This is a genomic window from Serratia sp. X3 (genome assembly GCF_014982455.1).
Classification (GTDB): domain Bacteria; phylum Pseudomonadota; class Gammaproteobacteria; order Enterobacterales; family Enterobacteriaceae; genus Serratia; species Serratia ureilytica.
The window spans coordinates 1-57,671 of record NZ_JADCNB010000006.1 but is presented as its reverse complement, the minus strand read 5'-3'; the positions used below and the strand labels follow the sequence as shown (position 1 = coordinate 57,671).

General features: G+C 59.3%; 48 protein-coding genes (1 of these 48 running past the window's edge). 34 read left to right on the top strand and 14 right to left on the bottom strand.

Going from position 1 to position 57,671, the window contains the following annotated elements; genetic code table 11:
* Positions 1-1,039, bottom strand: the 5' portion of a protein-coding gene (locus IMX17_RS19980) for an MFS transporter (protein WP_033644867.1). 200 nt of this gene lie to the left of the window's left edge; 1,039 of the gene's 1,239 nt are visible here — the first part of the coding sequence; it begins with the start codon at positions 1,037-1,039; the stop codon falls past the left edge of the window.
* A gap of 178 nt (positions 1,040-1,217) precedes the next feature.
* Here IMX17_RS19980 and IMX17_RS19975 point away from each other — a divergent pair, with 178 nt between their 5' ends.
* From IMX17_RS19975 to IMX17_RS19955, 5 genes are all read left to right on the top strand, one after another.
* Positions 1,218-1,544, top strand: coding sequence for a YqcC family protein (locus IMX17_RS19975; protein WP_182265794.1), 327 nt, complete (start codon positions 1,218-1,220; stop codon positions 1,542-1,544).
* Positions 1,545-1,691: 147 nt separating this feature from the next.
* Entirely contained in the window at positions 1,692-7,664 is a 5,973-nt protein-coding gene (locus tag IMX17_RS19970) for an alpha-2-macroglobulin (protein ID WP_193550156.1), read from the top strand.
* A gap of 49 nt (positions 7,665-7,713) precedes the next feature.
* Positions 7,714-10,062, top strand: coding sequence for a penicillin-binding protein 1C (gene pbpC / locus IMX17_RS19965; RefSeq protein WP_193550155.1), 2,349 nt, complete (start codon positions 7,714-7,716; stop codon positions 10,060-10,062).
* A gap of 60 nt (positions 10,063-10,122) precedes the next feature.
* Complete coding sequence (truC, locus tag IMX17_RS19960; RefSeq protein ID WP_182265791.1) at positions 10,123-10,893, top strand: tRNA pseudouridine(65) synthase TruC; 771 nt, start codon at positions 10,123-10,125, stop codon at positions 10,891-10,893.
* A gap of 33 nt (positions 10,894-10,926) precedes the next feature.
* The gene (locus tag IMX17_RS19955) at positions 10,927-11,379 is read left to right on the top strand and encodes a flavodoxin (RefSeq protein ID WP_046899062.1); all 453 of its coding nucleotides are present in this window, start codon (positions 10,927-10,929) and stop codon (positions 11,377-11,379) included.
* A 57-nt stretch (positions 11,380-11,436) separates the two neighbouring features.
* Here IMX17_RS19955 and IMX17_RS19950 read toward each other — a convergent pair whose 3' ends face one another.
* The 4 genes from IMX17_RS19950 to map all read right to left on the bottom strand — a co-directional run bounded on the left by IMX17_RS19950 (position 11,437) and on the right by map (position 16,354).
* Positions 11,437-11,826 (bottom strand): DUF3461 family protein, encoded by a 390-nt coding sequence (locus tag IMX17_RS19950; protein ID WP_004931929.1) that lies wholly within the window; start codon positions 11,824-11,826, stop codon positions 11,437-11,439.
* A 129-nt stretch (positions 11,827-11,955) separates the two neighbouring features.
* Complete coding sequence (gene dapD / locus IMX17_RS19945) at positions 11,956-12,780, bottom strand: 2,3,4,5-tetrahydropyridine-2,6-dicarboxylate N-succinyltransferase (RefSeq protein WP_004931932.1); 825 nt, start codon at positions 12,778-12,780, stop codon at positions 11,956-11,958.
* Positions 12,781-12,822: 42 nt separating this feature from the next.
* Entirely contained in the window at positions 12,823-15,486 is a 2,664-nt protein-coding gene (glnD, locus tag IMX17_RS19940) for a bifunctional uridylyltransferase/uridylyl-removing protein GlnD (RefSeq protein WP_033652507.1), read from the bottom strand.
* A gap of 73 nt (positions 15,487-15,559) precedes the next feature.
* Positions 15,560-16,354, bottom strand: a complete 795-nt coding sequence (gene map, locus IMX17_RS19935) for a type I methionyl aminopeptidase (protein ID WP_028127527.1) — start codon at positions 16,352-16,354, stop codon at positions 15,560-15,562.
* 345 nt (positions 16,355-16,699) lie between these two features.
* Between map and rpsB the strand changes: the two genes are divergently transcribed.
* The 17 genes from rpsB (at position 16,700) to accA (ending at position 36,411) form a co-directional block, all read left to right on the top strand.
* A complete protein-coding gene (gene rpsB / locus IMX17_RS19930; RefSeq protein WP_016929891.1) occupies positions 16,700-17,425 on the top strand; it encodes a 30S ribosomal protein S2 in 726 nt (241 codons plus the stop codon).
* A gap of 129 nt (positions 17,426-17,554) precedes the next feature.
* Complete coding sequence (gene tsf / locus IMX17_RS19925; protein WP_016929890.1) at positions 17,555-18,406, top strand: translation elongation factor Ts; 852 nt, start codon at positions 17,555-17,557, stop codon at positions 18,404-18,406.
* 148 nt (positions 18,407-18,554) lie between these two features.
* Positions 18,555-19,280 (top strand): UMP kinase, encoded by a 726-nt coding sequence (gene pyrH, locus IMX17_RS19920; RefSeq protein ID WP_004931940.1) that lies wholly within the window; start codon positions 18,555-18,557, stop codon positions 19,278-19,280.
* 119 nt (positions 19,281-19,399) lie between these two features.
* Positions 19,400-19,957 carry a ribosome recycling factor gene (frr, locus tag IMX17_RS19915; protein ID WP_025160240.1) on the top strand — a complete coding sequence of 186 codons (558 nt, stop codon included), beginning with the start codon at positions 19,400-19,402 and terminating at the stop codon, positions 19,955-19,957.
* Positions 19,958-20,114: 157 nt separating this feature from the next.
* On the top strand, positions 20,115-21,320 hold the full coding sequence (ispC, locus tag IMX17_RS19910; RefSeq protein WP_193550154.1) for a 1-deoxy-D-xylulose-5-phosphate reductoisomerase: 1,206 nt from the start codon (positions 20,115-20,117) through the stop codon (positions 21,318-21,320).
* Between the two features lie 268 nt (positions 21,321-21,588).
* The gene (gene ispU, locus IMX17_RS19905) at positions 21,589-22,347 is read left to right on the top strand and encodes a (2E,6E)-farnesyl-diphosphate-specific ditrans,polycis-undecaprenyl-diphosphate synthase (RefSeq protein WP_033644874.1); all 759 of its coding nucleotides are present in this window, start codon (positions 21,589-21,591) and stop codon (positions 22,345-22,347) included.
* 9 nt (positions 22,348-22,356) lie between these two features.
* Positions 22,357-23,199: a phosphatidate cytidylyltransferase gene (gene cdsA, locus IMX17_RS19900; protein ID WP_046899064.1), complete on the top strand. Its 843-nt coding sequence runs from the start codon at positions 22,357-22,359 to the stop codon at positions 23,197-23,199.
* 27 nt (positions 23,200-23,226) lie between these two features.
* The gene (rseP, locus tag IMX17_RS19895) at positions 23,227-24,582 is read left to right on the top strand and encodes a sigma E protease regulator RseP (RefSeq protein WP_025304033.1); all 1,356 of its coding nucleotides are present in this window, start codon (positions 23,227-23,229) and stop codon (positions 24,580-24,582) included.
* Between the two features lie 35 nt (positions 24,583-24,617).
* Positions 24,618-27,044 (top strand): outer membrane protein assembly factor BamA, encoded by a 2,427-nt coding sequence (gene bamA, locus IMX17_RS19890; RefSeq protein WP_033652498.1) that lies wholly within the window; start codon positions 24,618-24,620, stop codon positions 27,042-27,044.
* A 156-nt stretch (positions 27,045-27,200) separates the two neighbouring features.
* Entirely contained in the window at positions 27,201-27,698 is a 498-nt protein-coding gene (gene skp, locus IMX17_RS19885; protein ID WP_004931958.1) for a molecular chaperone Skp, read from the top strand.
* A 3-nt stretch (positions 27,699-27,701) separates the two neighbouring features.
* Entirely contained in the window at positions 27,702-28,724 is a 1,023-nt protein-coding gene (gene lpxD, locus IMX17_RS19880; RefSeq protein ID WP_025304030.1) for a UDP-3-O-(3-hydroxymyristoyl)glucosamine N-acyltransferase, read from the top strand.
* 160 nt (positions 28,725-28,884) lie between these two features.
* Positions 28,885-29,340 (top strand): 3-hydroxyacyl-ACP dehydratase FabZ, encoded by a 456-nt coding sequence (gene fabZ / locus IMX17_RS19875; protein ID WP_004931962.1) that lies wholly within the window; start codon positions 28,885-28,887, stop codon positions 29,338-29,340.
* Positions 29,341-29,343: 3 nt separating this feature from the next.
* Positions 29,344-30,132, top strand: coding sequence for an acyl-ACP--UDP-N-acetylglucosamine O-acyltransferase (gene lpxA, locus IMX17_RS19870; RefSeq protein ID WP_046899065.1), 789 nt, complete (start codon positions 29,344-29,346; stop codon positions 30,130-30,132).
* A gap of 3 nt (positions 30,133-30,135) precedes the next feature.
* Positions 30,136-31,284: a lipid-A-disaccharide synthase gene (gene lpxB, locus IMX17_RS19865; protein ID WP_193550153.1), complete on the top strand. Its 1,149-nt coding sequence runs from the start codon at positions 30,136-30,138 to the stop codon at positions 31,282-31,284.
* On the top strand, positions 31,281-31,874 hold the full coding sequence (gene rnhB, locus IMX17_RS19860; protein WP_046899066.1) for a ribonuclease HII: 594 nt from the start codon (positions 31,281-31,283) through the stop codon (positions 31,872-31,874). Before lpxB ends, rnhB begins: the two co-directional genes overlap by 4 nt.
* 76 nt (positions 31,875-31,950) lie before the next feature.
* Entirely contained in the window at positions 31,951-35,439 is a 3,489-nt protein-coding gene (dnaE, locus tag IMX17_RS19855) for a DNA polymerase III subunit alpha (RefSeq protein ID WP_033652500.1), read from the top strand.
* A gap of 12 nt (positions 35,440-35,451) precedes the next feature.
* Complete coding sequence (accA, locus tag IMX17_RS19850; protein ID WP_004931972.1) at positions 35,452-36,411, top strand: acetyl-CoA carboxylase carboxyl transferase subunit alpha; 960 nt, start codon at positions 35,452-35,454, stop codon at positions 36,409-36,411.
* Positions 36,412-36,492: 81 nt separating this feature from the next.
* Here the strand turns inward: accA and IMX17_RS19845 are convergent, their stop codons facing one another.
* Positions 36,493-36,978 carry a hypothetical protein gene (locus tag IMX17_RS19845; RefSeq protein WP_193550152.1) on the bottom strand — a complete coding sequence of 162 codons (486 nt, stop codon included), beginning with the start codon at positions 36,976-36,978 and terminating at the stop codon, positions 36,493-36,495.
* A 138-nt stretch (positions 36,979-37,116) separates the two neighbouring features.
* On the opposite strand from IMX17_RS19845, the gene IMX17_RS19840 reads away from it, so the two are divergent.
* From IMX17_RS19840 to IMX17_RS19805, 8 genes are all read left to right on the top strand, one after another.
* Positions 37,117-39,261 carry a lysine decarboxylase LdcC gene (locus IMX17_RS19840; RefSeq protein ID WP_042785262.1) on the top strand — a complete coding sequence of 715 codons (2,145 nt, stop codon included), beginning with the start codon at positions 37,117-37,119 and terminating at the stop codon, positions 39,259-39,261.
* Positions 39,262-39,368: 107 nt separating this feature from the next.
* Complete coding sequence (locus IMX17_RS19835; RefSeq protein WP_046899068.1) at positions 39,369-39,758, top strand: VOC family protein; 390 nt, start codon at positions 39,369-39,371, stop codon at positions 39,756-39,758.
* A gap of 89 nt (positions 39,759-39,847) precedes the next feature.
* Positions 39,848-41,404: a lysine decarboxylation/transport transcriptional activator CadC gene (gene cadC / locus IMX17_RS19830; RefSeq protein WP_046899069.1), complete on the top strand. Its 1,557-nt coding sequence runs from the start codon at positions 39,848-39,850 to the stop codon at positions 41,402-41,404.
* Between the two features lie 369 nt (positions 41,405-41,773).
* Positions 41,774-43,117, top strand: a complete 1,344-nt coding sequence (gene cadB / locus IMX17_RS19825; protein ID WP_033644886.1) for a cadaverine/lysine antiporter — start codon at positions 41,774-41,776, stop codon at positions 43,115-43,117.
* Between the two features lie 95 nt (positions 43,118-43,212).
* Positions 43,213-45,351 (top strand): lysine decarboxylase CadA, encoded by a 2,139-nt coding sequence (cadA, locus tag IMX17_RS19820; RefSeq protein WP_033635725.1) that lies wholly within the window; start codon positions 43,213-43,215, stop codon positions 45,349-45,351.
* 68 nt (positions 45,352-45,419) lie between these two features.
* On the top strand, positions 45,420-46,865 hold the full coding sequence (dtpD, locus tag IMX17_RS19815) for a dipeptide permease DtpD (protein WP_193550151.1): 1,446 nt from the start codon (positions 45,420-45,422) through the stop codon (positions 46,863-46,865).
* Between the two features lie 56 nt (positions 46,866-46,921).
* A complete protein-coding gene (tilS, locus tag IMX17_RS19810) occupies positions 46,922-48,253 on the top strand; it encodes a tRNA lysidine(34) synthetase TilS (protein WP_193550150.1) in 1,332 nt (443 codons plus the stop codon).
* Positions 48,253-48,567, top strand: coding sequence for a c-type cytochrome (locus IMX17_RS19805; protein WP_025304017.1), 315 nt, complete (start codon positions 48,253-48,255; stop codon positions 48,565-48,567). The genes tilS and IMX17_RS19805 overlap by 1 nt, the downstream gene beginning before the upstream one ends.
* A gap of 52 nt (positions 48,568-48,619) precedes the next feature.
* On the opposite strand, the gene rof is transcribed toward IMX17_RS19805, so the two are convergent.
* Positions 48,620-48,883, bottom strand: a complete 264-nt coding sequence (gene rof, locus IMX17_RS19800) for a Rho-binding antiterminator (protein WP_004931991.1) — start codon at positions 48,881-48,883, stop codon at positions 48,620-48,622.
* The gene (locus IMX17_RS19795; protein WP_033652508.1) at positions 48,870-49,070 is read right to left on the bottom strand and encodes a YaeP family protein; all 201 of its coding nucleotides are present in this window, start codon (positions 49,068-49,070) and stop codon (positions 48,870-48,872) included. The genes rof and IMX17_RS19795 overlap by 14 nt, the downstream gene beginning before the upstream one ends.
* A 213-nt stretch (positions 49,071-49,283) precedes the next feature.
* Here IMX17_RS19795 and IMX17_RS19790 point away from each other — a divergent pair, with 213 nt between their 5' ends.
* The 3 genes from IMX17_RS19790 to nlpE are packed head-to-tail and all read left to right on the top strand — an operon-like array spanning position 49,284 to position 50,962.
* Positions 49,284-49,832, top strand: coding sequence for a YaeQ family protein (locus IMX17_RS19790; RefSeq protein ID WP_033644891.1), 549 nt, complete (start codon positions 49,284-49,286; stop codon positions 49,830-49,832).
* A gap of 3 nt (positions 49,833-49,835) precedes the next feature.
* A complete protein-coding gene (arfB, locus tag IMX17_RS19785; RefSeq protein ID WP_060660319.1) occupies positions 49,836-50,249 on the top strand; it encodes an alternative ribosome rescue aminoacyl-tRNA hydrolase ArfB in 414 nt (137 codons plus the stop codon).
* Positions 50,250-50,278: 29 nt separating this feature from the next.
* Positions 50,279-50,962 carry an envelope stress response activation lipoprotein NlpE gene (gene nlpE / locus IMX17_RS19780; RefSeq protein WP_193550149.1) on the top strand — a complete coding sequence of 228 codons (684 nt, stop codon included), beginning with the start codon at positions 50,279-50,281 and terminating at the stop codon, positions 50,960-50,962.
* A 68-nt stretch (positions 50,963-51,030) separates the two neighbouring features.
* Here nlpE and proS read toward each other — a convergent pair whose 3' ends face one another.
* The 6 genes from proS to metN form a co-directional block, all read right to left on the bottom strand.
* Complete coding sequence (gene proS / locus IMX17_RS19775; protein WP_033644896.1) at positions 51,031-52,749, bottom strand: proline--tRNA ligase; 1,719 nt, start codon at positions 52,747-52,749, stop codon at positions 51,031-51,033.
* Between the two features lie 112 nt (positions 52,750-52,861).
* Positions 52,862-53,569 (bottom strand): tRNA (N6-threonylcarbamoyladenosine(37)-N6)-methyltransferase TrmO, encoded by a 708-nt coding sequence (tsaA, locus tag IMX17_RS19770; RefSeq protein WP_046899075.1) that lies wholly within the window; start codon positions 53,567-53,569, stop codon positions 52,862-52,864.
* Entirely contained in the window at positions 53,566-53,970 is a 405-nt protein-coding gene (gene rcsF / locus IMX17_RS19765; RefSeq protein ID WP_025304011.1) for an Rcs stress response system protein RcsF, read from the bottom strand. The genes tsaA and rcsF overlap by 4 nt, the downstream gene beginning before the upstream one ends.
* Positions 53,971-54,084: 114 nt before the next feature.
* Positions 54,085-54,900 carry a MetQ/NlpA family lipoprotein gene (locus IMX17_RS19760; RefSeq protein ID WP_033644900.1) on the bottom strand — a complete coding sequence of 272 codons (816 nt, stop codon included), beginning with the start codon at positions 54,898-54,900 and terminating at the stop codon, positions 54,085-54,087.
* A 39-nt stretch (positions 54,901-54,939) separates the two neighbouring features.
* On the bottom strand, positions 54,940-55,593 hold the full coding sequence (locus IMX17_RS19755; RefSeq protein ID WP_004932010.1) for a methionine ABC transporter permease MetI: 654 nt from the start codon (positions 55,591-55,593) through the stop codon (positions 54,940-54,942).
* A complete protein-coding gene (gene metN / locus IMX17_RS19750; RefSeq protein WP_193550148.1) occupies positions 55,586-56,617 on the bottom strand; it encodes a methionine ABC transporter ATP-binding protein MetN in 1,032 nt (343 codons plus the stop codon). Before metN ends, IMX17_RS19755 begins: the two co-directional genes overlap by 8 nt.
* A 188-nt stretch (positions 56,618-56,805) precedes the next feature.
* Here metN and gmhB point away from each other — a divergent pair, with 188 nt between their 5' ends.
* A complete protein-coding gene (gmhB, locus tag IMX17_RS19745; RefSeq protein ID WP_046899076.1) occupies positions 56,806-57,369 on the top strand; it encodes a D-glycero-beta-D-manno-heptose 1,7-bisphosphate 7-phosphatase in 564 nt (187 codons plus the stop codon).
* The last annotated feature ends 302 nt before the right edge of the window (positions 57,370-57,671 follow it).

Below are 57,671 nucleotides of genomic sequence, written 5' to 3'. Positions count from 1 at the left end.
TGGCGCGCGCTTGCACTGGGTAGGTATCGGAAATCAACGCGCCGTAACCGCCGATCATGCCGTTGACGAACATGCCCATCACTGCGCCGGCGAACAGCATCAGCATCGGATCGCTCAACTGGGCGTAGCCGATCACCATCACCACCGCGCCGACCTGATACAGCACAAAGATCTTCCAGCGGGCGAAGCGGTCGGCCAGGACGCCGAACAGCCAGATGCCGAACGTCATGCCGACCACCGTCACCGCCGTCCACAGGCCGGACTTGGTGAGCGAGAAGCCGAAGTTTTTCGCCAGATAAGTTGGCATCCAGATCATCAGCCCGTAGTAACCGAAGTTCTGCACCGAACAGAGAATGAAGATGCCGATGCTGGCTTTGCTGGTGGCGCGATCCTTAAACAGCAGGCGCAAACGCTGGAGGAAGGAGAGCGGCTGCCCGGCGTCTTTCTGCCGCACGAATTCCTCCGGTTCGCCCAGCGTGCGGCGGATCAGGAATGACGCCAGCGCCGGCAGCAGGCCGACCAGGAACATGCCGCGCCAGCCGATATGTTCCAGCAGCAGCGGCGTCAGGAAAGCGGCCGCCAGCACCCCCAACTGCCAGCCCATGCCGACGTAAGCCGAAGCGCGGTTGCGTTTCTCCGCCGGCCAGGCTTCGGCGATCAGCGCCATGCCGATGCCGAACTCGCCGCCCAGCCCGATGCCCGCCAGCGTGCGATAGGCCAGCAGATCCCAATAGCCTTGCGCCACGGCGCACAGGCCGGTGAACAGGGAAAACATCAGGATGGTGATAGTCAGCACTCGGATGCGGCCGAAGCGATCGCTGAGATGGCCGAAGATCACGCCGCCCAGCACCGCGCCGATCAGCGTCCAGGTGACCAGCGAGCCGGCGGCCGATGAGGTTAATCCTAATTCGATGCTGATGGCCGGCAGCATAAAGCCGAGGATCAGCAGGTCAAACCCGTCCATGGCGTAACCGGTGACCGAGGCCAGCATGGCCTTACCGGGCGTCGCGTGATTTTTTTTCTCTGTTATTACGGACATGAATCTTTATCTGTGTGGTGAATTCGGTGGGCCTATTGTGCCGCGCGGCGGCGCACGCCACCAGATAAAAACGGCAGCCGGTCTCGGGCTCGCCAAATTTGGGCTATAAAAATGCTATGCTTTGCCGCCTTTCAGCCAGCGAGCTGAATATCATGATGAAAAGAGATCGGGAATGCAGATGAGTATACATAATCAGGTTCGCCGCAGTTTGCAGGCGATTGAACAATCCATGCGCGATTTGGCCTTGTGGCAGGCCGCGCCGCCCGAGCCTGAGGCTTTCTCCAGCACCGAGCCGTTCTGCATCGACAGCATGTCGGCCGAGGCTTGGCTGCAGTGGGTGTTTCTGCCGCGCATGTATGCGCTGTTGGACGCCGAAGCGCCGCTGCCGACGCGTTTTGCCATCACGCCTTACTTCGAGGAGGCGTTGAAGGAGCGTGAGCCGAGCAGCCTGCCGCTGTTGGTGCTGCTGCAGCAGTTGGATTTGATGTTGAATAAAGAGTCGTAATTCGCCGGCGGCGCGCAGATTTTTGCCGCCCGGCAGTGTAGAGTACTCGCGCGGATGCCGGGCAGGAGAGCCGACGGCGTCTTTCGGCTCGGTTAAACCGCGGCGGTTGACCGGGGGGCTGCATTAGGATGATGAGGTGCTGCAATAATGGATTTATTAAGGTTTATCCTGCGTTTACCTTTTACCCTGGTTAAGGGCGTTTGCCGCCTGCTGGGTGGGGGCTTGTCGCTGTTGGGGCGGCTGCTGAGACCGCTGGTCGGCAACCTCAGCTGGCGCGCGCCGGCCTGGTGGGCTGCGCTGCCGCGCGGTTTTCTGCGGCTGGAAAGCGGCGTGGATAAACACCCGAAGGCGTTCGGTCTGGGCCTGCTGCTGCTGGCGGGCGCCGCGGGTGGCGCGTTTTACGGTTGGCACTGGTGGCAAAACCGCCCCCAGCCCATCGAACCGGCGCCGATGGTGGTTCAAGAGGTCAGCGTTGAGATTAGTAATCCTGCCCCGATAAACTATGCTGCGCCTGGCGCGTCACAAACGGTGAGCCTGAAATTCAGCCAATCTTCGGCACCGTTGGCTGGCATCAGCAAGGATGTAACCCGTGGCGTGACGCTGAAACCGGTCGCGGCAGGGCGATGGTACTGGAGCAACGAATGGACATTGGTCTTCATGCCGGAACAGCCGTTGCCGATGGGGGCCAAATACGACGTAACCCTCGATCCCGCCCTCTTGCTGGCGCCGCAGGTCAAGCTCGCCAAAACGCGTTATGCGTTTAGCGTTTCCCCATTTGAGTATCAATTAGAACGTGGTGAATATTATCGCGACCCTCAGGATGTTCGAAAGCGTAGCGCGATTTTCAATCTGAAGTTCAATGCGCCGGTTGACGTGGCCAGCTTTGAAAAGCAAATCTCTTTAGGATTGCAAGATGGTGGCACCAAGGCAGAGAAAAAACTGAATTTCTCCCTGGTGTATGACGAGAAAAAATTAAACGCCTGGGTGCATTCAGAACCGCTGCCGCTGATGGAACGGGGTGGCTTCGTTAATTTGACAGTCGGTAAGGGTGTCAGGGCGGCGGTACCTGCTAATGCGATCGAGCAGGCAAAGAGCAGCTGGGCTGCGGTACCCGATTTGTACAGCCTGGCGCTGAACGACGCCAGTGCTCAGGTGGTGGACACCGACAGCGGTAAAGGCCAGCGTGCGCTGGTGGTCGGTTTCAGCGATGCGGTGAAGGATGTCGAGCTGGCGAAGGCCACCAAGGCGTGGCTGCTGCCGCAGCACGATCCGAGCGATGCCGATACGGCCAATGATGCCGAAGACTTTTATCAATGGACGGTAGACAGCGTCGGCAAGAACGTGCTGGCGCAGGCGACGCCGCTGTCGTTGACGCTTAACGAGGCGGAAGAGGCCTACCAACCGCAGTTCAGCTTCCGTTTTGCAGCCCCGGCGCATCGCTTTGTGCTGCTCGAGATCGATAACCAGCTGGTCTCCGTCGGCGGTTACAAAATGCCGAAGAAGGTTTACCGGGTGGTCGAAGTGCCGGAGTTCCCGAAATCGCTGCAGTTCATGTCGCAGGGCTCGCTGCTGTCGGTCAATGGCGACAAGCAGATCAGCGTGGCGGCGCGCAACGTGGCGGGCCTGCGGCTGGACATCAAGCGGGTGATTCCGAGCCAGCTGCAGCACATTGTCTCCTTCAAAAGCCGAGAGTATTCGTCCACGGAATTCAACCGGCTCAACGACGAATATTTTACCGAACACTTCAAATACCAGACCGCGCTTAACAACGAGCGGCCGGGGGAAGTGAACTATCAGGGCATCGATCTCTCCCGTTATCTCTCCACCAACGCCAGCTCCCATCGCGGAGTGTTCCTGTTGACGCTGTCCGAATGGCAACCGAACCGGAAACCGGCGGCGGAAGAGGCGGGTGCCGAGCAGGAGCAGGAACAGGACGAGAGCGCAGGGGAAGAACAGCCCGACGTCGGCGATTCGCGTTTTGTGGTGGTGACCGATCTGGGCATCGTCGCCAAGAGCTCGCAGGATAAGACGCGCGACGTCTTCGTGCAGTCGATCCAAAGCGGTGCGCCGGTCAGCGGCGCCAACGTATCGGTGGTGGCCAAAAACGGCGTGACGCTGCTCAGCCAAACCACCGGCGCCGACGGCCACGTGCGTTTCCCGGCGCTGGATGTGTACACCAACGAGCGCCAGCCGGTGATGTTCCTGGTGGAGAAAGAAGGGGATGTCTCCTTCCTGCCGACCGGCAGCTATAACGATCGCGGGCTGGATTTCTCGCGCTTCGACGTTGCCGGTGAACAAACGCCGACCGATCCGCGCACGCTCAGCAGCTACCTGTTCTCCGATCGCGGCGTGTATCGGCCGGGAGATACCTTCAATATCGGCCTGATCACTCGCGCCGCCGACTGGCGCGTTGGCCTCGCCGGCGTGCCGGTGCGCGCCGAAATTCGCGATCCGCGCGACAAGCTGATGTCCACCGTGCCGCTGACGCTGGGCGCCAGCGGTTTCAACGAACTGAGTTATACCACCGATGAAAACTCGCCCACCGGCGAGTGGAACGTTTATCTGTATCTGATCGGCAAAAACAACGACACCTCCACGCTGCTCGGCCATACCGCAGTCAATGTGAAGGAGTTTGAGCCGGATCAGCTGAAAGTGAAGCTGGCGTTGACGCCGGACCGCCAGCAAGGTTGGGTCAAACCGTCTGAGCTGAAGGCCAGCATCGATGTGCAGAACCTGTTCGGCACCCCGGCGCAAGATCGCCGCGTGACCACCAGGCTGACGCTGCGGCCGATGTATCCGAGCTTCGATCGCTTCCCGGATTATGCGTTCTACGAAAACCGGCAAAACAGCGACGGGTTCGAAACCGAGCTGGAAGATCGCACCACCGATGAACACGGTGCGGCCGATATTCCGCTCGATCTGGAATCTTACGCCGACGCCACTTATCAGCTGCAGCTGTTGTCGGAGGCGTTCGTTGCCGGCGGCGGGCGCTCGGTGGCGGCTACCGCCCGTACGCTGGTTTCGCCTTACGATTACCTGATTGGGGTGAAGGCCGACGGCGATCTGGGCTACATCAATCGCGACGCGGAGCGGCATCTGAACGTGATCGCCATCGATCCGGCCCTGAAACAGATCGCCTTGCCGAACCTGAAACAGGTGCTGATAGAGCAAAAATATATTTCGGTGCTGACCAAGCAGGATTCGGGCGTTTACAAATACCAGTCGAAGATGAAGGAAGTGCAGCTCTCGGAACAGCCGCTGGCGCTGGGCGAACAGGGCGCGGATCTGCGGCTGGCGACCGATAAGCCGGGCGACTTCGTGTTGGTGATCGAAGATGCGCAGGGCAAGACGCTTAACCGCGTCGCCTACAGCGTAGCCGGCAACGCCAACCTGAGCCGTTCGTTGGATCGCAACGCCGAACTGAAGCTGAAACTCAACCAGGCGGAATACCAGCCCGGCGAAGAGATCGAGGTGGCGATTAACGCGCCCTATACCGGCAGCGGCTTGATCACCATCGAGAAGGACAAGGTTTACGCCTGGCAGTGGTTCCACACCGACACCACCAGCTCGGTGCAGAAGATCCGTGTGCCGGCCGGCATGGAGGGCAACGGCTACATCAACGTGCAGTTCGTGCGCGACATCAACTCCAGCGAGATCTTCATGAGCCCGCTGAGCTACGGCGTGATGCCGTTCAAGATCAGCACCAAGGCGCGCCAAAACAGCCTCGAGGTGACGGCGCCGGAGGTCATCAAGCCGGGTGAAAACCTGACGATGACGGTCAAGACCGATGCGCCGCAGCAGGTGGCGCTGTTCGCCGTCGATGAGGGCATTCTGCAGGTGGCGCGTTATCGCCTGAAGGATCCGCTGGAGTTCTTCTTCAGCAAGCGCGAACTGAACGTGAGCAGCTCGCAGATCCTCGATCTGATCCTGCCGGAATTCAGCAAGCTGATGGCGCTGACCGCGGCGCCGGGCGGCGATGCGGGCGAAGGGCTGGATCTCAACCTCAACCCGTTCAAACGCAAGCGCGACAAGCCGGTGGCCTATTGGTCCGGCATTACCGAAGTCAGCGGCGAGAAGCAGTTCGTCTACCCGGTTCCGGATTACTTCAACGGCAAGATCCGCGTCATGGCGATTTCGGTGACGCCGGAGAAAATCGGCAAGGCGCAAACCGCCGCTACAGTGCGCGACAGCTTCATCATGACGCCGAACGTGCCGGCGATGGTGGCGCCGGGCGATGAGTTCGACGTCAGCGTGGGCGTCAGCAACAACCTCGAAGGGCTGAACGGCCAGTCGGTGGCCGTCAATGTTCTGTTGACGCCGCCGCAGCAGCTGGAATTGGTGGGCAACGCGACGCAAAGCCTGACGCTGGCGGAAAAACGCGAAGGCGTGATCACCTTCCGTCTGCGCGCCAAAGCCGTGCTGGGCGATGCGCCGTTGGTGTTCGACGCCCGTTACGGCGACCAGGCCAGCCGTCGCACCGTCAGCACCTCGGTGCGGCCGGCGGCACCGTACCGCACTCAATCGGTGATGGGGCGCATGAGCGGCGGCAGCCAGAATGTCGATGGGCTGCGCCAGATGTTCGACGCCTTCGCGCAGCGCCGGGCGGCGGTGTCGAATTCGCCGCTGGTGCTGACCAGCGGGTTGGCGCAATACCTGGCGGATTATCCGTATTACTGTTCCGAGCAGATCGTCAGCCGTTCCATTCCGCTGATGTTGCAGAGCCGCCATCCAGAGATGAAAAGCAGCCTGAGCCAGGCGGAAGTCAGCAAGCAGCTGCGCAACCTGCTGGGGGTGCTGCGCGCCCGTCAGAACGACAGCGGGGCGATTGGCGCCTGGCGTTCGTCGCCGGATGCCGATCCTTTCGTCACGCCTTATGTGGTGCAATATCTGCTCGAGGCCAAAGCGGCGGGTTACGCCCTGCCGGAAGGCATGCTGGACGAAGCCAACGGCGCGTTGCGTGAGCTGGCGGCCAGCGGTTTCGACGATCTGTATCTGCTGCGCCTGCGCAGTTGGGCGGTCTACCTGCTGACGCTGCAGGGCGAAGTGACCACCAACTCGCTGGCGGCCGTGCAGGATACGCTGCAAAAACGCTATGGCGAAGGGTGGAAAACCGATCTGAGCGCGCTGTATCTGGCCTCTTCCTATCGCTTGTTGAAGATGGACGACGAAGCCGCCGCGCTGTTGCAACCGAGCTGGCAGCAGCTGAGCAAGGCCTATGACAGTGCCTGGTGGACGCAGAACTATTTCGATCCGCTGGTGCAGGATGCGACGCGGCTGTATCTGATTACCCGCCACTTCCCGGAGAAGGTGGCGTCGATTCCGCCGCAGGTGCTGGAGAATATGGTCAAGGCACTGAAAGAAGAGCGTTATACCACCTACTCTTCCGCGATGAGCATTCTGGCGCTGGAAAGCTATTCGACCCAGGTGGCGGCGCAATCCGCCAATGCGGACGCGTTAGGCATCGTGCAGGTGGGCAAAAGCGGCGGCGACCCGCAGCGCATCAGTGAGCTGCAGGGGCTGTTCGTTCAGGGGCAGTTCAACGCCGATGCCACCGCCGTGCGCTTCACCAACGGCGGCAACGCGCCGGCCTGGTATGTGGTGACGCAGGCCGGTTACGATCTGAACGCGCCGCAAAAAGCGCTGTCGCGCGGGATTGAGATCGTCCGCGAGTACACCGACGAACAGGGCAAACCGGTGACGCAGGTGACGCTGGGGCAGAAGATCAACGTCCATCTGAAGGTGCGCGCCAACTCGAAAGAGGGGCAGAGCAACCTGGCGATTGTCGATCTGCTGCCGGGCGGGTTCGAAGTGGTGCAGCAGACGCCGCCGGAACCGGCCGATGCCGGTGAGGAGAGCGACGATCGCGGTGGCTGGCAGTCGCCGCTGGCCGCCACCGGCTCCACCTGGGCGCCGGATTACAGCGATATCCGTGAAGATCGGGTGATTATCTACGGCAGCGCCGGCACCGAGGTGCAGGAGTTTGTCTATCAGATCAAGGCCACCAATACCGGCAGCTTTATTATTCCACCGGCCTACGGCGAAGCCATGTATGACCGAGAAGTGCAGGCCATGTCGGCTGGCGGCGGCAAGCTGGTGGTGGTGCCGGCGGGCAACGACTAGGCCGTATCCGGCGCCAGGCCAGCGTCTGGCGCCGGAATGCTGAGAACGTATGAAGATCCTGACCGGGCGCGTGCTGCAAAACGGCTTGATGGCGGTGTTTTTACTGGCTCTGCTGTTGACCGCAATTCGGCTGTGGCCGCATCCGCCCCTGTGGCAGGGGCTGCCGCAGTCTTCCGTTTATTACGACAGGCACGGCGCGCTGTTGCGCATTACGCTGGCCAACGACGATCGCTACCGGCTGTGGACCCCGCTGGAGCAAGTGTCGCCGCTGGCAGTGCGCGGCTTGCTGCTGCACGAAGATCGCTGGTTCTACTATAACCCCGGCTTTAACCCCGTCAGCCTGATGCGCGGTTTCTGGCGCAGCTATGTCGCCGGCGGCAAAATGCAGGGCGGTTCGACCATCAGCATGCAGCTGGCGCGCATGCGCTGGCATCTCAATACCCGTACGCCGGGCGGCAAGGTGTTGCAGGTGCTGCGTGCGGTGCAGCTGGAACTGAGCTACTCCAAGCGCGATATCCTGGAAGCCTATTTGAATTACGCGCCCTACGGCCGCAACATTGAAAGCATCGGCGCCGCCAGCCTGATCTATTTCGCCAAGTCGCCGCGGGAGTTGACTCTGCCGGAGGCGCTGACGCTGGCGGTCTTGCCGCAGTCACCCAGCTACCGTCTGGAGCCGAAAACCGGCGTGCTCGGCGCGGCGTTGACGCAGGCGCGCAATCGTCTGTTCCAGCGTTGGCAGCAGGTTTACCCGACCGACGCCAGCCAGCAAACGCTGTTCCGCCTGCCGTTGGCGCTGCGCCAGCCTGAGCAAGTACCCTATATCGCGCCGCACTTTATCGAACAGCTGCGCCTGCAGACGCAGCAACTGGTGCAACGTGATACCCGCGTCGATACCACGCTGGACGCCGGGTTGCAGCGGCTGGTCGAGCGGCAGGTCAATGCCTTTATCGCCCGCAACCGCAGCCGCGGCATTCAGAATGCCGCTGTGCTGCTGGTGGACAGCCGCGATATGGGGGTGCGTGCGCTGGTGGGATCGGCGGACTATTACAATCGCCCTATTCAGGGGCAGGTGAACGGCACCAACGCCAAACGCTCGCCGGGATCGACGCTGAAGCCGTTCATCTATGCGCTGGGCATGGAGCAGGGCGTGCTGCATCCGATGACTATCCTGAAAGACGTGCCTTCGTCGTTTGGAGCCTATGCGCCGGAAAATTTCGACCGGCGCTTTCTCGGCCCGGTGACCGCCACCGACGCGCTGAATTTCAGCCGCAATATTCCGGCGGTGTATGTCGCTTCACAGCTGCGTCAGCCGACCTTTTATCAGTTTTTACGCCTGACCGGCGTCGCCAATATGGCCAACGAAAGCCACTACGGGCTGTCGTTGGTGCTGGGCGGCGGCGAGGTGACGGCGCAGGAATTGGCGAAGCTGTATGCATTGCTGGCGAACCGCGGTGAGCTGCGGCCGCTGCGCATGCAGGTTAACGCGGCTGAATCGGCGCCGGTGCGGCTGTTGAGCGAGGAGGCCAGTTTCATCACGCTGGATATGCTGCGCCAGCACCGGCGGCTGGGCGATACGCTGGCGCAGCGTTCTTCGTCGCTGCCGGTGTACTGGAAGACCGGCACCTCATGGGGCTTTCGCGACGCCTGGAGCGTCGGGATTTTCGGCCCTTACGTGCTGGTGGTGTGGGAAGGCAACTTCGATGGGCGCGGCAACAATGCGTTGGTCGGCGCCGAGGCGGCCGCGCCGCTGTTTTTCAATATCATCGACAGCGTCAACGCCAGCTATCCCGCCCTGCGGGAACCGAAACATCCGTTCCCCAAGCGGCTGCGGCGGGTAGACATCTGTCTCGCCAGCGGCGATCTGCCGACGCCGTGGTGCCAGCAAAAGGGCAAGACCTGGTTCATTCCCGGCAAGTCGCCGATCAAGGTAGACAGCGTCTACCGGCCTGTGGTGCTGGATATTCACAGCGGCGAGGTCGTTTGCCCGCCGTATGACGCGGCGCAGACCCGCACCGAGGTCTTTGAGTTCTGGCCATCCGATCTGGCCAACGTGTTCGCCCAGGCCGGGCTGCCGAAGCGGGCGCCGCCGGTCAATCGCTGCAAGGACAACGGCATCGCCGTCGGCGGCAACGCGCCGCGCATCACCTCACCGCTGAAGAACACCACCTATACCCTGCGTCAGTCGCAGCAGGGTCGGGATAAAATCGCCTTCAGCGCGGTGACGGACGCCGACAGCAAGACGGTGTACTGGTTCGTCGACGATATCTATCTCGGCAGCAGCGCCAGCAAAAAGCCGATCGACTGGCGGCCGATCAACAACGGGCGCTACCGCATCCGGGCGGTGGACGATCGCGGCCGCGCTGATACGCGCCTGGTGACCATCGAATGGGTGAACTAGCGTTGCGTGTCATGCCTGTTATACTCGCGCCCGAAACGGCTATTGACCTGGGAACGCGATGTGATTGAGATTTTGTATCAGGATGAACACCTGGTGGCGGTGAACAAACCGTCGGGCTGGTTGGTGCACCGCAGTTGGCTGGACCGTCATGAAACTCGCTTTATGATGCAGACGGTGCGCGATCAGCTCGGGCAGCACGTTTTTACCGTGCACCGTCTCGATCGTCCGACCTCCGGCGTGCTGCTGATGGCGCTCTCCAGCGAGGTGGCGCGTCTGCTGTCACAGCAGTTCGAGCAGCATCAGGTGCAGAAAACCTACCATGCGGTGGTGCGCGGTTACGTGCAGGAGGGGGCGACCCTCGACTACCCGCTGACGACGGAGCTGGATAAAATCGCCGATAAACATGCCGATGCCGACAAGGGGCCGCAGCCGGCGGTGACGCACTACCGGCCGTTGGCGCAGGTAGAGATGCCGGTGGCCGTCGGCCGCTACGACAGCGCGCGTTACAGCCTGGTGGAGCTGCAGCCGGAAACCGGCCGCAAGCACCAACTGCGGCGCCATATGGCGCACCTGCGCCATCCGATCATCGGCGACAGCAAGCATGGCGATCTGCGGCAGAACCGCGGTATGGCGCAGCATTTCGGCTGCCCGCGCCTGATGCTGCACGCCAGCCATCTGCAGCTGTCGCACCCGGTGACCGGCGAACCGCTGCAGGTGACGGCGCGCTGGGACGAGGCCTGGCAAGGGGTGATGGCGCAGTTCGGTTGGGCAGGGGTATTCCCTGAACTTGCCGGGGTTGAGTTTAGCGCGGCTAACGGTCAGGATAGCTGACAATTTTTAAAGGTAATGAAGGGAGTAGGAGCCATGGCTCAGGTTGGTATCTTCGTGGGAACGGTCTACGGCAATTCGCTGCTGGTGGCGGAAGAGGCGCAAAACATCCTCAGCGAGCAGGGCCATGAGGTCAAACTGTTCGAAGAGGGCACGCTGGAGGCCTGGCAGTTTTATCGTCAGCACTACGCGCTGGTGATCACCTCCACCACCGGGCAGGGCGATCTGCCGGACAGCATCGCGCCGCTGTTCCACGCTATCCGCGATCAGGTTGGCTATCAGCCGGAGCTGCGCTATGGGCTGATCGCCCTCGGCGACAGCAGCTATGACCACTTCTGCGGCGCCGGGCGCACGTTCGATGCGCTGTTGCAGGAACAGGGCGCCACTCGCGTTGGCGAAGTGCTGGAAATCGATGCGATGGAACAGCCGGAGCCGGAAGTGGTCGCCTGCCCGTGGGTCGAGCAGTGGGGCACGCTGCTGCAGTCATAACGTAAAAAGGCGCCGCAAAAGGGCGCCTTAACGATGATGCGGGTCAACCGATCCGCATTATTTGCCGCGGGTGAGTTTTTCCAGATCGGCTTCGATCTCGGCGATCTTGTGCGACACCACGCCTTCGAGATGGCGCAGGTCGTCGAGGATTTTACGCTTCAGATCCACTTCCACCTGATCGCGTTGGCACAGCTGATCCAGCTCGTCGATCACGTAACGCAGGTTCGGGTTGATCTCGTGAATTTCCTTGTAGCCCTGGCCGGCGTTGTCCGCCACCACGGTTTTACGCTGGCGCGGATACTTGAACTTCACGCTCTTGGCGAAGAACTCGCCCTTGTCCTTGCGGAAATAGATCTTGAGGATGTCGTTGTTGGCCTCTTGACGCAGGCTATAGCGATCGACGTCTTCCGGTTGATTGATGCCCAAACTCTTCAAGTTATCGTACATACTGCGCCCTCTTTAGATGTGATCGTTATATTCCACGACTGCGATTATGGCGGAAAGCGAGATCTGCGACTGTGACTGCCAGCGAAACGCAGACAAAAAAATAGCGGGTGAATCACCCGCTATTTCAATTTAGTCGATAGTGCGCAATAACTCATTAATGCCGACTTTACCGCGCGTTTTGGCGTCGACTTTCTTGACGATCACCGCGCAGTACAGGCTGTAAGAACCGTCTTTCGACGGCAGGTTGCCGGAAACCACCACCGAACCCGCCGGCACGCGGCCGTAATGGATTTCGCCGGTCTCGCGGTCATAGATGCGGGTGCTCTGGCCGAGGTAGACGCCCATCGAAATCACCGAGCCTTCTTCCACGATCACGCCTTCCACCACTTCGGAACGCGCACCGATGAAGCAGTTGTCTTCGATGATGGTCGGGTTGGCCTGCAGCGGCTCGAGCACGCCGCCGATGCCGACGCCGCCGGACAGGTGAACGTTTTTGCCGATCTGCGCGCAAGAACCGACGGTGGCCCAGGTGTCGACCATGGTGCCTTCGTCGACGTAGGCGCCGATGTTAACGTAAGACGGCATCAGCACGGTGTTGCGAGCGATGAACGCGCCCTGGCGCACGGTGGCCGGCGGCACGACGCGGAAGCCTTCCTTCTGGAAGCGCGCTTCGTCGTAGTCGGCGAATTTCATCGGCACTTTGTCGTAGTAGCGGGTTTCTGCGCCGTCCATCACCTTGTTGTCGTTGATGCGGAAAGAGAGCAGCACGGCTTTCTTCAGCCACTGATGGGTGACCCATTGACCGTCGATCTTCTCGGCGACGCGCAGGGCGCCGCTGTCCAGCAGGCCGATCACCTGGTTTACCGCTTCGCGCGTTACGGTGTCTACGTTCGCCGGGGTGATGTCCGCACGGCGTTCGAAGGCGCTTTCAATAACGTTCTGTAATTGCTGCATGCTGTTCTCTTTCCTGATGTTGTCGGTAAAAAGTTACTTGTATCACATTTTATCGTTTGGGGTGAGGGCCTCTGTCAACCGTTGCTCCAACTTTCTGCGCGTTTCTTGGTCGAGCGCGCGCCGCTCGCCGTCGGCCAGGATGAACAAATCCTCGACCCGCTCGCCGATGGTGGAAATGCGCGCGCCGTGCAGCGACAGCCCCAGATCGGCGAACACTTCGCCCACCCGCGCCAGCAGGCCAGGTTGGTCGAGCGCGGTCAGCTCCAGGTAGCTGCGGCGATCGGTATGGGTCGGCAGGAAGGTGACCTCGGTCGGCACGCTGAAGTGGCGCAGCTTGGAAGAGGGGCGGCGCACGCGCGGCGGCTGGTACTCCCGCTGGGTGATGGCCTGCAGCAGCGCCTGGCGGATCGCCGCGTGGCGATCCTGCGCCAGCGGGCTACCGTCTGGCTCCAGCACAATAAAGGTGTCCATCGCCATACCGTCGCGGTTGGTGAAGATCTGGGCGTCGTGCACGCTCAGGTTGCGGCGATCCATCTCCCCGGCGACGGCGGCGAACAGATAAGGACGATCCGGGCTCCAGATGAAGATCTCGGTGCCGCCGCGCGTCGCCTGGCGGCTGACCAGCACCAGCGGCTGGGTGGAATCGTGGGCTAGCAGATGGCGGGCGTGCCAGGCCAGCTGATTCGGCGAGTGGCGCAGGAAATAGTCGGCGCGGCAGCGGCTCCAGATGCGGTGCAGCGCCTCTTCGTCGATGTTGTCCATGCGCAGCAGCGCCAGCGCCTGCAGCCGGTGGTGGCGCACGCGTTCGCGCAGATCCGGGCTGTTTTGCATGCCGCGGCGCAGCTGTTTCTCGGTGGCGAAATACAGCTCGCGCAACAGGCTCTGCTTCCAGCTGTTCCACAGGGTTTCGTTGGTGGCGCAGATATCCGCCACCGTCAGGCATACCAGGTAGCGCAGGCGAGTTTCGCTCTGCACTTCGCTGCTGAACTGCTGGATCACCGTCGGATCCTGGATATCGCGGCGCTGCGCGGTGACCGACATCAGCAGGTGGCAGCGCACCAGCCAGGCCACCAGTTGGGTTTCTCGCGAGTTGAGGCCGTGCAGCTCGGCGAACTCCACCACGTCCTCCGCGCCGAGGATCGAGTGATCGCCGCCGCGCCCTTTGGCGATATCGTGGAACAAGGCCGCCAGCAGCAGCAGTTCCGGGTGCGGCAGGCGCGGATACAGTTCCACGCACAGCGGATGGCGCGGCCGGGTTTGCGGATCGGCGAAGCTCTCCAGCTTCTGCAGCACCCGGATAGTGTGTTCGTCGACGGTATAGGCGTGGAACAGGTCGAACTGCATCTGCCCGACGATCTTGCCCCACTGCGGCATATAGGCCCACAGCACGCTGTGACGGTGCATCGGCACCAGCGCGCGCGACACCGCGCCGGGATGGCGCAGAATGGCCATGAACAGATCGCGCGCTTCCGGGATGGTGCACAGCGGCTGTTTCAGGTGGCGGCGCGCGTGGCGCAGCTGGCGCACGGTGGTGGAGTAAATGCCTTTGATCTCGCGGTTGCGCACCATCAGGTAGAACATGCGCATGATGGCTTGCGGCTCGCGGATGAACAGCGTTTCGTCACGCAGATCGATCAGATCGCCGCGCAGTTGGAAATCGTCGTTCAGCGGACGCGGTTTTTCGGTGGCGTCCAGCGCCAGGATGGCCTCGTCGAACAGCTGCAGCAGCATGTGGTTCAGCTCGCTGACGCGCCGCGTCATGCGGTAGAAGTCTTTCATCATGCGCTCGACCGGTTCGTTGCCTTCGCCTTCATAGCGCAGCAGCTGCGCGACGCTGAGCTGGCGATCGAACAGCAGACGGTTGTCGTAACGCGGCAGCACCAGATGCAGCGCGAAACGGATGCGCCACAGGAAGCTTTGGCACTCGTTCAGCTCGTTGCGCTCGGCCTGGGTGAGGAAACCGAAGCCGACCATTTCGTCCAGCGAGGTGGCGCCGAAGTGGCGGCGCGCCACCCACAGCAGTGTGTGGATGTCGCGCAGGCCGCCGGGGCTGCTTTTGATATCCGGCTCCAGGTTATAGCTGGTGCCGTGGTAGCGCTGATGACGTTCTTGCTGCTCGTTGATCTTGGCGTGGAAAAACTGCGGCGAAGGCCAAAAGCCGTCGCTGAAGATATGTTTTTGCATCTGCAGGAACAGCGCGACGTCGCCGCAGATCATGCGCGATTCGATCAGGTTGGTGGCCACGGTCAGATCCGCCAGCCCTTCCAGCAGACACTCTTCCAGGGTGCGCACGCTGTGGCCCACTTCCAGCTTGAGATCCCAAAGCAGGGTGATGAATTCGCCGACCCGCTGCGACTGTTGCTCCGTCAGCCGGCGCTGGCTGAGCACCAGCACGTCGATATCCGACAGCGGGTGCAGCTCGCCGCGGCCGTAGCCGCCGACCGCCACCAGCGCGGTTTCCGGGATATCTTCAAAGCCGTAGAACGTCCACAGCCGGCGCAGCAGGCGATCGATGAAGTCGCTGCGCGCCGCCACCAGGCTTTCTGCGCTGGAGCCGGCGTCGAACGCCGCCGCCAGCCACAGCTGGAACTGCTCCAGCCGCTGTTTCAGCACCGGGCAGGTGAGCTCGTCGTCGCCGTAGGCGCTGGGGGAGGCGGGCGGCATCGGCACGGCCGGGGCCGCCTGTTGAAGAAGATTGTCAGACATAGTGCGCAGCCCATAAAAAAGGCCGGCATAAGCCGGCCTGGTGATATTCCGCACGCGGCGTTCGCCGCGGTGCTTACATCTCGTGCGTAATGATGTTGGGGATGGTGTCATCCTTGCGCAACGTCATTATCTCGCAGCCGTTATCAGTCACCACAATAGTATGCTCATACTGCGCCGACAAGCTGCGATCTTTGGTTTTTACCGTCCAGCCGTCTTTCATGGTGCGGATGCGGTAATCGCCGGCGTTGACCATCGGTTCGATGGTGAAGGCCATGCCCGGCTGCAGCACCACGCCGCCGTCGTCCGCGTCATAGTGCAGCACCTGCGGCTCTTCGTGGAACACTTCGCCGATGCCGTGGCCGCAGTACTCGCGCACCACGGAGAACTTCTCGGCTTCGACGAATTGCTGGATAGCCTTGCCCAGGGTGCGCAGACGGATGCCCGGTTTGACCATCTTCAGCGCCAGATACAGGCTTTCCTGAGTGACGCGGCACAGGCGCTCGCCCAGAATGGTCGGTTTGCCGACGATGAACATCTTCGAGGTGTCGCCGTGGAAACCGTCTTTAATCACGGTCACGTCGATGTTGACGATATCGCCGTCTTTCAGCGTTTTGTCGTCGCTCGGGATGCCGTGGCACACCACTTCGTTCACCGAAATGCACACGGATTTCGGGAAGCCGTGATAGCCGAGGCAGGCGGAAATGGCCTGCTGTTCGTTGGTGATGTACTCGTGACAGATACGGTCCAGCTCGCCGGTGGTCACGCCAGGTTTGACGTGCGGCTCGATGATTTCCAGCACTTCGGCTGCCAGGCGGCCGGCCACGCGCATTTTTTGGATGTCATCAGGTGTTTTAATTGAGATTGCCATGAAATTCGTCCGCAGGTGTCGTTATCGTCGACAATAAGAAGCAGTGACTTATGGTATCAGCCCGGCCGGGGGCTGCCAAATTTCATTTCCTGACGCCCGGCGAAACGCAACAAAAGTTGGTGTCGGCGGCGGGTTTATGGTATAAAGCGCGCCGGCGATCCGTGTCTTGGTTCTTGTGACCTGGCGGGAATGGGCCGAAAATACTTTAACTGCACTCATTTTGTGTAAATAACACACACGTATCGGCACATCCGCCGGGGTGCCCTGAGGTGACTTGTCGCCGCCAGGGTCGGCGTTATGGGATACGTGGAGGCATAACCCCAATTAATCTATAGAGGTTTAATCATGGCAACTGTTTCCATGCGCGACATGCTCAAGGCTGGTGTTCACTTTGGTCACCAGACCCGTTACTGGAACCCGAAAATGAAGCCTTTCATCTTCGGCGCTCGTAACAAGGTTCACATCATCAACCTGGAGCAGACCGTACCAATGTTCAACGCCGCTCTGGCTGAACTGAGCAAGATCTCTTCCCGTAAAGGCAAGATCCTGTTCGTTGGTACCAAACGCGCAGCAAGCGAAGCGGTAAAAGACGCTGCGAACAGCTGTGACCAGTTCTTCGTGAACCACCGCTGGTTGGGTGGCATGCTGACTAACTGGAAAACCGTTCGTCAGTCCATCAAGCGTTTGAAAGATCTGGAAATCCAGTCTCAAGACGGCACCCTGGACAAGCTGACCAAGAAAGAAGCGCTGATGCGCACTCGTGAACTGGCCAAGCTGGAAAACTCCCTGGGCGGTATCAAAGATATGGGCGGTCTGCCAGACGCACTGTTCGTTATCGATGCCGATCACGAGCACATCGCGATCAAAGAAGCCAACAACCTGGGTATCCCGGTATTCTCTATCGTTGATACCAACTCCAACCCAGACGGCGTTGACTTCATCATCCCTGGTAACGACGACGCAATCCGTGCAGTAAACCTGTACCTGACTGCTGTTGCTGCCGCTGTGCGTGAAGGTCGTTCTCAAGATCTGGCCGTTCAGGCGGAAGAAGGCTTCGTAGAAGCTGAATAATAAGGCAAGCTCGTCACTGAGCCCTTATTAACCAGGTATTGACATATGTTGGTTAGGGGGGCCTGTAAAGGCCCCCTTTGCTTATCTGAATGAGAACTGTCTCCACGCGAGATAACCGAGGAAAAATAAATGGCTGATATTACCGCTGCCCTGGTAAAAGAACTGCGCGAGCGTACCGGCGCTGGCATGATGGATTGCAAGAAGGCGCTGGTTGAATCCAACGGCGACATCGAACTGGCAATCGAAAACATGCGTAAGTCCGGTGCGATTAAAGCCGCTAAAAAAGCAGGCAACGTGGCTGCTGACGGCGTGATCAAAACCAAGATCGAAGGCAACTACGGCATCATTCTGGAAGTTAACTGCCAGACTGACTTCGTTGCGAAAGACGCCGGTTTCCAGGCGTTCGCCGACAAAGTGCTGGATGCCGCTATGGCCGGCAAAATCACTGACGTTGACGTGCTGAAAGCACAGTTCGAAGAAGAGCGCGTAGCGCTGGTGGCAAAAATCGGCGAAAACATCAACATTCGTCGCGTTGCTTCCCTGGAAGGCGACGTGCTGGGCAGCTACCTGCACGGCGCGCGCATCGGCGTTCTGGTTGCGGCTAAAGGCGCTGACGAAGAGCTGGTTAAGCAAATCGCAATGCACGTTGCGGCGAGCAAGCCAGAGTTCGTGAAGCCAGAAGACGTGTCTGCTGAAGTGGTAGAAAAAGAGTACCAGGTTCAGCTGGACATCGCCATGCAGTCCGGCAAGCCGAAAGAAATCGCAGAGAAAATGGTTGAAGGCCGCATGAAGAAATTCACCGGCGAAGTTTCTCTGACCGGTCAGCCTTTCGTTATGGATCCGAGCAAATCCGTTGCTCAGGTGCTGAAAGAGCACAACGCTGACGTCACCAACTTCATTCGCTTCGAAGTGGGCGAAGGCATCGAGAAAGTCGAAACCGACTTCGCTGCTGAAGTTGCCGCGATGAGCAAACAGTCTTAATGACTGTCGATGGAACCGCCGTCTGGCGGTTCCATACTATCCAGCCAGAATTACACCGGTGGCAGGCCCTGCAGCGTGATGCTCACCTCAGGCGCGTTTCATCGGCTGAAATCCCCAATACTAATACTGCTTCTTAGGACAGAACACCATGGCAACCAATGCAAAACCCGTATATCAGCGTATTCTGCTTAAACTGAGTGGCGAAGCCCTGCAAGGTGCAGAAGGTTTTGGTATCGACGCCAGCGTTTTGGATCGCATGGCTCAGGAAGTGAAAGAGCTGGTCGAACTGGGAATTCAGGTCGGTGTAGTTATTGGCGGCGGGAACTTGTTCCGCGGCGCGGGGCTGGCGCAAGCCGGCATGAACCGCGTAGTGGGCGACCACATGGGAATGCTGGCTACCGTGATGAACGGCCTGGCTATGCGTGATGCACTGCACCGTGCCTATGTGAACGCCCGCCTGATGTCAGCGATCCCGCTGAACGGCGTATGTGATAATTACAGCTGGGCAGAGGCGATCAGCCTGCTGCGCAACAACCGCGTGGTGATCTTCTCCGCCGGTACCGGCAACCCGTTCTTTACCACCGATTCCGCCGCTTGCCTGCGCGGCATCGAGATCGAAGCGGACGTGGTGCTGAAAGCCACCAAAGTGGATGGCGTATACTCCGCCGATCCGGTGAAAAACCCGGATGCGACGCTGTATGAACAATTAACCTATCAGGACGTGCTGGAGCGCGAGCTGAAAGTGATGGATCTGGCGGCGTTTACGCTGGCCCGCGATCACGGTCTGCCGATCCGCGTGTTCAACATGAACAAGCCTGGTGCGCTGCGCCGCGTGGTGATGGGTGAGAACGAAGGTACGCTGATCAGCAAATAAGGCTGTTCACACCTCTTTTTCGGAGCGCGTGACGCCAGGCGCCGCGCGCTCTTCGAGTACGATTACGGGCTATACTTGAGTATCGCCTGCCAAGTAACCAGCTTCCAAGGGTTTGCAACGTGACTAATGAAATCAGAAAAGATGCTGATTCACGCATGGAAAAAAGCGTAGAAGCATTCAAAAACCAAATCAGCAAGATCCGTACCGGCCGCGCTTCTCCAAGCATTCTGGACGGCATCATGGTGGAATACTACGGCGCCGCTACGCCGCTGCGTCAGCTGGCCAACGTGACCGTGGAAGACTCCCGCACGCTGAAAATCAACGTATTCGACCGCAGCCTGAGCCAGGCCGTTGAGAAAGCGATCATGAGCTCCGATCTGGGCCTCAACCCGTCTTCCGCCGGTTCTGACATTCGCGTTCCGCTGCCTCCGCTGACCGAAGAACGTCGTAAGGATCTGATCAAGATCGTGCGCGGCGAAGCCGAGCAGGGCCGCGTAGCGGTGCGTAACGTGCGTCGCGACGCCAACGACAAGGTCAAGGCGCTGCTGAAAGATAAAGAGATCAGCGAAGACGAAGAGCGTCGTTCACAAGACGAGATTCAGAAAATGACCGACGCTTACATCAAGCTGGTCGACGCCGCGCTGGCGGAGAAAGAAAAAGAGCTGATGGAATTCTAATCAGCATCGCGCAGAAAAAAAGCGTCGCCTGGGCGGCGCTTTGTTTTTTGTGGCGCAGATCCCGTTTCATCGTACTGAAAGATCATGGACAAGCGGTGTCCAAGGTTCCACACTGGAGCACCTCCGATCTCATCAGACAGTTATTCAGAGTGAACTCATGAAGCAACTGACCATTCTTGGCTCGACCGGCTCGGTAGGGACCAGCACCCTGGCCGTGGTCAGGGCGAATCTCGACCGTTTTGCGATCAAAGCGCTGGTGGCCGGCCGCAACGTTGCGGTCATGGCGCAGCAATGCATGGAATTTCGGCCTGCGTTTGCCGCGATGGCGGATGAAAGCGCCGCGTGCGAGCTGCGCGCTATCCTGGCGGAGAACGGCGTCGCTACCGAAGTGTTGGCCGGGGAACAAGCGGCCTGCGAATTGGCCGCTTTGGATGACGTCGATCAAGTGACGGCGGCCATCGTCGGCGCCGCGGGGCTGTTGCCGACGCTGGCGGCGATCCGCGCGGGCAAGCAGGTGCTGCTGGCCAACAAAGAGTCGCTGGTCACCTGCGGCCGCCTGTTTATGGACGCGGTGAGGCAAAGCCAGGCGCAACTGCTGCCGCTCGACAGCGAGCACAACGCGATTTTTCAGAGTTTGCCTGAGAACATTCAGCGCCAGTTGGGATACTCTTCACTGGACAGTCATGGTGTTTCGCGCATCGTGCTTACCGGTTCCGGCGGCCCATTCCGCACCACGCCGTTGGAACAGTTCGCCGCGATGACGCCGGATCAAGCCTGCGCCCACCCAAACTGGTCGATGGGCCGCAAGATCTCGGTGGATTCCGCCACCATGATGAACAAAGGTCTGGAATACATTGAGGCCCGCTGGCTGTTTAACGCCTCGGCCGAGCAAATGGAAGTGATCCTGCACCCGCAGTCGGTGATTCACTCGATGGTGCGCTATGCCGACGGCAGCGTGCTGGCGCAGTTGGGGACACCGGATATGCGCACGCCAATCGCTCATGCGATGGCGTATCCGCAGCGTGTGAATTCCGGTGTGGAAGCGCTGGACTTCTGCCGTATCGGTTCGCTGACCTTCGCCGAACCGGAGCGTGAGCGTTATCCTTGCCTGTATTTGGCGATCGAAGCGTTCGATGCCGGCCAGGCGGCCACCACCGCGCTGAACGCGGCCAACGAAATCGCCGTGGCGGCATTTTTGCAGCAGCAGATTCGCTTTACCGATATCGCGGCGGTCAATCGCCAGGTGGTGGAACGTCTCGCGCTGCAGGAACCGACGAGCATCGAAGCGGTCTTAGACATTGACCGTCAGGCGCGCGCCGCCGCTGAGGAGCGGGTTCGCGCGTTGTGCGGCCGATCACGGTGATTATCCGATTTTGCTCGTCATTCGCGTGCGCCGCAGCGGGGCCGTTTGTTCATGCCCCGCTGAGGTGGTATAGTCTGCGCCACCTGTCAGCGGTTATACCGTTGAATTATGGCCCGATTGGCGCCTTGTGCGTCAATGGCGGCCCGGCTGCGCCGGGTATCGCAAGGGCAGGCTGAAAGCCGTGTCGGGCACACGGCTTTTTTTGCGCGTAAGGGCCTGATGTTCCGGAAAGGCAGTTATATTTCTATTGAGGAAATAAGTACGAGTTATGTCGTCCGCAAACCAACAAGAGGCTAATCCATCTTCCCCGGGGCCGCGCCATGTCGCCATTATCATGGACGGTAACGGACGCTGGGCCAAACGTCAGGGCAAGTTACGTGTCTTCGGTCATAAAGCAGGGGTGAAATCGGTTCGCCGCGCGGTCAGTTTTGCCGCCAGCCACCATTTAGATGCGCTCACGCTTTATGCCTTCAGCAGCGAAAACTGGAACCGTCCGGTGCAGGAAGTCTCTGCCCTGATGGAGCTTTTTGTCCGCGCTTTGGATAGTGAAGTAAAAAGCCTGCATAAACATAACGTCAGGCTGCGAGTGATCGGCGATATCAGCCGATTCAGCGCGCGTTTGCAGGAGCGGATCCGCCGCTCTGAAGCTCTGACGGAAAATAACGATGGCCTGACGCTCAATATCGCTGCCAACTACGGCGGCCGTTGGGATATCATTCAGGGAGTAAGGGAACTGGCCGAACAGGTACGGGTAGGCGAGTTGCACCCGGATCAGATCAGCGAGGAATTATTGAACGAGCGGGTTTGCATGAGCGACCTGGCGCCGGTGGATCTGGTTATCCGCACCGGTGGCGAGCATCGCATCAGTAATTTCCTGCTGTGGCAAATCGCCTATGCTGAACTTTACTTTACTGATGTGCTCTGGCCTGATTTCGATGAACTTGTCTTTGAAGGTGCGCTGAATGCATTTGCACAACGTGAGCGCCGCTTCGGGGGAACAACACCTAACGGCGCCGATGCGTCCTAGGGAGAACTTTTGCTGAAGTATCGCCTCATAACTGCTCTGATTTTAATCCCGATCGTTATCGCGGCGCTGTTCCTGTTGCCGCCGTTGGCCTTTGCTCTGGTAACGCTCGTCGTGTGCATGTTAGCTGCCTGGGAGTGGGGCCAATTGGCCGGTTTTACCTCCCGTTCGCAGCGCATCTGGTTGGCGATACTGTGCGGTTTTCTGCTTGCGCTGATGATGCTCAGCGTCCCCGCTTACCATCAATCCGTGCCACAGATAAGCGGCTCGCTGTGGCTGTCGTTGGCCTGGTGGCTGGCGGCGTTGCTGTTGGTGCTGTTCTATCCCGGCTCGGCCGCTATCTGGCGCAATTCGCGCCCGCTGCGCCTGCTGTTTGGCCTGCTGACCATCGTGCCGTTCTTCTGGGGCATGCTGGCGCTGCGCCAGTACGGTTACGAGCAAAACCCGTTTACCGGCGCCTGGTGGCTGCTGTATGTGATGTTGCTGGTGTGGGGCGCGGATTCCGGCGCCTACATGTTCGGCAAGCTGTTCGGCAAGCATAAGCTGGCACCGAAGGTCTCACCGGGCAAAACGTGGGAAGGGTTGATCGGCGGGTTGCTGACGTCGGCGGTGATCTCGTGGCTGTTCGGCCGCTATGCGCCGCTGAACGTGGTGCCGACCACGCTGCTGGCCTGTTCGGTGATCGCCGCGCTGGCTTCGGTGCTGGGCGATTTGACCGAAAGCATGTTCAAACGCGAAGCGGGCATCAAGGACAGCGGGCATTTGATTCCCGGTCATGGCGGCATACTGGATCGTATCGACAGCCTGACCGCGGCGGTGCCGGTGTTTGCCTGCCTGATGCTGTTGGTGTTTTAATCCGTCGATGACGGAAAGTGAGGGATGATGGTCAGCGTGCTTTGGAACCTGGTGGCGTTTCTGATTGCGCTCGGTATCTTGATTACCGTGCATGAGTTCGGACACTTTTGGGTTGCCCGTCGTTGCGGCGTGCGCGTTGAACGCTTCTCCATCGGCTTCGGCCGGGCGCTGTGGCGCCGAACCGATCGCCAGGGCACCGAGTACGTTATCGCGCTGATCCCGCTCGGCGGCTACGTGAAGATGCTGGACGAGCGCGTGGAGTCGGTGGCGCCGGAGATGCGCCACCAGGCCTTCAACAATAAAACCGTCTGGCAGCGCGCGGCCATCATCAGCGCCGGCCCTATCGCCAACTTCCTGTTTGCTATCCTTGCCTACTGGCTGGTGTTCATCATCGGCGTGCCGAGTTTCCGTCCGGTGATCGGCGAAATCGCGCCGCAATCGATCGCCGCCAAGGCTGAAATTTCGTCTGGCATGGAACTAAAGTCGGTTGACGGCATCGAAACGCCTGATTGGGAGTCAGTTCGTCTGGCGCTGGTGGCGAAGATTGGCGATGCGCAAACCGAAGTCGGCGTAGCGCCGTTCGGCTCTTCGCAGGTGGTGACCAAAACCCTGGACTTGCGCCAGTGGAACTTTGAACCGGACAAGCAGGATCCCGTTGTCGCACTGGGGATTATGCCGCGCGGCCCGCAGATCGAATCCGTGTTGGCGGAAGTGCAGCCGAACTCGGCGGCGCAAAAGGCGGGTTTACAAGCGGGGGACAGGATCGTTAAAGTCGATGGTCAGCCGTTGGGTCGTTGGCAGACGCTGGTGAAGCGTATCCACGATGGCCCGGGGCAACCGCTGGCTTTGGAGATTGAAAGAAACGGCGCCCCCTTGTCTTTGACGCTGATACCGGATACAAAGCCGGTGGGAAAAGACAAATCGGTGGGGTTTGCAGGCATCATTCCAAAGGTGCTGCCGCTGCCGGAAGAGTATAAGACGATTCGTCAGTATGGACCGTTCCCGGCGCTGTATCAGGCCGGCGACAAGACCTGGCAGCTGATGCGGCTGACGGTCAACATGCTGGGCAAATTAATAACCGGTGATGTAAAGCTGAACAACCTGAGTGGCCCGATCTCGATTGCACAGGGAGCTGGGGCGTCAGCCGGAGTCGGATTCGTGTATTATCTGATGTTCCTGGCGTTGATTAGCGTCAACCTGGGGATCATCAACCTGTTCCCATTACCGGTGTTAGATGGTGGGCATCTCCTCTTCCTGGCGATAGAAAAGCTGAAGGGTGGGCCGGTTTCCGAGCGAGTACAGGACTACAGCTACCGCATAGGTTCGATCGTGCTGGTGTTGTTGATGGGTCTTGCACTTTTCAATGATTTTTCCCGCCTTTAGGGGCGGGGATAGGTTAGGAAGAACGCATAACAACGATGGCGATGAAAAAGTTGCTCATAGCGTCGCTGCTGTTTGGCAGCGCCACCGTATACGGTGCAGACGGGTTCGTAGTGAAAGACATTCATTTCGAAGGCCTGCAGCGAGTTGCCGTCGGTGCGGCGTTACTCAACATGCCGGTTCGCGTCGGCGATACCGTCACTGACGATGACATCAGTAATACCATTCGTGCCTTGTTTGCCACCGGCAACTTCGAGGACGTGCGCGTACTGCGCGATGGTAATACCTTGATCGTGCAGGTGAAGGAACGTCCTACCATCGCCAGCATCACTTTCTCCGGCAACAAGTCGGTGAAGGATGACATGCTCAAGCAAAACCTGGAAGCTTCCGGCGTCCGGGTGGGCGAGGCGCTCGACCGCACCACGATTTCCAGCATTGAAAAAGGGCTGGAAGACTTCTATTACAGCGTCGGTAAATACAGCGCCTCGGTGAAAGCCGTGGTCACGCCGTTGCCGCGCAACCGTGTCGACCTGAAGCTGGTGTTCACGGAAGGGGTCTCCGCCAAGATTCAACAAATCAACATCGTCGGCAACCACGCCTTCACCAACGACGAACTGATCTCGCGCTTCCAGCTGCGTGATGAAGTGCCGTGGTGGAACCTGGTCGGCGATCGCAAATACCAGAAGCAAAAACTGGCGGGCGATCTCGAAACCCTGCGCAGCTTCTATCTGGATCGCGGCTATGCCCGCTTTAATATCGATTCTACCCAGGTGAGCCTGACGCCGGATAAAAAAGGCATCTATATCACCATCAACATCACCGAAGGCGATCAGTACAAGCTTTCTGATGTTGTCGTGAACGGCAACCTGGCCGGCCATTCGGCGGAAGTCGCTCAGATCACCAAAATCGAGCCGGGCGAGCTGTATAACGGCAGCAAAGTGACCAAAATGGAAGACAACATCAAAACGATGTTGGGCCGTTATGGTTACGCCTACCCGCGCGTCGGCACCCAGCCGGAGATCAATGACGCGGATAAAACCGTCAAGCTGCACGTCAATGTTGACGCGGGCAACCGTTTCTACGTGCGCCGCATCAAGTTCGAAGGCAACGACACCAGCAAGGATTCCGTACTGCGTCGCGAAATGCGCCAGATGGAAGGCGCCTGGCTCGGCAACGAGCAGGTCGAGCAGGGCAAGGAGCGTTTGAACCGCCTGGGCTACTTCGAAACGGTCGATGTGGAAACCCAGCGCGTGCCGGGCACTGCCGATCAGGTCGACGTGACCTACAAGGTGAAAGAACGCAACACCGGTACCTTTAACTTCGGCGTCGGTTACGGCACCGAGAGCGGCGTCAGCTTCCAGGCCGGCGTGCAGCAGGATAACTGGTTGGGTACCGGCTACTCGGTCGGCATCAGCGGCACCAAGAACGATTACCAGACGTATACCGAATTCTCGGTCACCAACCCGTACTTCACCGTTGACGGTGTGAGCCTGGGCGGCCGCGTCTTCTACAACGACTTTAAAGCGGATAATGCGGACCTGTCCGACTACACCAACAAGAGTTACGGTGTTGACGGCACGCTGGGCTTCCCGATCAACGAAAACAACTCGTTGCGCACCGGTCTGGGCTATGTCCACAACGGCCTGTCGAACATGCAGCCGCAGATCGCCATGTGGCGTTATCTCGACTCTATGGGCGTGGATGCGAACAAGACCGACCGCGCCAGCTACTCGACGGACGACTTTACCCTGAACCTGGGCTGGACCTACAACAACCTGGACCGTGGCTACTTCCCGACTTCGGGTAACCGCACCACGTTGAACGGCAAGGTCACCATTCCGGGCTCGGACAACGAATACTACAAGGTGACGCTGGACAGCGTACAGTACGTGCCGATCAACGACGACCGCACCTGGGTGCTGTTGGGTCGCGGCCGTCTGGGTTACGCGGATGGGCTGGGCGGCAAGGAAATGCCGTTCTACGAGAACTTCTACGCCGGTGGTTCGAGCACCGTGCGTGGCTTCCAGTCCAACACCATTGGTCCGAAGGCGGTGTACTACAACTCCAATTCGTACCAGTGCCAGTTCAACGCCGGCAGCACCACCGATCGTCAGAGCATCTGTGGTTCGGATGACGCGGTGGGTGGTAACGCCATGGCGGTCGCCAGCCTGGAGTTGATCACCCCAACGCCGTTCATCAGCGAGAAATACGCCAACTCGGTGCGTACGTCGCTGTTCATCGATGCGGGTACCGTGTGGGATACCAAGTGGAAGAATACCAACGAGACGCTGATGTACGGCGTGCCGGACTACAGCAAGGCCAGCAATATTCGTTCTTCCGCCGGTATCGCGCTGCAGTGGATGTCGCCATTGGGGCCATTGGTGTTCTCTTACGCCAACCCGATCAAGAAATACGAAGGCGACAAGTCCGAACAGTTCCAGTTTAACATCGGTAAGACCTGGTAACGGGTCTCGCCTCTGGGCATAACAGTTATTAAGAATCGCAATGGCCAGGCGCCCGCCGGCAGAGGGAGATGATTCTCATTGTTTGGTGGGACAAGTCTGGCAAATTGTGTACTTCAGTGTCATATGACACAAATGGGTGATGGTAAGGAGTTTATAGTGAAAAAGTGGTTGTGTGCCGCAGGCCTCGGTTTAGCAATGGCTGCTTCAGCTGGCGTTCAGGCAGCAGATAAGATCGCTGTCGTTAACGTCTCCAGCATTTTCCAACAGCTGCCGGCCCGCGAAGCGGTCGCTAAACAGCTGGAAAACGAGTTTAAAGGCCGTGCAAGCGAACTCCAGAACATGGAACGTAGCCTGCAGACCAAAATGCAACGTCTGCAGCGTGACGGCGCTACCATGAAAGCCAGCGACCGCAGCAAGTTGGAAAAAGACGTGATGGCGCAGCGCGAGCAGTTCTCTCAGAAAGCCCAGGCTTTCGAGCAGGACAACCGTCGTCGCCAGATGGAAGAGCGTAACAAGATCCTGAGCCGCATTCAGGACGCGGTGAAATCTGTCGCGAGCAAAGGCGGTTATGACGTGGTGATCGACGCCAACGCCGTTGCCTATGCAGACTCTTCCAAAGATATCACTGCTGACGTGCTGAAACAGGTTAAATAACACATGCTTTCAATTCGACTGGCTGATTTAGCGCAGCAGTTGGATGCACAATTGCACGGTGATGGCGATCTCGTCATCACCGGCATTGCTTCTATGCATTCGGCACAGCCTGGCCAAATCACGTTTTTGTCAAACAGCCGCTATCAAGAGCAGCTGTCTTCCTGCCAGGCAAGCGCCGTGGTGCTTACCGAAGCGGATTTACCACACTGCCGTGCTGCGGCGCTGGTGGTTAAGAACCCTTACCTGACCTATGCGCGCATGGCGCAGCTGATGGACACCACGCCGTCGCCGGCTCAGGATATCGCGCCAAGCGCGGTGATCTCGCCTGAAGCGCAGCTGGGGCAGAACGTCGCCATTGGGGCGAACGCGGTGATCGAGTCGGGTGCGGTGCTTGGCGATAACGTGGTTATCGGCCCGGGCTGCTTCATCGGCAAACACGCACGCATCGGCGCGGGAACGCGTCTGTGGGCGAACGTAACGATTTATCATGCGGTCGAAATCGGCCAGCGCTGCCTGATTCAGTCGGGCACCGTGATCGGCGCAGACGGTTTCGGCTATGCGAATGAGCGCGGCGAGTGGATCAAGATCCCTCAGTTGGGCACGGTGATTATCGGCGATCGCGTCGAAATCGGCGCTTGCACCACCATTGACCGCGGCGCTTTGGATAACACCCAAATCGGGAATGGTGTTATCATCGACAACCAATGCCAGATTGCACATAACGTCGTGATTGGCGACAATACCGCCGTCGCCGGCGGTGTGATCATGGCCGGCAGCCTGAAAATCGGCCGCTATTGCCAGATTGGCGGCGCCAGCGTGATCAACGGTCACATGGAAATTGCCGATAAGGTTGTTGTTACCGGAATGGGAATGGTTATGCGACCAATCACCGAACCTGGGGTATACTCTTCGGGCATTCCGTTGCAGCCTAACAAGGTTTGGCGTAAAACCGCTGCGTTGGTAATGAATATCGATGAGATCAGCAAGCGCTTGAAAGCTGTCGAACGTAAAGTCGGAAAAGACTAGTCATTGCCGCCCGCCCTGGCGGGTACAAAACGAAACGCGTTGGTCGTGAGACCAAAAGCGCAAAGAGATGTTAATTTGCGGCCTGCATGATGATCTCCTTTTGGGGTCAGCGCAGGCCGTGTTGTTGATGCCATCAGTTTTTAGAGACAGGAAGAGTATTTTGACTACTGACACTCATACTCTGGATATTGCAGAAATTTTGGATCTGCTTCCTCACCGTTACCCGTTCTTGCTGGTCGACCGCGTCCTCGAGTTTGAAGAGCACAAATATCTGCGTGCGGTGAAGAACGTATCGGTGAATGAACCGTTTTTCCAGGGCCACTTCCCTGGCAAACCGATTTTCCCAGGCGTATTGATCCTGGAAGCCATGGCGCAGGCCACCGGCATCCTGGCGTTTAAAAGCGTCGGCAAACTGGAACCGGGCGAACTGTATTACTTCGCCGGTATCGACGAAGCTCGCTTCAAGCGCCCTGTGGTGCCAGGCGATCAGATGGTCATGGAAGTCACCTTCGAGAAAACTCGCCGCGGTCTGACTCGCTTCAAAGGCGTCGCGACCGTTGACGGTAAAATTGTCTGCGAAGCAACCATGATGTGTGCCCGCAGCCGGGAGGCTTAATCCGTGATTGACCAAACCGCCTTTATCCATCCTAGCGCGATAGTCGAAGAAGGCGCCGTGATTGGCGCCGGCGTGCATATCGGCCCTTTCTGCTACGTCGGCTCCCAGGTGGAAATCGGCGCCGGCACGGTGCTGAAATCCCACGTGGTGGTGAACGGCATTACCAAGATTGGCCGCGATAACCAGATTTATCAGTTCGCCTCTATCGGCGAAGTGAATCAGGATCTGAAATACGCGGGCGAGCCGACGCGTGTGGAAGTGGGCGATCGCAATCGCATCCGCGAAAGCGTCACCATTCACCGCGGCACCGCGCAGGGCACCGGCCTGACCAAAGTGGGTAATGACAACCTGCTGATGGTCAACGTGCACGTCGCCCACGACTGCGTGGTTGGCAATTCTTGCGTGCTGGCCAACAACGCCACGCTGGCGGGGCATGTGGAAATCGACGATCACGCCATCATCGGCGGCATGACCGCGATCCACCAGTTCTGCATTATCGGCGCGCATGTGATGGTAGGCGGTTGTTCCGGTGTCGCTCAGGACGTGCCTCCTTTCGTCATCGCTCAGGGCAACCACGCTACGCCGTTCGGCGTCAACGCGGTCGGCCTCAAGCGCCGCGGTTTTGACAAGGATGAAATGCAGGCGATCCGTAACGCCTACAAAATCCTGTATCGCAGCGAAAAAACGCTGGATGAAGCGAAAACGGAAATCGAAGCCCTGGCCAAAGAGCAGCCGGTGGTGCAGCAATACCTCGATTTCTTCACCCGTTCTACCCGTGGCATCATTCGCTGAGTTATGTCGAATCGTCCATTGACTATCGGATTGGTCGCCGGAGAAACCTCCGGTGACATTCTCGGCGCCGGTTTGATCCGTGCGCTCAAGGCGCAGATCCCCGACGCGCGTTTCGTTGGCGTCGCCGGCCCGCTGATGCAGGCCGAAGGGTGCGAAGCCTGGTACGAAATGGAAGAGCTGGCGGTAATGGGCGTGGTGGAAGTGCTCGAGCGCTTGCCACGCCTGTTGAAGATCCGCAAGGATCTCACCCGCCGCTTCGGTGAGCTGCGGCCGGACGTGTTTGTCGGCATCGACGCGCCGGACTTCAACATCACGCTGGAAGGCCGCCTCAAGCAGCGCGGCATTCGCACCATCCACTATGTCAGCCCTTCCGTGTGGGCCTGGCGACAAAAGCGCGTTTTCAAAATAGGCAAAGCCACCGATTTGGTGCTGGCCTTTCTCCCTTTCGAAAAAGCGTTTTACGATCGTTTCAACGTCCCCTGCCGGTTTATCGGTCACACCATGGCGGACGCCATGCCGCTGCAGCCCGATCGCTTTGCGGCGCGCGCTCAGCTTGGCATCGCTCCGCAGGCGCGCTGTTTGGCCTTGTTGCCGGGCAGCCGCGGCGCCGAAGTCGAGATGCTGAGCGCCGACTTCCTCAAAACCGCGCAGCTGCTGCGCACGCGTTATCCCGAGCTGGAAGTGGTGGTGCCGCTGGTCAACGCCAAACGGCGTGAGCAGTTTGAGCGCATCAAGGCCGAAGTGGCGCCGGATCTGACCGTACACCTGCTGAATGGACAGGGGCGTGAAGCGATGATCGCCAGCGACGCGGCGCTGCTGGCATCCGGCACGGCGGCGCTGGAATGCATGCTGGCCAAGTGCCCGATGGTCGTGGGCTATCGCATGAAGCCGTTCACTTTCTGGTTGGCGCAGAAGCTGGTGAAAACGCCTTATGTCTCGCTGCCGAATCTGCTGGCGGGGCGGGAGATCGTCACCGAACTGCTGCAGCATGACTGTGTCCCGGACAAACTGGCCGCCGCTGTGATGCCGCTGCTGGAAGAGAGCCCGGAAACCGACGCGCTGAAACAGACTTTCCTTACCTTGCACCAAAGCATCCGTTGCGGTGCGGACGAACAGGCAGCTCAGGCTGTGTTGGAGCTGGCGAAAGCATGATTGAACCCTTTATCTATCCCGCTGCCACGCTGATTGCCGGTGTGGACGAAGTGGGCCGCGGCCCGTTGGTCGGCGCAGTGGTCACCGCCGCCGTGATCCTCGATCCGGCGCAGCCGATCGTCGGGCTGGCGGACTCCAAAAAGCTCAGTGAAAAACGCCGGCTGGCGCTGTATGACGAAATCGTCGCCAAAGCGCTCTCCTGGAGCCTGGGGCGCGCCGAACCGGCGGAAATCGACCAACTGAACATTTTGCACGCCACCATGTTGGCGATGCAGCGCGCGGTGGCCGGGTTGCATATCGCGCCGGACATGGTTTTAATCGACGGTAACCGTTGCCCGAGTTTGCCGATGCGTTCGCAGGCGGTGGTGAAGGGCGACAGCCGCGTGGCGGAGATCAGCGCGGCGTCCATTCTGGCGAAGGTCACGCGCGATCGCGAAATGGCCGAGCTGGACCGCGAGTTCCCGGACTACGGTTTCGCGCAGCATAAAGGCTACCCGACCGCCTTCCACCTGGAGCGGCTGGCCGCGCTGGGCGCCACCGAGCATCATCGCCGCAGCTTCGCGCCGGTGAAAAGGGCGCTCGCGCTGTAGCCTGCGAGCCTGACCGCTCGACGATAGCATTAACCCGGGCTCAGCACGCTGAGCCCCTTCAATCAGGTATCTGGAGATGGCCGAACCTCGTTTTATTCACCTGCGCGTCCACAGTGACTACTCCATGATTGATGGATTGGCCAAGACGGCGCCGCTGGTGAAAAGAGCCGCCGCGTTAGCCATGCCTGCTCTGGCAATCACCGATTTCACCAACCTGTGTGGGCTGGTGAAGTTCTACGGCAGCGCGCACGGCGCCGGGATCAAACCGATCATCGGCGCGGATTTCCATGTGCAAAGCGAAGTCTTGGGCGACGAACTCGCTCAGCTGACGGTGCTGGCCAGCAACAACGAAGGCTACCAGAACCTGACGCTGCTGATTTCCCGCGCCTATCAGCGCGGCTACGGCGCCGCCGGCCCGATCATCGATCGCGACTGGCTGATTGAACATCGCGAAGGGCTGATCCTGCTTTCCGGCGCGCGTCAGGGCGACGTCGGCAAGTTTCTGCTGCGCGGCAACCAGGCGCAGGTGGATCAGTGTCTGGATTTCTACCAGCAATATTTCCCGGACTGCTACTACTTGGAGTTGATCCGCACCGGCCGCCCGGACGAAGAGAACTATCTGCATGCGGCGGTGGCGCTGGCCACCGAGCGCGGTTTGCCGGTGGTGGCCACCAACGACGTGCGTTTCCTGGTGGAAGATGACTTCGACGCTCATGAGATCCGCGTCGCCATCCACGACGGCTTTACGCTGGACGATCCCAAGCGGCCGCGCAACTACAGCCCGCAACAATACATGCGCAGCGAAGACGAGATGTGCGAGCTGTTCGCCGACATCCCGGAAGCGCTGCTGAACAGCGTCGAAATCGCCAAGCGCTGTAACGTCACCATTCGCCTCGGCGAGTACTTCCTGCCGCAGTTCCCGACTGGCGATATGAGCACCGAGGACTTCCTGGTACTCAAATCGAAAGAGGGGCTGGAAGAGCGCCTCGAGTTCCTGTTCCCCGATCCTGAAGTGCGCGCGCAGCGCCGCCCGGAATACGACGAGCGTCTGGACGTCGAGCTGAAAGTGATCAACCAGATGGGGTTCCCCGGCTACTTCCTGATCGTGATGGAATTTATCCAGTGGTCGAAGGACAACAACGTGCCGGTGGGCCCAGGGCGAGGCTCCGGTGCCGGCTCGCTGGTGGCCTATGCGTTGAAAATCACCGACCTCGATCCGCTGGAATTCGACCTGCTGTTTGAACGCTTCCTGAACCCGGAACGTGTCTCGATGCCCGACTTCGACGTCGACTTCTGCATGGAGAAGCGCGATCAGGTGATCGAGCACGTGGCGGAGATGTACGGCCGCGAAGCGGTATCGCAGATCATCACCTTCGGCACCATGGCGGCGAAAGCGGTTATCCGCGACGTAGGCCGCGTGTTGGGGCACCCGTACGGGTTCGTCGATCGCATCTCCAAACTGGTGCCGCCGGATCCGGGCATGACGCTGGAGAAAGCCTTCGCCGCCGAACCGCAGCTGCCGGAAATTTACGAGGCCGACGAAGAGGTCAAGGCGCTGATCGACATGGCGCGCAAGCTGGAAGGGGTGACGCGCAACGCCGGTAAACACGCCGGTGGCGTGGTGATCGCGCCGACCAAGATCACCGACTTCGCGCCGCTGTACTGCGATGCCGAAGGGAACCACCCGGTGACCCAGTTCGACAAGAACGACGTGGAATACGCCGGGCTGGTGAAGTTCGACTTCCTCGGTCTGCGCACCCTTACCATCATCGACTGGGCGCTGGAGATGATCAATGCCCGGCGCGCCAAGACTGGGCTGGAACCGATCGACATCGCCGCCATCCCGCTCGACGACAAGAAAAGCTTCGACATGCTGCAGCGTTCGGAAACCACGGCGGTGTTCCAGCTTGAATCGCGCGGCATGAAAGATTTGATCAAACGTCTGAAGCCCGACTGCTTCGAAGACATGATCGCACTGGTGGCGCTGTTCCGTCCGGGGCCGCTGCAGTCGGGCATGGTGGATAACTTCATCGACCGCAAACACGGCCGCGAAGAGATCTCCTACCCGGACATTCAGTGGCAGCATGAGTCGCTCAAGCCGGTGCTGGAACCGACCTACGGCATCATCCTGTATCAGGAACAGGTGATGCAGATTGCCCAGGTGCTGGCCGGCTATACGCTGGGCGGCGCGGACATGCTGCGCCGTGCGATGGGTAAAAAGAACCCGGTCGAAATGGCCAAGCAGCGCGGCGGCTTTGAAGACGGCGCCAAAGCGCGCGGCATCGACGGCGAACTGTCGGTGAAAATCTTCGACCTGGTGGAGAAATTCGCCGGTTATGGCTTCAACAAATCGCACTCTGCCGCCTACGCGCTGGTGTCGTATCAGACGCTGTGGCTGAAGGCGCACTATCCGGCCGAGTTTATGGCGGCGGTGATGACCGCCGATATGGACAACACCGACAAAGTGGTGGGGCTGGTGGACGAATGCTGGCGCATGGGGCTAAAGATCCTGCCGCCGGACATCAACAGCGGCCTGTATCACTTCCACGTCAATGACGATGGCGAGATCGTTTACGGCATCGGCGCCATCAAGGGCGTGGGGGAAGGGCCGATCGAAGCCATTATCGAAGCGCGCAACAGCGGCGAACAAGGTTATTTCAAAGACCTGTTCGATCTCTGCGCGCGCTCCGACATCAAGAAACTGAACCGCCGCATTCTGGAAAAACTGATCATGTCCGGGGCGTTCGATCGCCTTGGGCCACACCGCGCCGCGCTGATGAATTCGCTCGGCGACGCGTTGAAAGCGGCGGATCAGCATGCGAAAGCCGAAGCTATCGGCCAGGTGGACATGTTTGGCGTGCTGGCGGAAGCGCCGGAGCAGGTGGAGCAATCCTACGCCAACATCGCGCCCTGGCCGGAGCAGGTGGTGTTGGACGGTGAACGGGAAACGCTGGGGCTGTACCTGACCGGCCACCCGATCACCCAATACCTCAAGGAGATCGAACGTTACGCCGGTGGCCAGCGTTTGAAAGACATGCACCCGACGGATCGGGGCAAAATGACTACCGCCGTCGGGTTGGTGGTCGCCGCGCGGGTGATGGTGACCAAGCGCGGCAACCGCATCGGCATCTGTACGCTGGATGACCGTTCGGGCCGTCTGGAAGTGATGCTATTCACAGAAGCGTTAGAAAAATACCAGCATTTGTTGGAAAAAGACCGTATCCTTATCGCCAGTGGACAGGTCAGCTTTGATGACTTTAGCGGCGGGCTTAAAATGATGGCCCGCGAGGTAATGGACATCAGTGAAGCCCGGGAAAAATACGCTCGCGGGCTTGCTATCTCGCTGACTGACAGGCAAATTGATGACCAGCTTTTGAACCGTCTCCGTCAGTCGTTGGAACCCCATCGCTCGGGGACGATTCCAGTGCATCTCTACTATCAACGGGAAGATGCGCGAGCCAAGCTGCGTTTTGGCGCAACCTGGCGCGTGACGCCCACCGACCGCTTGTTGATAGACTTGCGGACGTTGGTAGGCAATGAGCAGGTGGACTTGGAATTTGACTAAAATAGGAATGCTATGAGTCTGAATTTTCTTGATTTTGAACAGCCGATTGCAGAGCTGGAAGCGAAAATTGACTCGCTGACTGCAGTCAGCCGTCAAGACGAAAAATTAGATATTAATCTGGACGAAGAGGTTCAGCGCCTGCGTGAAAAGAGCGTTGAGCTGACGCGCAAGATTTTTGCCGATCTTGGGGCCTGGCAGATTGCCCAATTGGCACGCCACCCGCGCCGTCCTTATACCCTGGATTATATCAAACACATCTTTACCGACTTCGAAGAGTTGGCGGGCGATCGCGCTTACGCCGACGACAAAGCGATCGTCGGGGGGATTGCGCGCCTGGATGGCCGCCCGGTGATGATCATCGGGCACCAGAAAGGCCGTGAGACCAAAGAGAAGATCCGCCGTAACTTCGGCATGCCGGCGCCGGAAGGCTACCGGAAGGCGCTGCGCCTGATGGAAATGGCCGCCCGCTTCAAAATGCCGATCATCACCTTTATCGATACCCCGGGCGCTTATCCGGGCGTGGGCGCGGAAGAACGCGGCCAGTCGGAAGCCATCGCGCGCAACCTGCGTGAGATGTCGCGTCTGAACGTACCGGTCATCTGCACCGTCATCGGTGAAGGCGGCTCGGGCGGCGCGCTGGCGATCGGCGTGGGCGACAAGGTGAACATGCTGCAGTACAGCACCTACTCGGTGATTTCGCCGGAAGGCTGCGCCTCCATCCTGTGGAAGAGCGCCGACAAGGCGCCGCTGGCTGCGGAAGCGATGGGCATCACCGCGCCGCGTCTGAAAGAGCTGAAGCTGATCGACTCGGTGATCCCGGAGCCGCTGGGTTCCGCGCACCGCGACGTGCCGGCGATGGCCGCCGCGCTGAAAGCGCAGCTGCTGGCCGATCTGAAAGATCTGGATGGCCTGAACGACGAAGAGTTGCTCAACCGCCGTTACCAGCGTCTGATGAACTACGGCTACTGCTGATTATTTCAGCCATTAGCCATCAGCCGGTCCGTGAAAACGGGCCGGCTTTTTTATGCGCGCCAGATGGGCAAGACCCATGCGCTATTGTTGTCGCTGTTCGCGTTTTTCCAGTTCTGTTTGCAAATACTGCAGATGCTTTTGCATTGCCTCCTGCACCGGGGGCGGCTTGCGGGTGAGCCGAGAATGACTCAGGGATGAAAACAACAGTATGAGGTAGACGAACGCCAGTATAATCAAGGCAGCAAGAAACACGTAAACGGTAATCACCAGCCAGAACCAGAAGGGATCGCTGGAGAGGGAGTAGTCTTTGTGGTATTGGTGCCATCTGATTGACACGAATCCCACGTCAAATGCCCGGAACACGCGGCTGATCGAAGAATACGACAGCCAGGCTCCCAACGGCAGGCCGATTAGCAGGAAGAGCCAGAACAGCTTTACCTCGTGCCGCCGCCGTTCGAACAAGAAGAGGTCGATCTTTCTTTGCTGGTTACGGCAGTCCTGGCGCAACTGAGCAATTTCTTGCTGAAGGCGTTGCTGCGGCGAAATGGCGGATGATTTTTTACTCATGCTCTGATATTACCCCCGCGAGCGAATGTTTGGCAACGAGCGGAACGGGCAAGGCTTTCGTTCCCCCGATAGGCGGTTGTTCATACCGATATTTCGTGTTGTGATAGGGGTTTAGCCGTTAACTGACAGGAGCTGCCGATGAATATCATCGCCATCATGGGCCCGACGGGCGTCTACTACAAAGATGAGCCGATCCGCGAGCTCCATGCGGCGCTGGGCGCGATGGGGTTCCAGCTGGTGTACCCCAAAAACAGCGGTGACCTGCTGAAGCTGATCGAAGCCAATGCCCGCATCTGCGGCGTGATCTTCGACTGGGACGATTACAGCCTGGAGCTGTGCAGCGAGATCAACGAGCTAAACGAATACCTGCCGCTGTACGCCTTTATCAATACCCACTCCACCTTCGACGTCAGCCTGCATGAAATGCGCATGGTGCTCTATTTCTTCGAGTATGGCCTGAATGCGGCGGACGATATCGCGCAGCGCATCCAGCAGTACACGGCGGAATACATCGACACCATTACGCCGCCGCTGACCAAGGCGCTGTTCAACTACGTGCGCGAAGGCAAGTATACCTTTTGCACGCCGGGCCACATGGCCGGCACCGCGTTCCAGAAAAGCCCGGTGGGCTGCCTGTTCTATGACTTCTTCGGCGCCAATACCCTGAAGGCCGACATCTCGATTTCGGTCACCGAGCTCGGGTCGCTGCTGGATCACACCGGCCCGCATTTGGAGGCCGAAGAGTACATCGCGCGCACCTTCAATGCCGAGCAGAGCTATCTGGTCACCAACGGCACCTCCACCGCCAACAAGATCGTCGGCATGTATTCGGCGCCGGCGGGCAGCACGGTGCTGATCGACCGCAACTGCCACAAATCGCTGTGTCACCTGCTGATGATGAGCGATATTGTGCCGATCTATCTGCGCCCGCTGCGCAACGCCTACGGCATCCTCGGCGGTATTCCGCAGCGCGAGTTTACCCGCGCCAGCATCGCCGCCCGGGTGCAGGAGACCCCGAACGCCACCTGGCCGGTGCATGCGGTGATCACCAATTCCACCTATGACGGCCTGCTGTACAACACCGACTACATCAAGCAGACGCTGGAAGTGCCATCGATCCACTTCGACTCCGCCTGGGTGCCTTACACCAACTTCCATCCGATTTACGACGGCAAGAGCGGCATGAGCGGCGATCGGGTGCCCGGCAAGGTTTTCTACGAAACCCAATCCACCCACAAGCTGCTGGCGGCCTTCTCGCAGGCCTCGATGATTCATATCAAGGGCGACTACGACGAGAGCACCTTCAACGAAGCCTACATGATGCACACCACCACTTCGCCGCACTACGGCATCGTGGCGTCGATGGAAACCGCCGCCGCCATGCTGCGCGGCAATCCGGGGCGCCGCTTGATCAACCGTTCGGTGGAGCGCGCGCTGCATTTTCGCCGTGAAGTGCAGCGGCTGCGCGAGGAAAGCGACAGCTGGTTCTTCGATATCTGGCAGCCGGAAGAGATCGATGAAGCGCAGTGCTGGCCGCTGGATCCGGACGATAACTGGCACGGTTTCGGCCAGACCGATCGCGATCATATGTATCTCGATCCGATCAAGGTGACGATCCTGACGCCGGGCATGAATGAGCTGGGGGCGCTGGAGGAAGAGGGGATCCCGGCGGCGCTGGTGGCGAAGTACCTCGACGAGCGCGGCATCGTGGTGGAGAAGACCGGGCCGTACAACCTGCTGTTCCTGTTCAGCATCGGCATCGATAAAACCAAGGCGATGAGCCTGCTGCGCGGCCTGACCGACTTCAAGCGAGCCTACGATCTCAACCTGCGGGTGAAGAACATGCTGCCGGATCTGTACGCCGAGGATCCGGATTTCTATCGCCATATGCGCATCCAGGATCTGGCCGCCGGTATTCATCGCCTGATCTGCCAACACGATCTGCCGCGCCTGATGCAGCGGGCGTTTGACGTGCTGCCGGAAATGAAGCTGACGCCGCACCAGATGTTCCAGGAGCAGGTGCGCGGCAATGTGGAAACCTGCGAGCTGGATCAGTTGGTGGGCAAAGTGGCGGCCAATATGATCCTGCCTTATCCGCCAGGCGTGCCGCTGGTGATGCCGGGGGAAATGATCACCGAAGAGAGCCGGGCGGTGCTCGATTTCCTGCTGATGCTGTGCTCTATCGGCGAGCGCTATCCCGGTTTTGAAACCGACATCCACGGCGCCAAGCTGACGGAGGACGGACGCTATCTGGTGAAGGTGCTGAAAGCCCCACAGCCATAAGGCCATAATGCGCCCGGCGGTTTGGAAAGATGCGCCGGGCTTCCTCATTGACGGCCTCATCGCCGCCGGATACCGTGCACCATCAGAATGAACAGGAGAGGGTTTCTATGCTGGCATTACGTCAGGTGCATCACATCGCGATCATTGGCGCGGACTACGCCGCCAGTAAGCATTTCTATTGCGACATTCTCGGTTTTACCCTGCTGAGTGAAGTTTACCGCGAGGAGCGTGACTCCTGGAAAGCGGATCTGGCGCTCAACGGGCAATACACCCTCGAGCTGTTTTCTTTCCCTTCGCCGCCGGCCCGCGTCAGCCGCCCGGAGGCTTGCGGCCTGCGCCATCTGGCGTTCAGCGTTGACGATATCGACCAGGCCATCGTCCATCTGCAGGCGGCCGGCGTCGCCTGCGAACCGGTACGCGTCGATCCTTATACTCAATCCCGTTTTACCTTTTTCAGCGATCCCGATGGTTTACCGTTAGAATTATACGAGAGTTAACGGCTTAATCGCCTCCCGGCGGCCACAGCCGGGGGCGATTATGCTATGATCGCGCCCTTGCCCCACATGCCTACAGAGTTATTTCCGCCATGCAAGAGCCTGCTTTTCGCGTCGGGGAGTGGCTGGTTACCCCTGCCGACAATACCATCAGCCGTGACGGCCGCCAGAAAACGCTGGAACCGCGCCTGATCGACATGCTGTGCTATTTCGCCCGGCACCCCGATGTGGTGCTGAGCCGCGACGAGCTGATTGATAGCGTTTGGAAGCGCAATATCGTCACTAATCACGTGGTGACCCAATGCATTTCAGAACTGCGCAAATACCTGAAAGACGGCGACAGCGACAGTCCGGAGTACATTATCACCGTGCCTAAGCGCGGGTATAAGTTGGCGGCTTCAGTGATCTGGTGTGAAGACGGGGAGTCGCAGCCCGTCCCTGCGCCGGCGCCGCAGATTGCGGTGATCATGCATGAGCCGGAAGACGGCAGCGATGATGAAGACGATACGCCGTACGTGCCGCCGAGCCGGACCCGAACGCCGGCTGCCGCGCCCGGCGAAAAGCAGCCGCGCTTTTATCGCCGCTCGACGTTTTGGGTGTGGCTGGCGTTTCTGGCGGCGCTCAGCGTCTGCGTGGCGTTTGTCGGCATCGCCACGCTGTCGCAGCGCGTGCCGGTATCGAGCATGCCGGTGCTGCTCAATCCGCGCGATATCGATATCCGCATCCAGGGCGGCGAGAGCTGCAGCAACTGGATGCCGCAGCTCTCCTATGTGGTGGGCGTCAGCGAGCTGATCACCGATTCGCTCAACACCTACTCGACCTTCCTGGTGCACGACCAAACCAATTACAACTATTCCGGCCCCAGCAATTCGGGCAAGTCGCTGTATATCGAGTTCGTCAATCAGCGCCACTACCGCGCCCAGCAGTGTTTCCTGTCCGTGCGGCTGGTGGATAATGCCGACAGCTCAGTCATGCTGGACAAGCGTTACTTCATCACCGCCGATAACCAACTGAAGATCCAAAGCGACTTCCTCTCCAGCCTGTCCGCCGCGCTGAAACAGCCCTGGCCGCCGCAGCTGGAACAGCGTCTGGCGCAGCTGCTGCCGGACAACGGGCCGCTGCTGCAGCGCTTCTATCAGGCGCATCAATTGTTGATCCACGGCGACGCCGATTCGTTGACCCGCGCCAGCGCGCAGCTGAGCGAGCTGATTAAAAGCGCGCCGAATTTCCACTACCTGCTGGCGGAAAAAGCGCTGGTGGATGTGCTGCGCAACTCTTATCAACCGTTCGACAGCCAGGGGCTGGCGCAATTGCGCGCCGATATCAGCCATCTGGCGACGATCCCCGAATTGAAAAATACGCCGATCGTGCAGCAAGTTCTGGCGGTTGATGCGCTGGCGCAGGGACGCATTGACGATGCGCACCGGGCGATCGAGCTGGGGATTGAGTTGCAAATGTCGTGGCTGAATTATGTGCTGCTGGGCAAAGTGTATGAAATGCAGGGGCAGAATCATTTGGCGGCGGATTCTTATATTACCGCGTTCAACCTGCGCCCCGGTGAAGATACCTTGCATTGGATCACCAATGGCGTATTCCAGACGTCATTGACCAACGTGGTGCCTTATTTAAATAACTATCGGCGCCAATAATTCACCAGAACCACGCCGCCATTATTCTCAGGGAATTCCGGCGGCGTTATTTATTGGTGAAGACATGTTGCGCCATTGTGTTATTTTGCTGCGCAATATCGTTCCTTTTCTGCCGTTTGTTATTTGTGATTAACCTGGTTATTGTCTTGTTTTTAAAAGATGTTTATCTTTTCTTTAGCTTACCTTTTTATCTTGATGTGTTAATCAAAAACCTCAGATTATCATTTGTATGATCATGAGCGTAATCTCACTTTATCTTTAGGACTTTATTTCTGCCGATGGTTAGCATCCTGACTATCAAGCCGGCTCATTAAAATGTTTTATTTATGGGTGTGGCTTATAAGAAACGTAAATCAGGAGAAACTGACCATGGCTTCACCCAAGAAAATAGGGCTTATTGCCTGCACCGGCGTCGTCGCCGGTAATATGATGGGGAGCGGGATTGCCTTATTGCCCGCCAACCTGGCGAGTCTCGGATCCATCGCCATTTGGGGATGGGTGATCTCGATTATTGGGGCGATGTCGCTGGCCTACGTGTACGCCCGCCTCGCCACCAAAAACCCGCAGCAGGGCGGCCCTATCGCCTACGCCGGTGAAATTTCCCCGGCGTTCGGCTTCCAGACCGGCGTGCTGTATTACCATGCCAACTGGATCGGCAACCTGGCCATCGGCATTACCGCCGTTTCTTATCTCTCCACCTTCTTCCCGGCGTTGAACAACCCGGTGCCTGCCGGCATCGCCTGTATCGCCATCGTGTGGATCTTCACCTTCGTCAACATGCTGGGCGGGACCTGGGTCAGCCGCTTGACCACCCTGGGCCTGGTGCTGGTGCTGATCCCGGTGATCGTAACCGCCACCCTCGGCTGGCACTGGTTTGACGCCGCCACCTACCAGGCTAACTGGAATACCTCCGGCACCACCGACAGCCATGCGGTCATCAAAAGCATCCTGCTGTGCCTGTGGGCATTCATCGGCGTGGAATCCGCGGCGGTCAGCACCGGCATGGTGAAAAACCCGAAACGCACCGTGCCGCTGGCGACCATGCTTGGCACCGGTTTGGCGGGCATCATCTACATCGCCGCCACCCAGGTGATCAGCGGCATGTTCCCGGCGTCTGAAATGGCCGCCAGCGGCGCGCCGTTCGCCATCAGCGCCTCGGCGATTATGGGCAACTGGGCGGCACCGATGGTTTCCGCCTTCACCGCCTTTGCCTGCCTGACCTCGCTCGGGTCATGGATGATGCTGGTCGGCCAGGCCGGGGTGCGCGCCGCCAACGACGGCAACTTCCCGAAAGTGTACGGCGAGCTGGATAAAAACGGCATTCCGAAAAAAGGCCTGCTGCTCGCGAGCTGCAAAATGACCGCGCTGATGGTGCTGATCACCCTGATGAGCTCCGCCGGCGGCAAGGCTTCCGATCTGTTCGGCGAGCTGACCGGCATCGCGGTGCTGCTGACCATGCTGCCTTACTTCTACTCCTGCGTAGACCTGATCCGCTTCGAAGGGGTCAACGTGCGCAACCTGCTGAGCCTGATCGCTTCGGTGTGCGGCTGCGGCTTCTGCTTCATCGCGCTGATGGGCGCCAACTCATTCGAACTGTCCGGCACCTTTATCATCAGCCTGATTATCCTGATGTTCTACGCCCGGAAAATGAATACCCGCCAGGCTGCCAACGCAGCTGCGGTCGATGAAAACACCACGGCCAAAGCGCACTGATTCGCGTCCGCTGACCGACTGAATTTACCCAGCCCCTTTCTTTCCGACCTGTCAGCCGCGACGGGAAGGGGCTTGCTTTGCCAGGAGAAATGCATATGAACGTTATCGCCATCATGAATCACATGGGTGTCTATTTCAAAGAAGAGCCTATCCGTGAACTGCATCAGGCGCTGGAAAGTCTGGATTTCCGCATCGTTTACCCTAACGATCGCGAAGACCTGCTGAAACTGATCGAGAACAACGCCCGTCTGTGCGGGGTGATCTTCGACTGGGACAAATACAATCTGGAGCTGTGCGAAGAGATCAGCCAGCTGAACGAATACATGCCGCTGTACGCATTCGCCAACACCTATTCCACGTTGGACGTCAGCCTGAACGATCTGCGCATGCAGGTGCGCTTCTTCGAATATGCGCTCGGCGCGGCAACCGACATCGCCGCCAAGATCAAACAGAATACCGACGAGTATATCGACACCATCCTGCCGCCGTTGACCAAGGCGCTGTTCAAATACGTGCGCGAAGGCAAATACACCTTCTGTACGCCGGGCCACATGGGCGGCACCGCGTTCCAGAAGAGCCCGGTGGGCAGCCTGTTCTACGATTTCTTTGGCCCGAACACCATGAAGTCGGATATCTCGATTTCGGTGTCCGAACTGGGGTCGCTGCTGGATCACTCCGGCCCGCACAAAGAGGCGGAAGAGTACATTTCCCGCGTGTTCAACGCCGAACGCAGCTACATGGTCACCAACGGCACCTCCACCGCCAACAAGATCGTCGGTATGTATTCGGCGCCGGCGGGCAGCACGGTGCTGATTGACCGTAACTGCCACAAGTCGCTGACTCACCTGATGATGATGAGCGACATCACGCCGATCTACTTCCGCCCGACCCGCAATGCCTACGGCATCCTCGGCGGCATTCCGCAGAGCGAGTTCCAGCGCGCCACCATAGCCAAACGCGTGAAGGAAACCCCGAACGCCACCTGGCCGGTGCACGCGGTGATCACCAACTCCACCTATGACGGCCTGCTGTACAACACCGACTTTATCAAGAACACTCTGGACGTGAAGTCGATCCATTTCGACTCCGCCTGGGTGCCTTACACCAACTTCCATCCGATCTATAAAGGCAAGTGCGGCATGAGCGGCGGCCGCGTGGAGGGCAAGGTGATCTACGAAACCCAGTCCACCCACAAACTGCTGGCGGCCTTCTCGCAGGCGTCGATGATTCATGTGAAGGGCGATATCAACGAAGAGACCTTCAACGAAGCCTACATGATGCACACCACCACTTCACCGCACTATGGCATCGTGGCGTCGACCGAAACCGCCGCGGCGATGATGAAAGGCAACGCCGGCAAGCGCCTGATCAACGGCTCTATCGAGCGCGCGATCAAGTTCCGCAAAGAGATCAAACGCCTGAAAGTCGAGTCCGACGGCTGGTTCTTCGACGTCTGGCAGCCGGAGCATATCGATGAGCCGGAATGCTGGCCGCTGCGCTCCGACAGCGCCTGGCACGGCTTCAAGAACATCGATAACGAACACATGTATCTGGACCCGATCAAGGTCACCATTCTGACCCCGGGGATGAGCAAGGAAGGCGAGATGCAGCCGTTCGGCATCCCGGCCAGCATCGTGGCGAAATACCTCGACGAACGCGGTATCATCGTCGAGAAAACCGGGCCGTACAATCTGCTGTTCTTGTTCAGCATCGGCATCGATAAAACCAAGGCGCTCAGCCTGCTGCGCGCGATGACCGACTTCAAACGCTCGTTCGATCTGAACCTGCGGGTGAAAAACATGCTGCCTTCGCTGTATCAGGAAGCGCCTGATTTCTATGAAAACATGCGCATTCAGGATCTGGCGCAGAACATTCACCGCCTGGTGGAGCAACACAACCTGCCGGACCTGATGTACCGCGCGTTCGAAGTGCTGCCAACCATGGTGATGAATCCGTACCAGGCGTTCCAGAAAGAGCTGCACGGTGAAGTGGAAGAGGTCTATCTGGAAGAGATGGTCGGTAAGGTCAACGCCAACATGATCCTCCCATACCCGCCGGGCGTGCCGTTGGTGATGCCGGGCGAAATGCTGACCGAGGAGAGCCGGCCGGTGCTGGAATTCCTGCAGATGCTGTGCGAAATCGGCGCGCATTATCCGGGCTTTGAAACCGACATTCACGGCGCCTATCGCCAGGCGGACGGACGTTATCGGGTGAAAGTGCTGAAGGCGAAATAACCGCAGCCAATAAGAGGGGAGGCGCTCGCGCTTCCCCTTTGTCGTTCACCGACTGATGGGAGACCACCATGAAAACACCCTCACAGCCGCGCGCAATCTACTATGTCGTAGCGATACAAATTTGGGAATATTTCAGCTTTTACGGCATGCGTGCGTTATTGATCCTCTATCTGACCCACCAACTCGGCTATACCGACAGCCACGCCATCGATCTCTACAGCGCTTACGCTTCGTTAGTTTACGTCACTCCTATTCTTGGCGGCTGGCTCGCCGACCGCCTGCTGGGCAACCGCGTCGCGGTGATCGCCGGCGCGGCGCTGATGACCCTGGGACATATCGTGCTTGGTTTGAGCGCGGTCTCCGCCCAGTCGCTCTATCTGGCGCTGGCGATCATCATCTGCGGCTACGGCCTGTTCAAATCCAATATCAGCTGCCTGCTGGGCGAGCTGTATCCGGCGCAGGACTCGCGCCGCGAAGGGGGCTTCTCGCTGCTGTACGCCGCCGGCAACGTCGGATCTATTCTGGCGCCGATCGCCTGCGGGTTGGCGGCCGAGCGCTATGGCTGGCACGTCGGCTTTGCGTTGGCCGGGATCGGCATGTTCGCCGGTCTGGTGATTTTTCTGCTTGGCGGACGCCATTTTCGCCACACGCGCGGCGTGAATGCACCGCTGATGCGCGCCAGGAGCCTGGGCCTGCCGCACTGGGGATGGCTGCTGGCGGCGCTGCTGGCGTCGCCGCTGTTCTTCACGCTGCTGTTTGAACGCGGCTGGGCCGGCTATTTGCTCGGGTTGGTGTGCGTGGCGGCGGTGGCGCTGGTGGCGCGCATTATGCTGCGCTCGGACGCCGGCCAGCGGCGAGGGTTGTGGCAGATCATCGTACTGATGCTGCTCGGCACGCTGTTCTGGGCTTTTGCCCAGCAGGGCGGCAGCTCCATCAGCCTGTTTATCGATCACTTCGTTGACCGGCGCTGGTTCGGCTGGACGGTGCCGACCGCGCTGTTCCAGTCGGTTAACGCCTGCGCGGTGATGCTGGGCGGCGTGGCGCTGGCCTGGCTGGCGAGCGGCGATGGCGACCGCACGCTGCGCATCTGGTGCAAGTTCGCTTTCGGTCTGCTGTTGATCGGCGCCGGCTTTACGCTGATGGCGCTCAATACGCGGCTGCACGGGCCGGGATCGATGGGGTTGATGATCGCCGGTTTGGCGGTGATGGGCTTTGCCGAACTGTTTATCGATCCGGTGGCGATGGCGCAGATCACCCGGCTGAATATCCCCGGCGCCACCGGCGTGTTGACCGGCATCTATATGCTAGCGACCGGTTCGATCGCCAACTATCTGGCGGGCATTATCGCCAATCAGACCGCCGAGGATCACATCGAAGGGGCGGCGATGCAGGCGTATGGCCGCATTTTCGCCCAGATCGGCTGGGGAGCGGCCGGATGTGCGCTGGCGGTGATCGCGGTGCTGGGCGGCTGGTGGCTGCTGACGCGACGCCAGGCCCGGACGGTTAATGCTTGATTGATGGCGGTAGGCGGGGTTAACGTGCAGCTACGTAGAAGTAACAAAGCCTACCGATGGATACTGATCAATTAACGACGCAGGTGGCGGACCAGCTGGGCTCGCAGCAGCGGCTGCTGGTGGCGTTCAGCGGCGGCCTGGATTCCAGCGTGCTGCTGCATCTGCTGGCGGCGTTGCGCCGCCAACGTCCGGCGCTGCAGCTGCGCGCGTTGCACGTGCATCATGGCCTGAGCGCCTTTGCCGACCGTTGGGTTGAGCATTGCCGCAGCCGGTGCGCCGAGTGGCGGATCCCGCTGACGGTGACGCACGTGCAGGTGGATGCCCGTCAGGGCGGCATCGAAGCGGCGGCGCGTGCGGCGCGCTATGCCGCCTTCAGCGCCGCGCTGACGGAGGGGGAAGCGCTGCTCACCGCCCAACACCTCGACGATCAAAGTGAAACATTCCTGTTGGCGCTCAAGCGCGGCAGCGGGCCGGCGGGGTTGTCGGCGATGGCGGCGCGCGCCACGCTGGGCGAGCACCTGCTGTTGCGGCCGTTGCTGGGCTGCTCGCGTCAAACGCTGGAAAATTACGCGCAGCGCCACGGCTTGGCCTGGATAGACGACGACAGCAATCAGGACACGCGCTTCGATCGCAATTTCCTGCGGTTGCAGGTGTTGCCACAGCTCAATCAACGTTGGCCGCACTTCGCCTCGGCGGTGGCGCGCAGCGCCAGCCTGTGCGCCGAACAGGAACAATTGTTGGACGAGCTGCTGGCGGAACCGCTGCAAAGCCTGTTGGCGGCGGATCGCTCATTGGCGATCGACGGTTTGACGGCCTGTTCGCCGGTGCGGCGCTTCGCTCTGTTGCGGCGCTGGATCGCATTGTTCAACGTCACCATGCCGGCGCGTGAGCAGTTGCAGCGTCTGTGGGATGAGGTGGCGCTCAGCCGGGAAGATGCCGAACCGCAGCTGCAGCTCGGCGCCTATCAGATCCGCCGTTTCCGAGGCCGATTGCACCTGTTGCCGCCGCTGGCGGCGCTGCGCGATGTGCATCTGCCCTGGCAGCCTGACCAGCCACTGACGTTGCCGGACGGGCTGGGGCAGTTGGTTGCCGGTGAGGGCGATCTGGCGCTGCGCGCGCCGCTGCCATCGCAGCAGATTAGCATTCGTTTCGGCGGTGTACAGGGCGCGGTGCGCATCGTGGGGCGCACCCATTCGCGGCCGATCAAAAAACTGTGGCAGGAGCTGGGTATTCCTCCCTGGCAGCGTGAACGCATCCCGTTGATTTATTATGATGAGCAGCTGATCGCCGCGCTGGGCGTATTCGTCTGTGAGGCGGGGCAGGTGCCGGAAGGCGAACGCCCGTGGCGGCTGCGCTGGGAAAAAAATCATAATCGTGAGGAGCAATGATGAAGTTTGTGGAAATCGCGCTGTTGGCTGCAGGCCTGTTCAGCCTGCCGGCGTTGGCGGCGGGGGATGCGGCCGCCGGTCAGGCCAAAGCCGCCGCGTGCGCGGCCTGCCACGGCGCGCAGGGCAAGGTGACGGTGCCGATGTACCCGAATCTGGCCGGGCAGAACGCCATGTACCTGCAGCACGCGTTGCAGGCGTACAAGAAAGGGGAACGCAACGGCGGCCAGGCCGAGGTGATGAAAGCCTATGTGTCGGGATTGTCGGATGACGATATCGCCGATCTGGCGGCTTATTACGCCAGCCTGAAGCCCTAAATGACGAGGGCAGCCGTTGGGCTGCCCTGTTGGGATGGGGTTACCGCTGCGTTCAGTCCGACAGGCTGACGACCACGGTACCGATTTCCGGATGACTGAAACTGCTGATATGGTCCAGACGCAGGTCGCGCTGCTGGCCGTTCTGTTCGATGGTCAGATACTCAACGCGTTTCTTTTGCAGCAGGTCGATAGCCTTGGCCTCGATCACTTCTCCGTCGCGTAACTCCAGCTTCAGAATAAGTTTATGCTGACAGGCGAGTTCCAGGTTGTCGTAGTCATCGCAATTGATGGGTTGGTACTCATCATTCATCAACATAGTCGCTCACCAATAAGTTAGCGGCGGCAAAGGCCGCCTGTTCCCTAACGGAGGACGGTAGCGCGTGGTTCGCTGCGACATCGTCCAATGCCTTTAACGCACAAGCCAGCGCATCAGGCACGTAGCCAAGATCTCCACTGCCAATCTCGGCGTAAGTACGGCGTACTAACTCACAGTATTGTTGCACAGTTTCCTCCCTTAAGAACCTCTGCATCATCAAGACTACTATCGCGATGAGGCGCAGGCTCTCGGAGTTTTATCCTATCCTAGACGACTATAGCACAGCTGTTATGGAGTTATCAGCACCCCGGCACGCCTTTCGCACTGCCGCAGCCTGGCCGCGCTGGCGGGGTTTGGCCCTGATCAAGTACACTGTCGCCGGATAATAACGAGGTCACCCATGGCGCTGAAAGCAACCATTTATAAAGCCGCGGTCAATATTGCTGATATGGATCGTCACTTCTACCACGACGCTACGCTGACGCTGGCGCAACACCCGTCCGAAAATGAGCAGCGCATGATGCTGCGCCTGTTGGCCTGGATCTGTCATGCCGACGAGCGGCTGGTGTTCACCAAAGGGCTGAGCGCCGACGATGAGCCGGAGATCTGGCAGCGCAACGACCACAACGGGCTGGAAATGTGGATCGAGATGGGATTGCCCGACGAGAAACGCATCCGCAAGGCCTGCAACCAGTCGCCGCGCGTGGTGTTGTACGCTTACGGCGAGCGCGCCGCGCACGTTTGGTGGCAGGCGATGCAGGGAAAAGTGGCCGGCTACAAGAACCTGAGCGTGCGCTTCCTCGATGACGAACAGCTGGCGCGCCTGACGGCGCTGGCCAGCCGCACCATGACGCTGCAGGCAACGCTGCAGGAGGGAACTATTTGGCTGTCTGATGCTCAGAATAGTCTGGAAATCCAGTTTGCCGAGTGGCAGCAGGCACAGGTGTGACCGGTGCTGGAACTGTCAAGAAACGTCGCCATACCGGATAATGAGCTGGAATTGACGGCGATCCGCGCGCAGGGCGCGGGTGGCCAGCACGTGAACAAAACCTCAACGGCGATCCATTTGCGCTTTGACATCCGGGCATCCAGCCTGCCAGAGTATTATAAGGAAAGGCTGCTGGCGCTGAATCATCATCTCATTACCGCTGATGGCGTAGTGATTATCAAGGCGCAAGAGTATCGCAGTCAGGAATTGAATCGCGAAGCGGCGTTGGCCAGATTGGTCGCGCTGATTCAGCAGGCGATGGTGGTGGAAAAAACGCGCAAGGCGACCAAACCGACCAAAGGGGCAAAATTGCGCCGTTTGGAAGGCAAGGCGCGTAAGGGCGCCACCAAGGCGCTGCGTGGCAAGGTTCGCACTTAGGAATACATGAACACAGTAGGAGAATAACTGTGAAGAAAATTACGGTAGCCCTGTTCTTGGCGGCAGGCGCACTCTCGTTGTTGGGATGCAACAATCATTATCAACCGAAGGAACAACCGCTGCAGGCGATGCCGCAGAGTTATCAAGGGGTGTTGCCTTGCGCCGATTGCGGCGGGCTGGATACGGCGCTGTTCCTGGATGAGGATGGCACCTTCGTGCTGCAAGAAACCTATCGCGGCAGCAAAGACGGCGATCAGACCTTTGCCGACTACGGCAAATGGGCGCGCACCGCGGATAAGCTGGTGCTGACCGACAGCACCGGAGAAAAACGCTACTTCCGCCCGGTGGGCAAGAGCCTTGAGATGCTGGATCGCAGCGGCGCGCCGATCGCCTCCAAGCTGAATTATCGTCTGGAGCCGGTCGAGAAGCCATTGCCTAAAACGCCGATGGTGATGAAAGGCAGCTACACCTATATGGCCGACGCGGCGGTGTTCAAAGATTGCGCCACCGGCATTACGTTCCCGGTGGATAACAACATCGCGCTGGAGCAAGGTTACGCCAAAGCCAATAAGAATGCCGGTGAGCCGGTGTTTCTGACTTTCAACGCGCACTTCAGCGTGCAGCCGTCGATGGAAGAGGGGCAGATAGAGAAGGCGGTGGTGCCGGACGGCAAAATCGCGTTCGACCGCAGTAAAAGCTGCAGCAACAACTAACTTCCCCTGTCCCCATGGACATAAAAAAACCCGCCTAGGCGGGTTTTTTATTCGCTGACGCTCGGTGTTTAGCGTTTGATCTGGCCCAGCAGGAAATCAACGATTTCGCCGGTTTTGATCATTTGCTTCTCGCCGACGCGGCGGTTTTTGTACTCGATCTCTTCGTTATCGAGGTTACGGTCGCCGATAACGATAGAGTGCGGCACGCCGATCAGTTCCATATCCGCGAACATCACGCCCGGACGCTCTTTGCGGTCATCGAGGATCACATCGATACCGTGGGAGCGCAGGGTGTTGTACAGCTCTTCCGCCAGCGCCTGCACGCGGAATGACTTGTGCATGTTCATCGGCAGAATAGCGACCTGGAACGGCGCGATGGCGTCCGGCCAGATGATGCCGCGTTCGTCATGGTTCTGCTCGATGGCGGCGGCCACGACGCGCGTCACCCCGATGCCGTAGCAACCCATGGTCAGCACCTGGTTGCGGCCGTCTTCACCCTGCACGGTCGCTTTCATCGCTTCCGAGTACTTGGTGCCGAGCTGGAAGATATGGCCCACTTCGATGCCGCGTTTGATCAGCAGCGTGCCCTGACCGTCCGGGCTGGCGTCACCTTCCACCACGTTACGGATGTCGGCCACCTGCGGCAGCGGCAGATCGCGCTCCCAGTTGATGCCGAAGTAGTGTTTGCCGTCGACGTTGGCGCCGGCGCCAAAGTCGCTCATCGCCGCCACGCTGCGGTCGGCAACCACCGGCATCTGCAGCTTGACCGGGCCGAGGGAACCCGGGCCGGCGCCGACGATAGCGCGGATCTCTTCTTCGGTGGCGAAGGTCAGCGGCGCGGCAACCTGCGCCAGCTTTTCGGCCTTGATTTCGTTCAGCTCGTGATCGCCGCGCACCAGCAGGGCGACCAGTTTATGGCCGCTCTCTTCGGTGGCGCGCACCATCAGCGTCTTCACGGTTTTTTCCACCGGCAGCTGGAATTGCTCGACCAGTTCGGCGATGGTTTTGGCGTTTGGCGTATCCACCAGGCGCAGCTCTTCGCTGGCCGCCGCGCGCGGCGCTGCCGGAGCGACCGCTTCCGCCAGCTCGATGTTGGCGGCGAAGTCGGAACCGGTGGAGAACACGATATCGTCTTCACCGCTGTCTGCCAGCACCTGGAATTCGTGCGACGCGCTGCCGCCGATCGAGCCGGTATCGGCCTGCACCGGGCGGAAATCCAGGCCCATGCGGCTGAAGATTTTGCTGTACGCTTCGTACATCGCGTCGTAAGTCTCCTGCAGAGACTCCTGTGAGGTATGGAAGGAGTAGGCATCCTTCATCAGGAACTCACGGGAACGCATCACGCCGAAACGTGGGCGCACTTCATCACGGAACTTGGTCTGGATCTGGAAGAAGTTCAGCGGCAGCTGCTTGTACGAGCTGATCTCGTTGCGGATCAGATCGGTGATCACTTCTTCATGCGTCGGGCCCAGCACGAAAGGACGGTCGCCGCGGTCGACGAAGCGCAGCAGCTCGGGGCCGTATTGCTCCCAACGGCCGCTTTCCTGCCACAGGTCGGCAGGTTGAACCACCGGCATGGACACTTCGATCGCGTTAGCATTGTTCATTTCTTCGCGAACGATGTTTTCAACCTTTTTCAGAACGCGCAGGCCGGTCGGCAGCCAGGTGTAAAGACCGGAGGCCAGCTTGCGGATCATCCCGGCGCGCAGCATCAGCTGGTGGCTGATCACTTCGGCGTCGGCAGGTGTCTCCTTCAGAGTGGAGAGCAGATATTGGCTAGTACGCATGGTGTTTTGGTTCCGTTAGAACTGCAAATTGCATCGGGCTGCCAGAGTGGCGGCCAAAAAGTGATTTAGTTTACCAGCGCGAGCGGGTCGCCAAAAGAGAGGCGGCGGAATTTTAACGCGGGTCGAGCGACAGCACTTCGGTGTGGCCGGCGACGACGTGCCAGCGCACGTTGAAATCCAGCAGCCAGACGGCGTAATCCCGTTCGACGTCCTCTCCTTTACGATAGGCGGGACGGGGGTCCTGTGCCAGCACCTGGCTGATAAAACGCCTTAATTGCGGGTAGCGCGCCTGATGTTGCTGCAGCTGTTGTTCCGCCTGCGGCGCGAAACGCACCGGCATATCGCCGGCGGGCGCGGCCTGGGCAAAGCCGGCGCGGGCCTGCGGTTGGCTCTCGGCGAACGGCAGATAAGGCTTGATGTCCACCACCGGGGTGCCGTCGACCAGATCGAGGCTGCCCAGTTCCAGCGCCACTTCCCCGTTTTTCACCCGTACGCCTTTGAGCTCAATGAGCGACATGCCGAGCGGGTTGGGGCGGAAGGTGGAGCGGGTGGCGAACACGCCCATGCGGGCATTGCCGCCTAAACGCGGTGGGCGTACCGTCGGGCGCCAGCCGCCTTCCATGGTTTGATGGAAAATGAACATCACCCACAGATGGCTGAAATCGCTGAGACCGCGAACCGCTTCCGCCTGGTTATAGGGCGGCAGCAGCAGCAGTTCGCCGCCACCGTCTTCGACCAGCCCCGGTTGGCGGGGCACGGCGAATTTCTCTTTATACGGCGAGCGGATCACGCCGATCTGCTCGAAAACGAATTCGGTCATTTAGATGAGACGTTAAGCGCCGAGCCCTGGCAAACGGCCTGCTGGTAACAACCGGCGACGCCGCTGACAATCTGGCAGTCGTGCAGCAGCACGGCGTTGGCCTTCATGTAAGACGCACGGATTTGCATGCGTTTACGGGCGGTAGCCAGATTCGGTGGGGAGTCTTGTACGGTGGTTTGGCACGATTCGCCGGACACTTCACCCAGATCGCGGAACGGTTTACCCACGAGTTCTTCTGCACTTTTATACAGTTTTACCGGAGCGGGGCGGGCGGCCGGCGTGGTCTTGGCCGGGGCGGTCGTGGTCGGCTTGCTGGTGCTGTTTGTTGAGGATGGCGCGATACGTTGCGATGAACATCCGGCCAGCGCGAGCGCTAACAAACAGAGAGGTAAAACACGCATTGAGATTCCTCTGCCTTAATGAAAGTGGCGCTATTGAAGCAATCTATGGCGGAAATAACAAGACGGGCCTTGGCCCGTCTTGCAATTATAGGAATAAAATTGGTGAATAAGCGCTTACCAGCCTTTCACGGCACCGCCGTTGAAGATTTTGTTGGCGGCGGCGTCAACTTCGTCAGACTGGTAGGCCTGAACGAATTTCTTCACGTTTTCCGCGTCTTTGTTATCTTCGCGCGCAACCAGCAGGTTGACGTAAGGCGAGTCTTTATCTTCCACAAACAGACCGTCTTTCGCCGGCGTCAGGCCGATCTGGCTGGCGTAGGTGGTGTTGATCACCGCCAGCGCGATCTGCTGATCGTCCAGAGACCGCGGCAGCTGAGGGGCTTCCAGCTCAACCAATTTCAGGTTTTTTGGGTTCTCGGTCACGTCCAGCACGGTCGGCAGCAGGCCAACGCCGTCTTTCAGTTTGATCAGACCGACTTTCTGCAGCAGCAGCAGCGAACGGCCCAGGTTGGTCGGATCGTTAGGCAGCGCGATCTGCGAACCTTCTTTCAGTTCGTCCAGCGATTTGATTTTCTTGGAGTAACCGGCGATCGGGTAAACAAAGGTGTTGCCGACCGGCACCAGCTTGTAGCCGCGATCTTTGATCTGCTGATCCAGATAAGGTTTGTGCTGGAAGGCGTTCAGATCGATATCGCCTTTGCTCAACGCTTCGTTAGGCAGCACGTAGTCGTTGAAGGTGACCAGCTCAACGTCCAGACCGTATTTCTCTTTCGCCACTTTCTGCGCCACTTCGGCGACTTGCTGCTCTGCACCGACGATCACGCCGACCTTGATGTGGTTTGGATTCTTTTCATCCTGGCCGCAGCCCGCCAGAGCCAGAGTGCCGATCAGTGCGCCAATTGTCGCGATGGATTTAAATGTTAACGACATATCCCTTCCTCATTAGACTCGCATTAATATGCTGTGAAACTATTTATGGGTAACGGCTTTGACGATGCGATCGCCGCAGAATTGGATCAGATAAACCAAAACTACCAGTAATACTAATACGGTATTCATAACTGTGGCGTTATAACCGATATAACCGTATTGGTAACCGATTTGGCCCAGGCCGCCGGCGCCGACCGCGCCGCCCATGGCGGAGTAGCCCACCAGGGTGATCAGGGTGATGGTCGCGGCGTTGACCAGGCCCGGCAGGGCCTCCGGCAGCAGCACTTTCTTGATGATCTGCATCGGCGTGGCGCCCATGGCGCGCGCCGCTTCCACCAGACCGGACGGGATCTCCAGCAGGGCGTTTTCCACCATGCGCGCGATGAACGGCGCGGCGCCGACGGTCAGCGGCACGATCGCCGCTTGCAGGCCGATCGAGGTGCCGACGATCATGCGGGTAAACGGAATCATCCAAACCAGCAGGATAATGAACGGGATGGAACGGAAGATGTTCACCAGCCCGGACAGGATCTTATACAGCGAATTGTTGGCGATGATCTGCCCCGGGCGGGTGACATACAGCAGCACGCCTACCGGCAGGCCGAGCACGAAACCGAAAAAGCCGGAGACAAAGGTCATCATGACGGTTTCCCACACGCCACGCGCCATCAACCACATCATTGCCTCAGACATAACCCAGAACCTCTACTTTTACCTGATTTTCTTGCAGGAACTTAATCGTCGCCAGCGCGTCTTCGTCGCTGCCGTGCAGCTCCGCCAGCATCACGCCGAATTTCACGCCGCCGGCATAATCCATCTGGGCGCTGATAATGTTGTTGTTCACGTTGAAGCGGCGAGCGGCTTCAGACAGCAGCGGCGCATCGACCGACTGGCCGGTGAACTCCAGGCGCAGCAGCGGCTGACGGTCGCCCTGACGCTCCGGCGACAGGCGCGCGGCGTAGTCGTCCGGGATATCCAGATGCAGCGTGGACTGAATGAACTGTTGGGCCAGCGGCGTTTTCGGGTGCGAGAACACTTCGCTGACGCTGTCTTTTTCGATCAGCTGCCCCTGGCTGATGACCGCGACCTGGTCGCAGATGCGTTTCACCACGTCCATTTCATGGGTGATCAGCAGAATGGTCAGGCCCAGACGGCGGTTGATGTCTTTCAGCAGTTCCAGGATGGAACGGGTGGTGGCCGGATCCAGCGCGCTGGTGGCCTCGTCGCACAGCAGCACTTTAGGGTTGCTGGCCAGCGCGCGCGCGATCGCCACACGCTGTTTCTGGCCGCCGGACAGGTTGGTCGGGTAGGCATCGTGCTTGTCCGCCAGGCCGACCAGCTCCAGCAGTTCAGTCACGCGTTTTTTGATCTCGGCGCGCGGCGTATTGTCCAGCTCCAGCGGCAGCGCCACGTTGCCGAACACCGTGCGGGAAGAGAGCAGGTTGAAGTGCTGGAAGATCATGCCGATTTGGCGACGGGCGCGCGTCAGTTCGCTTTCCGACAGAGACGTCAGATCCTGGCCATCGACCAGCACCTGGCCGGAGGTGGGGCGCTCAAGCATGTTGGCGCAGCGGATCAGCGTGCTTTTACCGGCGCCGGAGGAACCGATGACGCCATAGATTTGCCCGGCAGGAACGTGAAGGGTCACGTCAGAGAGCGCGGTAATGGTGCGCGAACCCTGCTGGAACACTTTAGTGATGTTAGAAAGTTTAATCATATTCTTCTTATTTTAGCGTGGTTGCCCGTGGCTAGATAAAAGTAAACCTCGGCGTGGAACCAAGGTATGGATCAGATGTTAAGGCGTCTAGACGTCTAAGTCAACGACCAACGACGTTCTCCGGCGTTCTCAGCGTGGGGTAAAACATGCGATACTGTCAGCGTATACAGGCCCTCAGGAGCAAAGCGGTGACACAAAGCGTTCCAGCAATTTTTCTCGATCGTGACGGCACGATTAATGTTGACCATGGTTATGTCCATGAAATCGACAACTTCCACTTTATCGACGGCGTGATTGACGCCTGTCGCGAACTCAAAAAGATGGGCTTCGCGCTGGTGATGGTGACCAACCAGTCCGGCATTGCGCGCGGCAAGTTCAGCGAAGAGCAGTTTATGTACCTGACCGAGTGGATGGACTGGTCGCTGGCGGATCGCGACGTCGACTTCGACGGCATCTATTTCTGCCCGCATCATCCGGAGGCGGCAGTAGAAGAGTATCGCCAGGTGTGCGACTGCCGTAAGCCGCAGCCGGGCATGTTGCTGCAAGCGCAGCAGGAATTGAACATCGATATGGCCGCTTCTTATATGGTGGGCGATAAACCGGAAGACATGCAGGCGGCGATCGCGGCCGGCGTCGGCACCAAGGTGCTGGTGCGTACCGGCAAGCCGGTGACGGAGCAGGGCGAAAAGCTGGCCGATTGGGTGCTAAACAGCCTGGCGGACCTGCCGGCAGCCATCAAAAAGCGGGTTTAATAGGCGTTACGAATGAATAGTGAGCGGTCAGATAAAAAATGCATATTAACGCTTGTCATTCTGAACCGGCTCCCTATAATGCGCCTCCATCGACACGGCGCAAGTGATTCACTTCACACAGCGGCCGGGAAGAAAGAGAAAAAATCCTGAAAATTAGGGTTGACTCTGAAAGAGGAAAGCGTAATATACGCCACCTCGAGTTAGCAAGCGAAAGCGCCTAACTCACTGCTCTTTAACAATTTATCAGACAATCTGTGTGGGCACTCCACAAGACGATATCCAGCATCTTCGGATGCAAAAAA

What these genes read in the sequence shown, in the direction of transcription:
- IMX17_RS19845 (WP_193550152.1), bottom strand. Translation starts at nt 36,978, where the DNA reads ATGAGTAAAAAATCATCCGCCATTTCGCCGCAGCAACGCCTTCAGCAA.
- metN (WP_193550148.1), bottom strand. Translation starts at nt 56,617, where the DNA reads ATGATTAAACTTTCTAACATCACTAAAGTGTTCCAGCAGGGTTCGCGC.
- proS (WP_033644896.1), bottom strand. Translation starts at nt 52,749, where the DNA reads ATGCGTACTAGCCAATATCTGCTCTCCACTCTGAAGGAGACACCTGCC.
- dapD (WP_004931932.1), bottom strand. Translation starts at nt 12,780, where the DNA reads ATGCAGCAATTACAGAACGTTATTGAAAGCGCCTTCGAACGCCGTGCG.
- IMX17_RS19970 (WP_193550156.1), top strand. Translation starts at nt 1,692, where the DNA reads ATGGATTTATTAAGGTTTATCCTGCGTTTACCTTTTACCCTGGTTAAG.
- ispC (WP_193550154.1), top strand. Translation starts at nt 20,115, where the DNA reads ATGAAGCAACTGACCATTCTTGGCTCGACCGGCTCGGTAGGGACCAGC.
- tilS (WP_193550150.1), top strand. Translation starts at nt 46,922, where the DNA reads ATGGATACTGATCAATTAACGACGCAGGTGGCGGACCAGCTGGGCTCG.
- IMX17_RS19755 (WP_004932010.1), bottom strand. Translation starts at nt 55,593, where the DNA reads ATGTCTGAGGCAATGATGTGGTTGATGGCGCGTGGCGTGTGGGAAACC.
- map (WP_028127527.1), bottom strand. Translation starts at nt 16,354, where the DNA reads ATGGCAATCTCAATTAAAACACCTGATGACATCCAAAAAATGCGCGTG.
- rnhB (WP_046899066.1), top strand. Translation starts at nt 31,281, where the DNA reads ATGATTGAACCCTTTATCTATCCCGCTGCCACGCTGATTGCCGGTGTG.
- IMX17_RS19790 (WP_033644891.1), top strand. Translation starts at nt 49,284, where the DNA reads ATGGCGCTGAAAGCAACCATTTATAAAGCCGCGGTCAATATTGCTGAT.
- rof (WP_004931991.1), bottom strand. Translation starts at nt 48,883, where the DNA reads ATGTTGATGAATGATGAGTACCAACCCATCAATTGCGATGACTACGAC.
- tsaA (WP_046899075.1), bottom strand. Translation starts at nt 53,569, where the DNA reads ATGACCGAATTCGTTTTCGAGCAGATCGGCGTGATCCGCTCGCCGTAT.
- IMX17_RS19835 (WP_046899068.1), top strand. Translation starts at nt 39,369, where the DNA reads ATGCTGGCATTACGTCAGGTGCATCACATCGCGATCATTGGCGCGGAC.
- accA (WP_004931972.1), top strand. Translation starts at nt 35,452, where the DNA reads ATGAGTCTGAATTTTCTTGATTTTGAACAGCCGATTGCAGAGCTGGAA.
- cadB (WP_033644886.1), top strand. Translation starts at nt 41,774, where the DNA reads ATGGCTTCACCCAAGAAAATAGGGCTTATTGCCTGCACCGGCGTCGTC.
- pyrH (WP_004931940.1), top strand. Translation starts at nt 18,555, where the DNA reads ATGGCAACCAATGCAAAACCCGTATATCAGCGTATTCTGCTTAAACTG.
- glnD (WP_033652507.1), bottom strand. Translation starts at nt 15,486, where the DNA reads ATGTCTGACAATCTTCTTCAACAGGCGGCCCCGGCCGTGCCGATGCCG.
- IMX17_RS19840 (WP_042785262.1), top strand. Translation starts at nt 37,117, where the DNA reads ATGAATATCATCGCCATCATGGGCCCGACGGGCGTCTACTACAAAGAT.
- cadC (WP_046899069.1), top strand. Translation starts at nt 39,848, where the DNA reads ATGCAAGAGCCTGCTTTTCGCGTCGGGGAGTGGCTGGTTACCCCTGCC.
- lpxD (WP_025304030.1), top strand. Translation starts at nt 27,702, where the DNA reads ATGCTTTCAATTCGACTGGCTGATTTAGCGCAGCAGTTGGATGCACAA.
- dnaE (WP_033652500.1), top strand. Translation starts at nt 31,951, where the DNA reads ATGGCCGAACCTCGTTTTATTCACCTGCGCGTCCACAGTGACTACTCC.
- cadA (WP_033635725.1), top strand. Translation starts at nt 43,213, where the DNA reads ATGAACGTTATCGCCATCATGAATCACATGGGTGTCTATTTCAAAGAA.
- rseP (WP_025304033.1), top strand. Translation starts at nt 23,227, where the DNA reads ATGGTCAGCGTGCTTTGGAACCTGGTGGCGTTTCTGATTGCGCTCGGT.
- IMX17_RS19955 (WP_046899062.1), top strand. Translation starts at nt 10,927, where the DNA reads ATGGCTCAGGTTGGTATCTTCGTGGGAACGGTCTACGGCAATTCGCTG.
- bamA (WP_033652498.1), top strand. Translation starts at nt 24,618, where the DNA reads ATGGCGATGAAAAAGTTGCTCATAGCGTCGCTGCTGTTTGGCAGCGCC.
- IMX17_RS19950 (WP_004931929.1), bottom strand. Translation starts at nt 11,826, where the DNA reads ATGTACGATAACTTGAAGAGTTTGGGCATCAATCAACCGGAAGACGTC.
- IMX17_RS19760 (WP_033644900.1), bottom strand. Translation starts at nt 54,900, where the DNA reads ATGTCGTTAACATTTAAATCCATCGCGACAATTGGCGCACTGATCGGC.
- rcsF (WP_025304011.1), bottom strand. Translation starts at nt 53,970, where the DNA reads ATGCGTGTTTTACCTCTCTGTTTGTTAGCGCTCGCGCTGGCCGGATGT.
- tsf (WP_016929890.1), top strand. Translation starts at nt 17,555, where the DNA reads ATGGCTGATATTACCGCTGCCCTGGTAAAAGAACTGCGCGAGCGTACC.
- pbpC (WP_193550155.1), top strand. Translation starts at nt 7,714, where the DNA reads ATGAAGATCCTGACCGGGCGCGTGCTGCAAAACGGCTTGATGGCGGTG.
- ispU (WP_033644874.1), top strand. Translation starts at nt 21,589, where the DNA reads ATGTCGTCCGCAAACCAACAAGAGGCTAATCCATCTTCCCCGGGGCCG.
- lpxB (WP_193550153.1), top strand. Translation starts at nt 30,136, where the DNA reads ATGTCGAATCGTCCATTGACTATCGGATTGGTCGCCGGAGAAACCTCC.
- dtpD (WP_193550151.1), top strand. Translation starts at nt 45,420, where the DNA reads ATGAAAACACCCTCACAGCCGCGCGCAATCTACTATGTCGTAGCGATA.
- IMX17_RS19975 (WP_182265794.1), top strand. Translation starts at nt 1,218, where the DNA reads ATGAGTATACATAATCAGGTTCGCCGCAGTTTGCAGGCGATTGAACAA.
- IMX17_RS19805 (WP_025304017.1), top strand. Translation starts at nt 48,253, where the DNA reads ATGAAGTTTGTGGAAATCGCGCTGTTGGCTGCAGGCCTGTTCAGCCTG.
- rpsB (WP_016929891.1), top strand. Translation starts at nt 16,700, where the DNA reads ATGGCAACTGTTTCCATGCGCGACATGCTCAAGGCTGGTGTTCACTTT.